Origin of the sequence: Actinoplanes italicus, from assembly GCF_003001815.1 — a bacterium.
Lineage (GTDB): Bacteria > Actinomycetota > Actinomycetes > Mycobacteriales > Micromonosporaceae > Actinoplanes > Actinoplanes italicus.
Genome location: NZ_PVMZ01000012.1, coordinates 230,687 through 286,858, shown reverse-complemented (window position 1 = coordinate 286,858; position 56,172 = coordinate 230,687). Strand labels below are relative to the sequence as shown.

Sequence of the window (56,172 nt, the reverse complement as noted above, 5' to 3'; positions counted from 1 at the left end):
CGACCAGCCCTTCGGTCAGCAACCGGGGCAGGGCGAACGACGACGGCTCGCGGATCAGCTCGGCCACCTCGTGCAGGCCCGCCTCGGCGAGCAGATCCCAGCCCACGTCGTGGTAGGCGGAGTCCTGGAACGGATCGATCACCACGTGCCGCGGACCGCTCCGGTGCAGAACCGCCTCGCCGATCGCCAGCGCCGAACTGCCGTAGGCCAGCCCCACCTCGACGACCGTCCCGGCGCCCTCCGCGATCAGCAGGTCGCGCAGCAGGTCACAGTCGCGTTCCGGCAGGGTGACCGTCTCGAAGTCCAGCTCCGGCCCGCGGGTGCGGGGCGGCCCGTCCTGTGCCAGCCGGCGGCGGACGTCTCGTACCCGGTCAAGCCCTGTCGTCCCCATCCCGCCAGCATGCCGGGTCATTGAGCTCGTTTCGCGTAGGCGACGGTCCGGCGCGCGTCGCGCCAGGCGACCAGGGCCGTCCGGATCCGGGGTGAGACGACGGCCTCTCCCCGGCGCCGGGCGGCGAGCTGGGCGATCAGCCACTCCGGGGCGTGGGCGCGCTCGATGGCCCGCGTCTTGGTGAGCAACTCACCGTGCTCGAGCGCGTGGCGGCCCCTGGCCATCGATGTGAGGCCGAGGTCGGCGATGACCGGGTCCAGCCACAGCCACGGACGCCGCGCGGCCCAGGCCCAGTAGCCGGTCAGCTCGTCGCGGGCCGCAACCCGGACGTCGTCGTCGGAGACCGCGGGGAAGACGTCACCGGGCGCGCGCCCCCGGACCGCGAACCCGTGCCGGGCGAGTTCCGCTCTCGTGACCCCGGACAGGATCCGCTGCACGAGCTGCCCGTGTGTCCAGGTCGGGTGCCGCACCTCGACGTGCGGAACGGTCGCGCCGTCGACGTACACGCATCCGAGTTCGAGGCCCGCACCGGTCCCGCGGTCGAGCCGCCGGTGGATCGCCACGAGCTCGGCCTGCCGGCTCTCACCGACGGGCCCGTCGGTGAGGGCGACGAGGTCGAGGTCACTCACGCCGGGCAGGTAGTCACCGGTGGCCAGCGAGCCGGCGACCAGCAGATCGGTGACCCATCCGAGCCTCTCCAGCTCGTCACCGAGCTCCCGGACCACAGCGGGCGACATCGACATGGTGGCGAGTCTAGGGAGCACACGCACTCACCGGGTTGGATACGGTGGCCGTTCGGGGGAAGGGCGTGGTTGCGCGTGTCGGGTCATGGCTGGGAGCCGGTGGCGGGTACTCCACGCTGGGCGGTGATCGCGGCGTGGGCGACCGTGTGGTGCGTGATCCCCTCGTCGGTGTGGCGGTCGGCGGCCGGTTTCGGCGCCGGGCTCGGCATGTCCGACGAGTGGCGCGAACTGCAGCGGATCCCCGGTACCGGCACCGTCTACGTCCTGACGCTCAGCGTTCTGTCGATCGCGTTCGCGTCGCTGACGCTGGGCCTGGTGTACCCGTGGGGCGAGCGGATCCCGCCCCGGGTGCCCCTGGCCGGCGGCCGTGACCTCCCCACGTGGCTGGTGGCCGGACTCGCCATGGCCGGCGTGGTGCCGCTCGCCGTGATCGTGTGGCTGAGCATCGTGAACTGGGACGTGCTCATCGGGGCGGCGGGCCGGCCCACGACGGGCTGGACGACGCTCGCCACGGCCTGCTACCTGCCCGCCACCCTGTGGCCGATTCTGGTCACGGCAGTGACCTTCGCCTATGTCCGGCGCCGCACCGCCGCCGAGTGACCCGCGTCGCAGCTCGCCTCCACACCCCCTCTTTCCGCGTTGGGAATGTCGTACCCGTCGATTAGAATGTATGTACGAAAGAGGGGACCTGAGCTGCGGATCTTCAGGCTTCTGGAGGCCCTTTGCGGCCTGATTTCCGCAGTGCGAGCGAGGAGACGACGTGACGATCTCGACCACCACCCCCGTGCCCGTGATCCCTCCGTACGCGACGATGCTCGGCTTCACTCGGTACGTTTCCCGAACCGGCCCGGCGAAGGCCACGTTCGTCGGCGGCCTGCGCAAGCAGCGGGAGCGGCGGAGCGGCTTCAACCCGCACGGCCAGCTCGTGAAGGCACTGAAGGCCGACATCGCGTTCCGCACCGGCGGCAGCTACCTCGGCGGCGTGGTCGATGTGGTGAAGGACCGATGGAAGCCACTGTATGAGGCACTGAGCGCCGGTGCCCGCGCCTATCTGACCTCGCTCGGCGACCCGGAGCAGGTCAACCTGGCGCAGACCCGCGACGCGATCGCCACGGTCGGCCCGCTGGCCGTGAAGATCAACCCGCACTTCGGGCTGCGCTACGACAGCGGCCGCCGGGAGGCCGTCCGCATCCACTTCGACGAGGAGCCGCCGAGCCCCGAGGCCGCGATGGCGATGCTCCACCTGATGGCCCGCCACATGGACCAGATCCTGCCCAACGCCGAGCCGGTCCTGGTCGACCTCCGCCGCGGCGTCACCCACCGCATCGACCCGTCCGCCCGCCCGGCCGACGTCGAAAGCTGGCTCGCCGGCGAGGCGGCCGCCTTCACCGCCATGTGGTCCGCCACCGCCGCACCGGCCGCCTGACGAACTCTCACCGCCCGGCCATCCGTTCCGCCGCCTCCTGATTCCGGCCGGGCACGTGCCACCCCACGTGCCCGGCCGGCCCGCCTTCAGCAGCCCGGATGTCCGGCTTTTCGTCCGGCCCCGGGACGGCCTTCTTGTCCAGCCTCCGGACGGCCTTCTTGTCCAGCCTCCGGACGGCCTTCTTGTCCAGCCTCCGGACGGCCTTCTTGTCCAGCCTCCGGACGGCTTTCTTGTCCGGCGGCGCGGGTGCTGTGATCCGGGCCGCCCGGCGGGCTGAAACGACCGGGGAGCGGCTAAGCTGCCCGGCGTGAGTCCCTTTCCCGGCGTTCTGCCGCCGCCGCGCTCCTGAACGGAGCGCCGCCGCGCCGATCCAGCATGAGCTGATCGGCAGTTTCGCCTTGCGCTCCGTCGCCGTTCTCTGACGACTCACTTCCTTTCGGAGCGCACGTGTTCATTTCGTACTTCTCGTCTGCCTTCTCGTCCGCGGCGGCCGGTGCACGACTCAGCCTGCTACAGGTCTCCGCCGCCGGGATCCTCTGGGGCACGGCCGGCGTCGTCGTCCAGGTCGTCGCCGAACAGACCGGGCTCGAAGCCCTGGCCATCGGCTTCTACCGGCTGGCGGCCGCCGCCGTCGTCATGCTGCTTCTCGGGTTCCCGGCCCGCCGCCGGATCTGGGCGGCGTTCCGGGCCGCACCCGTAGCGGTGACCGTCGCGGGCGTCGGTCTCGCCGCCTACCAGGGGCTCTACTTCGTGGCCGTACGGCTGGGTGGCGTCAGCATCGCCACCGTGGTCAGCCTCGGCATCGCGCCCGTGCTGCTGAGCGCCTGGGAGACCCTGCGCACCCGGCAGCGTCCCGGCACCGCCACCCTCGCCGCCTCGGTGGCGGCGATCATCGGCCTGGTCCTGATCGGCGGCGCCACCATGGAGCCCGGCGCCTCCACGGCGGCCGGGCTCGGGCTGCTCGCCGCCATCGGCTCGGGCGTCGTCTACGCGGCGTCCACCGCGATCAGCCGGCACACCATGCAGGGCGTCGAGCCGCTGACCCTGACCACCCTGTCCTGCACGATCGGCGCGATCTCGATCCTGCCGCTAGCCGCGGCCGAGGGACTGGCCTTCACTCCGGAGGCGGGCCCGATCGCCCTGCTCATCTACGCGGGCGCGATCACCACGGCGCTGGCGTACGCGCTGTTCTACACGGGACTGCGCCGGATCTCCGGAAGCGTCGCCGTGGTGGTCACCCTGCTCGAACCGCTCACCGCCGCCCTGCTCGCCGTCCTGCTGATCGACGAGCCGCTCGGCCTGGCCACCATGATCGGCGGGGGCCTGCTGCTGGGTGCGGTGGCCGCCCTCTACCTGGACGCCGGCGACTCCCCCGAGCACTCGGAACCCGGCCCGTTCCCCGCCACCGACACGACCCCGGACGGCCGCGCGGCGACTCACCACTGATCCGCGCCCGGACGCTGCCGCCACCCCGAACGGCGGCGGCAGCGTCCGGGTGCGGCTGCGTCCGGGTGCGGCAGCATCCGTGCGGCAGCGTCCGGGTGCGGCAGCATCCGGGTGCGGCAGCGTGCGGGTGCGGCAGCGTCCGGGTGCGGCAGCGTCCGGGTGCGGCAATGTCCGGACTGGCTGCGGAGGCTCCGAGTAGCGGGAGGGGCCGGGATCGATCGGGTCAGCGGGTGGTGGGCTGGACGCTGGGCTGGGAACCCGCCCGGAGCAGGGTGCGTGTGCCGTTCGTCAGGGCCAGGACGGCGAGCCAGCTGCCACCCCTGTTCCGGCTGGTGATCACGGCCCGGTCAGCGTCGATGTAGGCGAGTTCACGGTCCAGGGCGCTGCCGACGGTTCGTTTCGTACCGGTGGCCACGTCGTATTCGACCAGGTGGACCGGCTTGCTGTCGGCCGGGGTCTCGCCCTCCTGGTAGGCGGTCCAGGACAGTTTCCGCCCGTCGGCACGCCAGCTGGGCACTACCGCGTAGCCCCTGTTCTGGAGACTGCCACCGCCGTACGCCGCCACGGTCTTCTCCGCCCCGTTGTCCACCGTCCCGATGGTGAGGCAGGCGTCATAGGTCGACTCGCAGTCACCGCCGCGGAACGCCAGCCGGGTGCCGTCCGGTGACCAGGCGACCGCGTCGTCGTGGCGGAGCCGGTCGTTCAGCGAGCCCGTAGCCGCGGCGGCCTCGGCCTCCTCGGGCAGTTCCTCGGTGCGGCAGTCCCGGGGAAACAGCACCTCCGGCTTCGCGTTGCCGGTGGATGGGATCCGATAGACACCCGGACCGCCGGTGCAGGACAGCGACGCGAACGCGATCCACCTCCCGTCCGGTGACCACGACGGCCCGGCCGCCGGGCGTGTGCTGAGCCGGGTCTGCGCGCCGCCGTCCGCCGACATCGTCCAGAGCCGGCCCTGGCGCAGAAAGGCGAGCCGCCGTCCATCCGGCGACCAGCGCGGCCGGGAATGTCCGCCACCCGTGGTCAGGCGCTTCTCCGCCGCGCCCGCACCGACGTAGACATCCCCGCCCCGCACGTAGGCCACCGTTCCCGGCAGCCCCGCGGCCTGCCCCGCTGCCGGCTGGATCAGCGCGCCACTCAGGCCCACCGCCAGCACGAACGCCACTCGACCGACCTTTCCCATGGCCGAACCCCCCAAGTCCCGCCTGTCACCTACACCCCTCAGAGTTCGTCGCAACCGTTCCGCACCTGAGCCGTTCCCGGCCGGAAACCCGAAAGGCCCAGCCCGCGCGCCCCTCCCGTGGTGACCTGCGGCTCGCCGGTGGGCGCTAATCACCACACAACAGCGCCGAACGGCGTACGTGGTCACCAGCGGCTCGCCGACGGGCACAGATCACCACACAACAGCGCCGAACGGCGTACGTGGTCACCTACGGCTCGCCGACGGGCACAGATCACCACACAACAGCGCGGAACGACGCGCGTGGCGACCAGCGGCTCGCCGACGGGCACAGATCACCACACAACAGCGCGGAACGGCGCGCGTGGCGACCAGCGGCTCGCCGACGGGCGCGAATCACCACGCAAAGGGGCGGAACGACGTGGGTGGTGACCTGCGGCTCGCCGGTGGGCGCGAATCACCACACAACAGCGCGGAACGACGTGGGTGGTGACCAGCGGCTCGCCGACGGGCACAGATCACCACGCAAAGGGGCGGAACGGCGTGGGTGGTCACCTGGGGCTCGCTGGTGGGTGCGGGTCGCCCCGCAAGCCGGGGTGTCGGGCGCGTTGGGCGTACCGAGGAAGGGGTTGGGATTTCGTTGTGGGTGGTGGCGGGTTCTAAGGTTGGCGCGCCATGAATGAGACCGGAACCTCCGCAGCCAGGCCGATTCGCACCTTCCATCCGCGACGCGGGCGGATGAGCAGCCGCCACGCCGACGCACATGCCGCGCTGTGGCCGCGGTTCGGGCTGATGGTCACCGACGGTGACCGGACGCCGCTGGATCTGGCCGAGTTGTTCGGCGCCGGGGTTCCGGTGGTGCTGGAGATCGGGTTCGGGATGGGGGATGCCACGGCCGCGATGGCGGCGGCGGATCCCGGGCGGGGCTATCTCGGTGTCGAGGTTCACACGCCGGGGATCGGCAACCTGCTGGCGCTCGTCGGGGAGCTGGGACTCGGCAATGTGCGGGTGGCCTGCGGCGATGCCATGCAGCTGGTGCACCGGATCGCGCCGGGGGCGCTGGACGCTGTGCACGTGTTCTTCCCGGATCCGTGGCCGAAGGCCCGGCATCACAAGCGGCGTCTGATCCAGCCGGCCAATGTCGCGCTGCTGCGGGATCGCCTGCGGCCGGGCGGGGTGCTGCACTGCGCGACCGACTGGCCGGAGTACGCGGTGGCGATGGCGGAGACGCTGGACGCGGATCCCCATCTGCGACGCCTGCTGGAGAAACCGCACGGGCGGCCGGAGACGAAATTCGAGCGGCGTGGTGCGGTGGCGGGCCGGCCGATCACCGATCTGCGGTACGAACGGAGCTGAGACCGGGCCAAAGACCTGCGCCCGACCGGCCGACTCTCAGTATGACGGGGCACACCGGGACGCGCGGGCCAGCCGCAACGATTTGCCGGTTTTAGCCCTTTCGCGCATCTAGGCTTGAGGGTGGAGGTCGGCCATGCGGCAGGAAGGCCCCGGTGACGCCGGGCGGTCCGGGAGAGCGCAAGCGGCGGGAGCCGCGGCACCGGCACGCGTGGCCGGACTCCACGGGGGGACGGCCGTCGACGAGCGTCCAGGCTCGCCGACGGCCGCCGCGAACCCGAACAGCACCGCGAACCCGAACAGCACCGCGAACCCGAACAGCACCGCGAACCCGAACAGCACCGCGAACCCGAACAGCACCACGAACCCCAACAGCACCACGAACCCCAACAGCACCACGAACCCCAACAGCACCACGAACCCCAACAGCACCACGAACCCCAACAGCACCACGAACCCCGGAGAAGCCAGGAGCCGGAGAAACACCGGTTTTCTGGGTACGTCGCTGCACCGCGGAATCCTGACCAGCGGATCGGCCGACCAGCTCGCGGCGTTGACGGCCCGCGCCGCCGCCGCTCCGAGTGCCTGTGTGCAGTTCGTCGAGGGGAACCGGCTGCGCCTCTACGGCAGCTGGGGTGTGGCGGCGGACTGGGACGAGGTCAGTCACACCAGCTTGGAGGACTCGCTCGGCGGCATCGTGGTGCGCACCGGGGACACACTCGCGATCCGGGACGCGCTCGCCGACGACCGGGTGCCGGACGGGGTGCTGCGTGAGCACGGCGGCGCCTACCTGGGTTACCCGGTGCACGATCGGATGGGCATGGTGCTCGGGGTGTGCTGCGCCTACGACCACCGGCCGCGGGACTGGACGGCCGAGCAGGTGGCCGCCGTCGCTGAGGCGGCCGAGGTGGCGACCCTGCTGATCGGTGAACAGCTCGCCCGCTACGAGCTGGAGCAGCAGCACCGGTTTCTCGATGCGGTGCTGGACAGCCTGCACGATGGGGTGGCCGCGTGCGACGCCGACGGCGGGGTGGTGTTCGTCAACGAGCGGATGCGCCGGCTGTGGGGCGACTCGCCGGTCGAGGACGTGACCGGGCTGACCGACGGCTCGGGGATGCCGCTGCGGCGTGACGAGCTGGGACTGTTCCGGGCATTGCGCGGCGAGCGGGTACGCGACGAGCCGATCGCGGCGCACGGGCGGGGCACCAGGACCAGGTACTTCCTGATGGACGCGCAGCCGATCCGCGGGGTGGACGGCGGGGTCGCCGGTGCCGTGCAGGCGGTGCAGGACGTGACCCGGCAGCGGCGGGCGGAGCGGTTCCGCAGCTGTGAGCTGGCGGTGACGACGGCGCTGGCCGGAGCGCCCAGCATCGAGGCCGCCGGCCCGCGGGTGCTGGAGGCGGTGGTCGCGACCCTCAACTGGGTGCACGCCGAGCTGTGGACGGTCGACGGCCAGACGATCCGCGCGGCCGCACGGTGGAGCGCGCCGGGCTGGCCGTCGGGGATCCCGGTGCCGGAGCGGCTGGCGTACGGCCAGGGCCTGGCGGGCCGGGCCTGGCAGGTGGACAAGCCGCTGTGGATCCGTGACGTGGGCCGTCCGCAGAGCCTGATCTCCCCGGACACCTCGGCGGACCGTCTGCACACCGCCCTGGCGATCCCGGTGCACGACGGTTCCGGGCCGATCGGGGTGCTGACCGTTTTCGCCGACTCGGTGGAGGATCCGGAGGACGAGCTGGTCGCGCTGATGTCGGGGATCGCCGCGCATCTGGGGCAGTTCGTGGAGCGGCGCCGGGTGGAGGATCTGCAGCGGCAGCTGACCAGGAGCAAGGACGAGTACCTGGCACTGATCGGGCACGAGCTGCGCACCCCGCTCACGTCGATCAGCGCGTACACCGAGCTGCTGCGGGAGGCCGACGAGCCGACGCTCGTCCGGGACGGTCCGCGCCTGATCAAGGTGATCGAGCGCAACACCAACCAGCTCCGCGAGATCATCAACGAGCTGCTGGAGTTGTCGGCGCTCGACGCGGGGCACGCGGACGTTCGGCGTACCCCGATGGATCTCGCCGCCGTGGTCCGTGAGGTGGTGGACCGGGCGCGCGTGGCGATCGACGGGTCGCCCGTGGTCATCGACGCCGACCTGCCGGGCGAGCTGATCATGCCGGGCGACCGGGACCGTCTGCGGCACATCGTGGAGAACCTGCTGGGCAGCGCGGTCCGGTTCAGTCCGGACGGCGGCCACGTGGCGGTGTCGCTGCGCAACACCGGGCGGACCGCCGAACTGGCCGTCTCGGACGCGGCGGCGGACGTGCCCCGCGCGGAGCGGGAGCAGCTGTTCACCGGCCATTTCCGGACGGCACGCGGGCATGATCGGGTGGTGCTGCCGGGCAGCGGCCTGGGTCTGACGCTGAGCCGTGCGGTGGTGGAGAAGCACGAGGGCAGCATCGAGCTGACCGGCGGCGACTCGGGCACGACCGTGCTGGTGCGCCTCCCCCTGGAGATCCGTTAGTCGGTGGGGCGGCCGCGGCGCTCGATGTCGCGGTGCACCTCGGGATCCCACTTGGAGGCGTCCCAGTCGTCGCTCTGCAGGATGGTGCGCGGGCGTCCGCCCAGGTCGGGACGCCCGGTCTCGCGGCGGACCTGTGCCCGGGTCATCAGCACCCCGGCGAGCAGGGCGCCGAATCCGGCGAGGCTCATGGCGGCCTCCGGCAGGGCCGGCAGCACGAGCAGGTTGGGCAGCGCGATCAGCACCACGGCCAGGAACAGTCCGGCGTAACCGGCCGCGCCGGGGCCGGTCGGCCGGACCCGGTGGGCGCTGACGATCCAGACGATCGTGGAGACGACCAGGCCCACGATGCACACGAACAGCACGAGGTTGACGATCAGCAGGCTGAGCGTCAGCCACGCCTCGGTGCCGGACACGGTCGGGTCGACGGCGCCGCTGGCCAGCCGGTCCGCCACCGAGAGCAGCAACGCGGTGACGAGCGCGACGACCACCAGGTAGACCGCACCGAACCGGATGACCCTGCGGGTGGCCAGGGAGAACGTCTCCAGGTTGCCCTCGTCCGGCGCGAGATTCTCGAAACTCATGTCCACTCCCCGATCGATCGGTACATGATCGCCGATCGACCGGGGAGTTCGCAGGTTCTCAGCGGGTGGGGTGCACCACCGCGGCCGCTCCCCCGCCACGGCGTGACGGCTCAGCGGAGGCGATGAAGCCGCCGCCCCGGGTGAACTCGATGGCGGTGGCCGCGCCGAGCTCCGGGGTGTCGGCGCCGAACGTGTGGCCGAGCGGGGTGAGCGAGGGCCCGTAGAGGGTCCGGAACGCCGGTTCGGCCTGGATGCCGGCGCTGTTGCGCTGCGAGGCGCGCGGCGCGGCCATCGCCTCGGGCAGGGTCATCCGCAGGTCGAGCCGGTTGACCAGCAGCTGGGTGACCGTGGTGATGATGGTGGCGCCGCCCGGCGAGCCCAGCGCCAGGAACGGCCTGCCGTCCTTGAGCACGATCGTCGGCGACATCGAGCTGCGCGGGCGCTTGCCGGGGCCGGGCAGGTTCGGGTCGGGAGCGGTGCCCTGCGTCGGCGCGAAGTTGAAGTCGGTCAGTTCGTTGTTGAGGAGGAAACCGCGTCCGGGTACGACCATCGTGTTGCCGCCGGTCGCCTCGATCGTGAAGGTGTACTCGACGACGTTGCCCCACCGGTCGGCGACGGTCAGGTTGGTGGTGCTCTGCCCCTCCTCGACCGGTTTCCCGGCCGCGGTCGTCGCGCATCCGGAGCCGTTCAGGTCGCCCGGCGCCACCGGCTTGACCAGGGCCTTCGTGCGGTCCACCAGGCACGCGCGCTGCTTCGCCCAGCGATCCGAGATCAACTTCTTCAACACCGAGGGATCCGTGTACGCCCCCACGTACCGATTCCGGTCGGCGAACGCGAGCGCCGTCGCCTCGAGGTACTGGTGGAGCTTGCCGGTCGTGGTCGCCGAGCCGGGCAGTCCCGCCTCGATGATGTTGAGCGCCTCGCCGACCGCGGTGCCGCCGCTCGACGGCGCCGACATGCCGTACACGGTGAGCCCGCGGTAGTCCGAGCGGGTCGGCTCCGGGTGCCGCAGACGGTATCCGGCCAGGTCGGCGCGGGTGAGCACACCCGGCCGGATCGGGTACGCCCAGGCGCCCCACGGGTCGGCGGCGACCGGCGGGTGCTGGACGGTCTCGACGATGTCGCCCGCGACGGCCCCGCGGTAGAACACGTCGGTTCCCTTGCGCGCGATCAGCCGGTACGTGTCCGCCAGGTCGGGGTTGCGCTGGATCGAGCCGACCGCGGGCGGCGCCCCGCCCGGCAGGTACAGCTCGCGGCTCGAGGTGAACTGCCCGAACGCGGCGGCGTTGTCGGCGACCTGCTGACGGAACGTGGCGTCGACCTCGAACCCGCGTTCGGCGAGGCGGGCGGCCGGCTGCAGCGAGGCGGACAGCGACCGGGTTCCCCACTTGCGCAGCGCGGACTCCCAGGTGGCCACGGTTCCCGGCGCGCCGGCGGAGAGGCCGCTGACCCGGGCTTCGGCGAAGTCGTACGGCAGCCCGTCCGCCGGGTCGATGAAGTACTTCTCGGTCGCGGCCGCCGGCGCGGTCTCCCGTCCGTCGATCGTGGAGACGCGTCGCGTCCGCGCGTCGTAGTACACGAAGAAGCCACCACCGCCGATGCCGGCCGAGAACGGCTCGGTCACGCCGAGCGCCGCGGCGGCGGCGACCGCGGCGTCCACCGCGTTGCCGCCGCGCCGCAGCACGTCCAGCCCGATCGCGGTGGCGTCGGCGTCGACGGTGGCGACCGCTCCGCCGTACCCGATCGCGGTCGGCTCCTTGATCGCGGCGTGCCCGCCCGCGACCGCCGGCGGTGAGGTGGCCACGAATCCCAGGGTGGTCAGTGACAGCGCTGTCAGCGCGGGCAGGAACCGCATCAGCCCTCCAGATTGGACATTCTCGGTCGTCCATATCTGCCTACCGGGACGGAGGCGGATAAGCAACGCTCAGCCGACCCCGAACGGCTTCGGCTCGACCGCGGGACAGGTCGCCGGCTCGGGCGGCAGGCTCAGGTCGGTGAGGTAGCGGTCGACGGCCGCGCTCACGCACTTGCTGTGGCTGTACGCCACGTGGCCCCAGCCCTGGTAGGTGAGCAGCCGGGCGGACGGCCCCAGCTGGCGGGTCACCTGCTGCGCCCAGGGGTAGGCGGTGGCCGGGTCGTACCGGGCGTTGACCACCAGGACCGGGCTGTCGGCCGGCGGGATCGGGCGCTGCGGGTTGACGGGCGCGGCGGCGCGTCCGAGGCAGCCGGAGACCGCGGTCAGCGCGAGCGGTGAGGCCTGCATCTGCGGCGCCTTTCCGGCCAGCGCGCGCAGGCGGTCGCGGTACCCGGTGAAGCCGTTCATCGGCAGCGCCCAGTCCTGGCAGATGACCGCCGGGAAGCTGTGCGGGGTGATCTCCTCGAGCCGCGGGGCCGCCGACCGGGCCAGCAGGGACGTCGTGGGCGCCGGGTCGTGCGCGTCCTTCAGATAGTGGGCGAACGAGTACCACTGGGGGTCGTAGAAGGCGCTGAACGCGGCGGAGATCAGGTCCCACGGCCGGATCCGGCTCGGCGGGTCGTACGGGTCCACGAGTGTCCCCGCAGTGGCCCGTTTCATCAGATCGGCCCAGATCACGCGGAGGTCCTGTCCGCGCAGGACGCACTTCTCGTCGCGGCCGCACCAGGCCACGAACTGGTCGAACGCCGCCTGAACGGCCTCGGCGGTCTGGTTCAGGAAGGCGTCCACACCGGCGCTGTGGTCCATCACACTGTCCAGGGCGAGGGCCCGTATCCGGTCCGGGTACCGCTCGGCGTAGAGCTGGCCGATCAGGGTGCCGTACGACGCCCCGTAGAAACTGATCTCGTTCACGCCGAGCGCGATCCGGACCGCCTCCATGTCGCGGACCACGCTGATGGTGTCGGCGTGGTCGTAGACCGGGCCGCTGCGGCCGGAGCAGTCCGCGGCCAGCCGCCGGTTGTAGTCCTCGGCCTTCTTGAACTCGTCCTCGCTGGTGAACAGCGGCGGCGGTTTCGCGTCGACCAGATCCTGGTCGCACAGGATCGGCGCGCTGCGGCCGACACCGCGCGGGTCGATGCCGACGATGTCGAACCGGCGGCGCACCTCGGGGTTGAAGAACTCGTGGTCGAGGGCGAGGTTCATGGCGGACACACCGGGTCCGCCGGGGTTGACCATCAGGGTGCCGATCCGGGCGGACGCGTCGCCGGCCGGGCTTCGGGCCAGTTGCAGGTCGATCTGCGGGCCGAGCGGCGCGGACCAGTCCACCGGCACCCGCATCGTGCCGCACTGGACGCGTTCGTCCTCGGGACAGGGCTTCCAGTTGATCGGTCCGGGGACGGGTTCGTGGCGCAGGATCCGGGGCGGCACGCCGACAGCCCGGTCGGCCAGGGCCGGTTGTGGCGCGTACCCGAGAAGGGTGGTGAGGGTGAGGATCGCGGCCGTGACCGGCCGTCCGATGGCTCGCAAAACCCACATCTCCGCCCTGCGCGGCCCGGTACCGCACCGGACCATCTTGGTCCGGATCCTGCCCGACTTCCGGCGAATAGCGCCATTTAGCACGTATTGGGCACAGGGCAACATTCGCGGATCGTGGCAGGGTGGAGTGATGATGTTCCGCCGATCACTCCTCGCCGCCGCCCTTCTCACCGCGGGCTGCTCCACCGGCGGGGAGACGGCACCGCCGACCGTCGCACCGGTCCCCACGGTCTCGGCACCAGCCGCCCCGGCCGCCGCGTCCCCCGCGGCCGAACCCGATCTGGGCGCCCCCGAGACGGTCGCCACCGGCCTCGACGTGCCGTGGGGCCTGGCGTTCCAAAAGGACGGCAGCGCGCTGGTGGCCGAACGCGACACCGGCCGCATCCTGCGGATCACACCGGGCGGACAGCCCGCGGAGGTCTACCGGGTGGCCGGCGTGCGGTCCGGCGGCGAGGGCGGCCTGCTCGGCCTGGCCGTGCGCGACGACTGGGTGTACGCCTACTTCACCGCGGCCCGGGACAACCGGATCATCCGGTTCAAGCTGTCCGGCGGCGCCCCGGAAGTGATCTTCGACGGGATCGTGCGGGGATCGCGGCACAACGGCGGGCGGATCGCGTTCGGTCCGGACGGGATGCTCTATGTGGGCACCGGGGACGCGAGCGAGGAGGAACGGTCACAGAACCGCGAGGACCCGGCCGGCAAGATCCTGCGGCTCACGCCGGAGGGCCGTCCGGCGCCGGGCAACCCGTGGGCGGGCTCGCCGGTCTGGAGTCTGGGCCACCGCAACGTGCAGGGCATCGCCTGGGACGCGCAGGGCCGGATGTACGGCATCGAGTTCGGTCAGGACCGCTGGGACGAGGTCAACGTCATCGAGGCCGGCAAGAACTACGGTTGGCCGGAGGTCGAGGGCCGCAACGACGACGACCGCTACGTGAACCCGATCGTGCAGTGGGGCACCGACGACGCGTCCCCGAGCGGCGCCGCCGTGGCCGGCGGCACCCTCTACGTCGCGGCCCTGAAAGGCGAACGACTCTGGACGGTGCCGCTCGGCGGCGGCTCGACGAAGGCGGAGTTGACCGGGAAGTATGGACGGCTCCGCACGGTCGCCGTGGCGCCGGACGGTTCGTTGTGGCTGACCACCTCGAACACCGACGGCCGCGGCGACACACGCGACGGAGACGACCGGATCCTGCGTTTCCGAGCCGGCTGAGGATCAGCCGCCCGGGGGAATCGGCGGCAGCGACGAGATCGCCGACGCGTACTGCGAGACCTGGCGTTTGTTGGGCACGACCCCATAGATCTTGAGCTGATCCTGGATGGCCTGCTGGACGGTGTCCTCCGACTGACCGCGATGCGTCTGCATCACCTTGTTGACGACGTAGTCGACACGTAGCTGCACCTGCCAGCCGATGGGCCGGCGGGAGGCCTCGGTAGCGAGGCCGCTGATTGAGGCGAGGGGTTCCATGCCCAGGTAATCGGCCGGACCAGGGCCCGGGTTGACGATTCGTGGCCCCCCTGAAACCACTTCACCGCCCGGGCACACCCGACCGGCAATCAATCCTCGCGAACCGGCTGCTCCGCCTCCGGCTCGGGCTTCGGCTCCTTCGGAGGGTTGAGACGCAGCCAGAGCAGCATCAGAAGGCCCACGGCGAGCATGCCCAGACCCATCCAGAGATTGATGCGTACGCCCTGCGCCTTCTCCAGCTCCGACGGGCCGTCGAGGACGCCGATCAACGTGACGATCACGCCGTAGACCACGAACAGGCCGCCGATCACCCGTCGTACGTCGAACAGGCGCGCGAGTTTGCGTTCCGCCATGATTCTCGCCTCCCTTTACCAGACGGGGATGTACAGCGCGATCGCCAGGACCACGGCCACGACACCCAGCAGTACCGGGTTACGCCACCAGACCCGGTCGGCGGCGACCGTGTCGCCGGCGGTCATGCCGCCCATGCCGTACACCAGGCCCTGCAGTTCGTCGTCGCGTTTGCCCGGGGTGAACGGGGTGATCACCAGTGCCACCACGACGGCGGTCACGAAGGCCAGACCGGCACCCCAGAAACTCTGCTCCAGGTCGGAGTTGAACTTGACGACCTCGGTCAGGTGCGCGATGTAGAGGGCGAACGCGGCCAGGAAGCCCAGCAGCAGCGACCAGAACCCGGCCCACGCCGACATCCGCTTCCAGAACATGCCGACGATGAAGGTGGCGAAGAGCGGCGCGTTGAACAGCGAGAACAGCGCCTGGATGTAGTTCATGATGTTGTCGAAACCGGCCGCGATGAACGCCGTGCCGATACCGACCACGATCCCGGCGACCGTCGCGACGCGGCCCACCCGTACGTAGTAGGCGTCGTCCCGGTCCTTGCGGACGTACGTCTGCCAGATGTCATAGGTGAACACCGTGTTGAAGCCGCTCACGTTCGCGGCCATACCGGCCATGAACGACGCCACCAGACCGGTCACCGCGACCCCGAGCACGCCGTTCGGCAGCAGGTCACGCATCAGCAGCGGGATGGCGTTGTTGTAGGTGAGGTCGCCCTCCGGCGCGCCCAGGCCCTGCACGGTGACCAGCGCGATCAGGCCGGGGATCACGGTCACGGCCGGGATCAACAGCTTCGGGAACGCGCCGATGATCGGGGTACGCCGGGCCGCGCTCATGTCCTTGGCGCTGAGTGCCCGCTGAACCTCGGCGAAGTTCGTCGTCCAGTAGCCGAACGACAGCACGAAGCCGAGCCCGAACACGATCCCGATCCAGCTGGCGCCGAGCGGGTTGTCGGTGCCGCCGGTGTTCGACCAGGTGTGCAGGCCGGCCTCGCCGAGCGGGCCCTGGCGTACCTTCTCGAAGAGCCCGTCGATGCCGCCGACCTTGACCAGGCCGATGATCGTGATCGGCAGGAGGCCCGCGATGATCACGAAGAACTGCAGCACCTCGTTGTAGATCGCCGCGGAGAGGCCACCCAGCACGATGTAGGCGAGCACGATCACGGCGCCCACCACGATCGACGTCCAGAGCTGCCAGCCGAGCAGAGCCTGGAGGATCAGCGCCAGGGCGTACAGGTTGACGCCGGCGATCAGCACCTGCGCAACCGCGAAACTCGCCGCGTTGAACAGGTGGGTGGGCCGGTTGAACCGCAGCCGCAGGAACTCGGGGACGCTGCGCACCTTGGAGCCGTAGTAGAACGGCATCATCACGATGCCGAGGAAGACCATGGCCGGCACCGCGCCGATCCAGTAGTAGTGCAGCGTCATCAGGCCGTACTGCGCGCCGTTCGCAGCCATGCCGACGATCTCGAGGGCGCCCAGGTTGGCCGAGATGAAGGCCAGTCCCGTCACCCAGGCCGGCATCGACCGGCCGGAGAGGAAGAAGTCGGCGCTGCTGGTGATCGCGCGGCGGGCGGCGAACCCGACGCCGAGAACGGTGACGAAATAGATCGCCAGAATCAGATAGTCGACGAACCCCACGTCGAGCCGGAGTCCCGTCACGGGTCACCTCCATGAGTGTGACCCGCGACGTACCCCTATCGATGAAGGTTTGAAACCGCCTCAGGGGTCACCTCGGTGATCGCCTTCACCACCAGCGTCGCCCCGGCCAGCGCGTCGTCGGCCGGCGGGTAGACACCGTGCGGCACGGCGATCACGGTGAGACCGGCCGCGGCGGCCGAACGCAGGCCGTTGCTGGAGTCCTCGACAGCGGCGCAGACCTCCGGCGTGAGGCCCAGCTTCGCAACCGCCGTGAGGTAGACGTCGGGGTGCGGCTTGCCACGCGGCACCTCCTCGGTGGAGAGCGTCACCTCGAAGACACCGGTCAGCCCGGCGGTCTCCAGCACCTGGTCGATCAGGATCCGTGCGGACGAACTGGCCAGCGCCAGGCGGTATCGCCCGCTCAGCGCCCGCACGGTCTCCACCGAGCCGGGAATCAACGGGAGGGCTTGGCGATAACGTCCCGCCATGCGGCCCAGGACGTCGGCGGCGACCTCTTCGGCGGTACGGGGAACGCCCACCTCCTCAGCGAGGTGCGCGGACCACTCCCCCGTGCTCATGCCCATCATCCGGTCCTGGCTGTCGGGCAGGAACTCCCGTCCGAACTCGGCGACGTAGCCGCGCCGGACCTCCTCCCAGACCTCCTCGGTGTCGATGATGACGCCGTCCAGGTCGAAGACGACCGCCTCGATGCTCACAGGTCCCTCACCGCCTCCACGTGCAGGGCCAGCTGCCCGGTCTTCTCCCACACGTCACGGACCGAGCCGTGCATGACCGTGATGCCCAGCCCGGCGAACCCGCGGGCCGCCTTCTCCGTGTCTGCCGGGTCGTCGGTGAACCGGTAGAGCACCGTCTTCTCGATCTCGTCGTAGTCGCGGCCGACCGCGTCACAGTGCCGTTTCAGCACGTCCAGCTTGTGCGGCAGCGCGTCGTTCATCAGGTTGCAGGCGTCGGCGTACTTGGCGACCAGCAGCAGCGTCTTCTTCTCCCCACCACCGCCGACCAGGATCGGCGGACGCGGGCGGCTCAGCGGCAGCGGCGAGTTCAGCGGGCGGGTCAGCCGGTAGTGCACGCCCTCGAACGCGGCCTCGCCGCCGTCGAACATCTGCCGGCAGATCCGCAGCGCCTCCTCCAGCCGCTCGAACCGCTCGGCCGTCGGCGGGAACGGCAGGCCCAGCCCACGCGACTCCTCCTCGTTCCACGCGGCGCCGATGCCCAGCATCGCCCGGCCGCCGGAGAGCACGTCGAGCGTCGTCACCGCCTTGGCCAGCAGGCCCGGCTCGCGGTAGACCACCCCGGTCACCAGGGTGAGCAGTTTCGCCCGGTGGGTGTGCGCCGCCAGGAAGCCGAGCGCCGTGTAGGCCTCGAGCATCTCCTGTTCGGGCGGCCCGTTCACGTGGATCTGCCAGACGTGGTCCATCACGCTGATCCGGTCGAAGCCCGCGTCGTCGGCGGCCGACGCGATGCCGGCGAACACCGGCCCGAGCCGCTGTGCACCGTCGGGCCAGGTGAAGGAAGAGATGTGCAGGCCGAGTTTCACATCGATCACCCTATCCAATTTCTGTACGTTGCGTGACGGCCCCGCAACCCACACGGACGGTCACCGGCGCTTCGGTCCGCGCGAATGATCACCATCAGCCGATAGGCCAGGGTGCAGGCCGGTTGCGGACCGGTAGCTTACGGCGCAGCAACGCCGCCGAACCGGGAGCCGTCTCACATGCCTGAACCCCAGTCACTCTCCGTGAGCGTTGTGATTCCGGCCGAATCCACCGGGCACCTGCCGCTGGTCTTCGCCGGTCTGCCCGCCGTGGACGAGGTGATCGTGGTCGTCGGCCCCGACGAGGACACCGTCCTGCCGCTGCCCCGGGCCGCCCGGGTGATCCGGCAGACCCGCTACGGCGCCGGCAACGCCCTCGCGTGCGGGGTGGCCGCCGCCACGAAGGACGTGGTCGTGACCCTGCCCGGCGACGGCTCAGCCGATCCGGCCGCACTGCCCCGGTTCATCGAAGCGCTTCGCGGCGGCGCGGACGTGGCCGAGGGCTGCCGGTCCCCCCGGCGCATCGACCTGGTCCTGCTCTGGTTCATGAGCGTGCTGTTCGGCTGCCGGCCGTCCGGCCCCGGTTCCGGGCTGCGGGCCTTCCATCGCGACCGCGCCGGCCGTCTCGGGCTGCCCCGCGTCGCCGGCACCGACCCGGCCCGCGGCGACGGCCGCGACGGTGAACCGCTGCTGGCCGTACGATCCCGGGCCGCCGGGCTGCGCGTCACCGAGGTGCCGATGGCCGCTCACCCGGGATTCGGCGGCACACCCCTGCACACCGCGTTGTACGCGCTGGCCCGCGAACATCTGGCCCACCGCCGCCGGGAGACCCGCAAACAGCCGGCCGAGAGCATCGTGATCCTGACCGGCGGCGAATCCCGTCCCGTGCCCGCACCGATCTTCGCCGGCCCGGTCAACGCCCCGCGCCGCCCGGCCGGCACGGACCGGCCTGCCGCCACCGCCCCGGGCCGGGCCACCGGAACCGCCCCGGACCGGCCGACCGTCGCACCGGTCAATCTGCCGCGCCAGCCGATCGCCGGCCTGGTGCAGGGCCCGCACCGATGGCCGGCACCGAACCCGGCAGCCACCGGCGGCCCTTTCAACAGCGGCGGCCTCGGTGTCGCCTCCCCGGACCGGCGGCGCTCCGAGCGCCGTAGCCCGGAACGCCGCCGGACCGACATCACCCCGGACCGCCGCTTCGTCTCGGCCCGCCCCGCCGAGGCGCTCACCCGGCGCCGCTGGCGCGACGGCACGGACGTCAACCGCCCCCGCACACAGGGCCGCCCCAACCTCCGGGTGATCAACGGTGAGGGCGGCGGCACCGGCGGCACCCGAGGCCACCTCCGCTCCGTCTGACCCCCGGCTGTGGCTCACCGCTGTCTCAAGCGCGGTGAGACAGCGGTACGGCACAGCCGCGAGGATCTGGATCAGGAGCGGGAGCGCAGCTGCGGCAGGATCTGCTCCGAGTAGAGGCGCAGGAAGCGCTCCTGGTCCGGCCCGGGCGCGTGGAAGACCAGGTGCTTGAAGCCCATGTCGAGGTACTCCGAGACCTTGGCGGCGTGCTCGGCGGGGTCGGACGAGACGATCCACCGGGTCGCGGTCCGCTCGACCGGCAGGGCGTCGGCGAGCCGCTGCATCTCGACCGGGTCCTCGACGCCGGTCTTCTCCTCGGGGGAGAGCGCCAGCGCACCCCAGTAGTGGGTGTCGTTGCGGGCCTTCTCGATGTCGTCGTCGAACGACACCTTCACCTCGATCAGCAGATCCAGGTCGTCGATCTTGCGACCGGCCTTCTCGGCGCCCTCGTTGACCGCCGGCAGCAGCGTGTCGGTGTAGAGCGCGTGCCCCTTGCCGCTGGTCGTGATGAACCCGTCGGCGATCCGCCCGGCCAGCCGGGTGGCGGCCGGCCCGGACGCGCCGATGTAGATCGGCACCGGCACCTCGGGCTTGTCATAGATCGTGGCGTTCTCGGTCTTGTAGAACTGGCCCTCGTACGTGACCCGGTCCTCGGCCCACAGCTTCTGGATCAGCAGCACCGCCTCCTTGAGACGGGCGAACCGCTCCTTGCCGTCCGGCCACTGCGTGCCGAGCAGCACCTCGTTCAGCGACTCGCCGGAGCCGACGCCGAGGACCGCGCGGCCCGGCGCCAGGCAGCCGAGGGTGGCGAAGGCCTGCGCCACCACGGCCGGGTGGTAGCGGAACGTCGGCGTCAGCACGCTCGTCCCGATGAGCACCCGCTCGGTCCGTGCGGCGAGCGCCCCCAGCCAGGGCAGGGCCGCCGGGGCGTGGCCACCGTCGTGCCGCCACGGCTGCAGGTGGTCGCTGACGAAGACCGAGTCGAAGCCCAGCTCCTCCGCGAGAATGCCGTACTTGAGCAGCTCAGCCGGCGCGAACTGCTCGGCCGACGCCTTGTACCCGAACCGAATCATGAACCCGACTCTAGCCCGCGGCGCGGTACGCCTTGCCCGCCTCGGTGGGGCTGTCGCCGTCGCGGTAGAGGCCGAAGTCGACGCTGTCCCCCACGGCCGGCAGCCCGAAGTAGGAGTAGCGCTCGACGTACGACCGTTTCTGCAGGCCCGCGGTGGTGCCCTTGATGAAGGTGACCTTCTGGGCGTCGCTGGCGTACTTCGGTGAGCCGCTGAAGTTGATCAGACCGAACTCGGTGACCCAGATCGGCTTGTCGTAGCGCTTGTGCACGGCGTCGACGTAGCCGAGGAACTGGTTGACCGAGGCGGCGCTGAAGTCGGAGCCGTACCAGTGCAGGGCAATGGCGTCGACCCGCAGGCCCTTGCCGGACGCGCCCTTCATGAAGCGGTCCAGCCAGCCGCCGGGGGTGTCGCCGCCGTACGCCACCGCCGGGCTGACCAGCTTCATCCCGGTGGCCTCGAGCTTCGGCCACGCCGCCAGAGCGGCCTCGACCGTCATGTTCGACTGCTCGGCCAGGTCCGGTTCGTTGAAGCCGAGCAACGTGTCGCCCTCGGCCTTCGCCTGCTTCAGCGTGGCGTCGTTCACGTTGTCGCCGCCCCAGATCATGGGCACGAACTCGACGCCGGCCGGGCCGGGCGCGTCGTTGTTGTGCACCGCCCACGTGTAGTACCAGGAGGCGCCGACGTCCTTGAGGGCCGCCTTGGAGCCGGCGAACTTCCACACGGCGGCGCCCTTCTTCGCCGAGCGGGTCACGGGCGGCGCCACGCTGGTGGCCTTCGCGGACGGTTTCCTCGACGCGGACGGCGAGGTCCGGGACGGCGTGGGTGGCGGGGGCGCGGCCGCCGTCGTGGGCGGGGGCTGCGAGGCGACGGCGGCCGCGGTGGTGATCGGCTCCGCCGGGGTGTTGTACGTGTAGACGACCGCGCCACCACCGGCCACCACTCCCGTGGCCAGCACTCCGGCGAGCGCCTTCTGCAGCAGGGGGACGCCGGCCTTGGCCGCGATGTTCAGCGGAGCCGCCTGGGCTGCGGCTGTGGCCGCCGTGGCCGTACCGGAGAAGAGGCTGCCGTGCCCGATGGCGGAGCCGAGGCCGGCCGGGATCGGGACCAGCGCCATGCCCGCCAGGAGCCGCTCGGCCTCGACCAGTCCCTGCCAGGCCGGAACGCACTGCATGCAGTCGCGGGTGTGCCGCGCGATGCGCTTGCGCCAGAGCGCGCCGGGACGGCCGTCCCACGCCCCGAGAAGGCCGGTGAGTTCCGCGCAGCGCGGCGCCCGCAGCGCCCGGACCACCGCGCGGGCCGTCTCCAGCTGACCCTTCATCCGCTGGATGCGGACCGCCGCGTGCTGGCGGCCGAGCCCGCTCGCCTCGACGATCTCATCGCGGGTGAGTTCGCCGGAGGCCTCCAGCCACCAGAGCGAAAGCAGTTCCTTGTTGTCGTCGTCGAGCCAGCGGGTCGCCTCGGCGGTCTCCCGGCGCTGACCGGAGAGTTCCAGCCGGGTGATGGCCAGATCGGTGAAGTCGGCGCCCGGGTCACGCAGATCCTCGTCGAGCGGGACGGCCGGCGGGCGGCCCCGGAAGCGTTCCCGCACCTGCCGCACGGTGATCGCGACGAGCCAGGAGCGGAACGCGGCCGGGTCGCGCAGCTCGCCGAGGTTGCGCAGCACCCGGAGCATGACCTCCTGGACCACGTCGTCGACGTCGGCGTGGCCCTCCAGGGCCCGGCCCACGATGGTGTAGACCAGCGGCAGATAGCCGGCGACCAGCCGGTCGACCGCGGCCGGGTCTCCGGCGCGGGCGGCTGCCACGGTCGCCGTGTCGGGTTGTCCCACCATGTCTCTCCCACTCCTCCGTGCGCTGTACAGGGAGACGCGCGGGGCCCACATGGATAACACGAATCGGGGACCGGGTCACCGGGGTCACGGTTAATCGGACGGGTGATCGGGCACAGAAAGCGCATGCGCATGTCGGTTCGGCTCAACCTGCCCCGCGAGGTGGACAGTGTCCCCGCCGTGCGAAGGCTGTTGCGGTGCGCCCTGACGATCCTCCGCGTGGATCGCCAGGCCGGCGCCGATCTGGAGATCGCTCTCACCGAGGCGTGTGCCAACGTGGTGGACCACGCCGCCGGCGCCGAGAACTTCGAGGTTCGGCTGGATGTGGGCGAGGACCGGTGTTCCATCGATGTGGTGGATCACGGGTCCGGCTTCGATCCCGCGGTGGCGGCCGCTCCCTCGCCCACCAGCGAGCGCGGCCGGGGTCTTCTCCTGATCAGGGCGCTGGGCGAGAACGTGCGCATGCACTCCAGCCCGCGCAGTGGAAGTCTGATCCACTTCGAGAAGTCGTTCGCCTGAAGGGTTCATCGCGCCGGGCCTCCCTGAGTGGGTGGTACCGGCGCGATTTGCTTGCCGTACATCAAATAATCTGTCGACGACTCGTGAGAGAGGAGTCCCGGAATGTCAGATCAGCCGATGTCCCTCGGCTCACTTTTGCGAGCCGCTCCACCCGACCGCCTGCCGGAGGCGACCGCCGAGCATCTGCGTCGTCACTTCTCCGCCGGTCAGGTGGAGGTTCTCGTGCCCGACCTCACCGGAACCCGGCTGCTCCCCCTGCTCGGCGAGCCGGAGCCCGCCGACGGTGCCGCCGCGCTGCGCTGCTTCGCCAGCCAGCGGGCGAGCACGGACCACGCCCCGGCCGGCCCGGTGCGCCTGCACCTGCCGCTGACCTGCTGGAGCGAGCGGGTGGGAGTCCTGCGTGTGGAACTGCCCACCCCACCCGGCGACGACCTCTCCGAGCGGCTCGCCGCCGACAGCGACGACCTGGCCACGGCGATCCGCGCGGCGGGGGCGGCCACCGACCGCTACCGGCGCGCCCAGCGCCGGGCCCGGCTCACCATGGCCGCCGAACTCCAGTGGGATCTGCTGCCCGGCCGCTCCCTCGGCGACGAGCGCTTCCTGGTGGCCGGGCAGCTCGAACCGGCGTACGCCGTCCGGGGCGACCACTTCGACTGGGCGCTGGACGACGACCGGCTGACCCTCACCGTGCTCAACGGACACGGCGACGGGATGGAGTCGGCTCTGCTCACCTCGCTCGCCGTCAACGCCATGCGCAACGCGCGCCGCTGCGGCGCCGACATCGTCGAGCAGGCCGAGCTCGCCTCCGACGCGATCCACGCCCAGTACGGCGGCGCTGTGCACACCGCCACCCTGCTCCTCGAGATCGACCTGATCGGCGGTGGCGTGGCCGCGGTCGACGCCGGATCGCCGCACTGCCTGATCGCCCGCGGCGGTGGCATCGAGCAGGTGCCGCTCGAGCAGCAGTTGCCGCTCGGCATGTTCGGCGAGGCGCACTACGAGATCCAGCGTTTTCATCTCGAACCGGGCGACCGGATGCTCGTGGTCAGCGACGGCGTTCACGCGGCCACGCCCGGCAACCGGCCCCGATACGGTGAGACCGCCCTGGTCAACGCACTTCGCCGGACACGGTTGCAGCCCGCCACCGAGGCGGTCGGTACGGTGATGCGAGGCTTGCGCGAATACCATGCCGGAGCCGAACCGGATGATGACGCGGTCATGGTCTGCTTGGATTGGCGACGCTGACCATGTGTGCGGCACCGCCCGGCCGGGTATGCATGCGGGTCCACGGCCCCGTAGACCTGCGATGACGGGAAAACACCGATGGAGCGTGTCACCGAAATCGCCGCGGCTGTGGAGTCGTCGGTGGAGGCGCTGGTGGCCGTCCTCGAACGGGCACGTCTGGTGCAGCAGCCCGCGATTCCGCCCGCTCAGTTGCGTGTGCTGACCATCGTCGCCGGCAATCGGCACACCAACATGAGCCGGCTGGCCGAGGCGCTCGACGTGGTGCCGTCGTCGGCCAGCCGCCTCTGCGACCGTCTGGAGGCGACCGGCCTCCTGCGCCGGGTCGCCGATCCACGCGACCGGCGCGAGGTTCGGCTGCTGCTCACCTCGGCCTCCCGGCGGCTCCTGGCCGACCTGCGGGAGAGCCGCCGGGCAGCGCTCGCCGCGGTGCTCGACCGGATGCCGCCGGCCGCTCAGCAGGACCTGCTCAAGGCTCTGCAGGCGTTCGAGTCCGCAGCGGCCCCCGAGGAGCCGGGCGAGCAGGCGCGGCAAACCGCCTGACGTAGGCTTTCGCGGTGCGTATCGGCATCGTGATCCTTCCCGACCAGCGCTGGGCCGTCGCGAGCCGGCGGTGGCGTCTCGCCGAGGAGTACGGCTTCGACCATGCCTGGACCTACGACCATCTGGGCTGGCGTGATCTGATCGCCGGTCCGTGGTTCGACTCGGTGCCGACCCTCACCGCGGCCGCGACCGTCACGTCCCGGATCCGCCTGGGGACGTACGTGGCGACGCCGAACTTCCGGCATCCCGTGCGGTTCGCCCGCGAGACCACAGCGATCGACGACATCTCCGGCGGACGGCTGATCCTCGGCCTCGGCGCCGGCGGCATCGGTTTCGACTCGGCGGTACTCGGCGGGCCGGAGTTGAGCCCGCGCGCCCGGGTGGACCGGTTCGCCGAGTTCCTGGAGCTGTTCGACACCATCCTGCGGCAACCGTCGACCACGTGGTCCGGTGAATGGTTCTCGGCCGTCGACGCGCGCAGCATCCCCGGTCCGGTTCAACAGCCGCGGCCGCCGTTCGTGATCGCCGCCAACGGGCCGCGGGCACTGCGCCTGGCGGCGAGATTCGGCGACGGCTGGGTGACCACCGGCCCGCAGCAGGCCGACGACGCCGACCTCTGGTGGAAAGAGGTGGCCGTGACGCGGGAGAGATTCGACGCGGCGCTCACTGCCGAGGGCCGTCCGCAGGACGCGATGGACCGTTATCTGAACCTGGACTCGTCACCGGTGTTCTCGATGAGCAGCGTCGCGGCATTCACCGATGCGATCGGTCGTGCCCGCGAGCTGGGATTCACCGATGTGATCACGCACTGGCCGCGGGAGTCGAGCTGGTACTCCGGCGACGAGAAGGTGCTGGAGGCGGTGGCCGCCGAACTGCCCCGGCTGCGTCATGGCTGAGTCGCCCGGAATGTAATTCCGCGTCCAATTCGGAGCGAGTGGGATTTCTCACCCAGCGGTCACTCACCGTGCCGGCAGGCACACCGGCACGGTGACAACCGATACGAATCAGCGGCCGTGTGCGGCCCGGTACGCGTTGCTGACCTCCTGCGGAATGCGGCCCCGCTCGGAGATTTTGTGCCCGTTGCGGATCGCCCACTCGCGGACCAGCCGGTTCTCGTCACGAGAACCGGCGGTGCGGACCGGGGCGGCACCACGTGACGGGATGCGTCCCGCCGCCGTGCGGCCCAGACGGGTGCCCGCGCTGATGAACGGGTCCAGAGCCTTACGCAGCTTTCCGGCATTGGACTCGGAAAGGTCGATCGTGTAGCTGACGCCGTCGAGACTGAACTCGACAGTCCGATCCGCCTTGTTGCCGTCCAGATCGTCGATCAGGGTGGTGATTACCTGCCGCGCCATAACGACTCCCGAGAAGAATAATTCAACCGCGCCCAGTCTTGCGCGCGAGACGTCCGCGGCGCAACTCCTGCCCGCGATCCGGCAATTCTTTCCGGTTGGTTTTCGGAATGGGACGCGGAATGGGAGCCGAATCCTTCCAATCCCGGTTGGCCGCCGCCGGGGTCCCACGTTAGGGTCGGCGCCATGCAGGACGAGCAGGCTGTCTGGCGGGAGCAGCAACGGCGGGACGTGGCCGTTCGCGCCGCCGCGCTGGAGGCCGACCGGGCGGCGGAGGCACGCCGCGCCGAGGCCCTGCTCGACGAGTTCGTCCGCCGGGCCGGCGAGGCGGGACTGCGTCCGCACGCGCTCTCCGCACGCAGCCTGGACGGCCGGTCGACGTACCGGACACACGTCCGGGGCTGGTATCTGAAAGCCGACCGCTCGGTGGCCGTCGGCGAGGACGGCGAGTATTACGTGCTCACCGTGGCGCCGTCGCTGCGCGCCCGGTTCGCCGGCGCCGACCTGGCCCCGAGCGTCGCCAGGATGATCGTCGGCGCGGGCGGCGGTGACGGTGACCCGATCCCGCTGCAGACCCTGCTGGACCGCCGTCTGACCGCGGGGGACCGCTGGCCGTGAGAGTCCTCGTGGCGGCCCTGGCCGCCTGCCTGCTGGCCGTCCCGGTGATCGGCGCCCCGGCCACCGCCGCGGCCACCACGGCCGCCGAGATCCCCTGCCCGAAGCCGAGGATCGCCAAGCCGAGCGCCCCGCCGCGGCCCGTCCCGCCGGCCGAGGTCGCCGAGGACATGGCCGTCGGCGGGCAGGCCCTCGCCACGCACGGCCTGGTCGTCCCGCCCGGCAGCCCGGCGCCGCCCGCCCTCACCGCGACCACCTGGCTCGTCGCCGACCTGGACACCGGCGAGGTGCTCGGCGCCTGCGGCCCGCACGTGCACCAGACCCCGGCCAGTGTGCAGAAGATGCTGCTGGCCGCGACCGCGATCGATCAGCTCGACCCGGCACAGAAGATGACCGTCACCCGCGGCGACCTGGACATCGAGCCGGGCAGCTCGGCGGTCGGCATCGTGGAGGGCGGCACCTATTCGATCTCGACGCTCTGGCTGGGCCTGATGCTCAACTCGGGCAACGACGCGGCCAACGCGCTGGCCCGGCTCGCCGGTGGTGGCGGGCCGGACGGGCTGAAGAAGACCGTCGCGGCGATGAACGCCAAGGCGGCCGCGCTCGGCGCACGCCAGACGCATGCGGTGACCCCTTCGGGTCTCGACGGGAAAGGGCAGTTCACCAGCTCGTACGATCTCGCGCTGATCGCCCGGGTGTGTTTCGCCAACGCCGATTTCCGCAAGTACGTGCTCACGCGGATCGCGCGGATGCCGGGACAGACGAAACCGAAGAAGGTCGGCGGTTTCCAGTTCCAGAACGAGAACAAGCTGATCTACAACTACCCGGGCGCGCTCGGTGGAAAGACCGGTTTCACCACGGTGGCCCGGCACAGTTACGTCGGCGCGGCCACCCGCAACGGGCGCACCCTCGTGGCGACCCTGCTCGGGGCCGAGGCCCGCCCGAAGCGCGGCTGGGAGCAGGGCGCCGCCCTGCTCGACTGGGGCTTCTCCCTGCCCGCCGGCAGCTCGGTCGGCAAGCTGGTCACGCCCGAGGAGGTGGCCGCCGCCACGTCGGCAGCGGCCGCGTCACCGATCGCATCCGGAGCCGCCGCGGGTGTCCAGGCCGCGCACCCGTCCGGCCCGACCGGGTTCACCGTGATCGCGGCCGCCTCGGTGGCTGCCACCCTGACCACGATTCCGCTGCTGCTCCTGCTCACCCAGCGTCGTCAGCGCAGGCTGCGTGCCGAAAGTGCCGCGGCCGCGAAGAAGTCCTAGGCGAAGGCCAGGCCGAACAACCAGACCACCGCGATCAGCAGGGCCGCGGCCAGCTCCACCAGCAGGGACAGTCCGACCGCTCCGATCGCTGACCGGGCCGACGGCCAGGCCCGCTCCGAACCGAGCCGGCGCATCTCCATCAGCCACACGCCCAGTACGAAGCCGAGCACCAGACCGACGAACGGCACCACGAAGAAGCCGATCAGGCCCAGCACGCCGCCGACCACCACGGTCGAGTTGGGCACGCCGATGTTCTTCAGCTTCTTGCCCGGCCACAGATACTTGATCACCAGGCCGGCGAACGCGATCAGTGTGGCGATCACCGCGACCAGCAGGCGGGCCGAGCCCGAGCCCTCGCCGAGGATCGCCCAGAGGATCACCCCGCCCCAGGTCAGCAGCAGGCCGGGGAGGACCGGCACGATCACGCCGATCACCCCGGTCAGGATCACCAGGCCGGCGATGAGGTTGACGGCCGCGCCAGTCTCGGTCAGGTCCATGCGGGACACCTTGCCGCACCGCTCCGGGAACTCTCAACCGGGCCCCCCACCCGCCGATGGAAGGCCATCGCGGAACACGCCGGTCCAGCGCAACCCGAGCGCAACTGTCCGTGACCAGAGCACGCACCCTCCGCGCTTGAAAGTTTCTCCTGTCAGCCGGTGCCCATCCAGCCAGGGGCGCCGACGAGCAACCGGGGGAAACAAACATGACCAGCACCGTGACGACCGCTGCCGACCTCGCCGCCGACACCGCCTCGCCCGTGCTCACCGTGCGCGAGCAGGAAGACCTGATCCGCACGCACATGCCGCTGGTCGGCCACCTCGTGCGGGACATGCTCAGCCGGATCCCGAACCACATCCACCGCGACGACCTGACCAGCGCCGGCCTGCACGCCCTGGTCACCGCGGCGCGCGGCTGGGACCCGCAGCGCGGCGTCCCGTTCCACCGCTTCGCCGGCACCCGCATCCGCGGCGCTCTCCTCGACGAGCTGCGCGCCCTGGACTGGGCGACCCGCTCGGTGCGGTCCAAGGCCCGCAACACCGACGTCACGCGTCAGCAGCTGACCACCACCCTCGGCCGTACGCCGTCGCCGGAGGAGCTGGCGCAGGCCCTCGGCACCACCACGACGGACCTGCACCAGACCGACACCGACGTGCAGCGCGCCACCGTCCTGTCGCTGCAGGGCTTCACCACCAGCAGCGCCGACGACCTGGTCACCGAGCGCGAGCCCGGCCCGGAGGAGATGCTGCTGCGCCGCGAGCAGATCGGCTACCTGCACCACGCCATCGACTCGCTGCCGGAGCGCCTGCAGACCGTCGTCACCGAGTACTTCCTGCAGGAGCGCCCGATGGCCGAGATCGCCACCGACCTCGGCGTCACCGAGTCACGCGTCTCCCAGCTGCGTGCCGAGGCGCTGTCGCTGCTGCGCGACGGCCTCAACACCCACCTGAACCCGGAGATGGCCCCGGTCCCGGACAACCCGGAGAGCATCACGGCCCGTCGCCGCGCCACCTACTACGCCAACATCGCCAACAACACCACCATGCGCAGCCGCCTGGCGATGACCAACGCGCACGGCCACACCGCCATCGGCCGCGGCGCCAACTCCACCGCCGCCTGACCTCGGGTTTCTCGTCGGCCCGGCGTCCTTCGGGACGCCGGGCCGTCAGGCCGTCAGGCCAGGGAGGACAGGACCTTCGGGAGGTCTGTGGTGTGCAGTACGCCCAGGCGGCGGGTGGCTCGGGTCACCGCTACGTACAGGTCGGAGAGACCCCGTGGCGACTCGGCGATGATCTCGTCGGGGGCGATCACCAGGACCGAGTCGAACTCCAGGCCCTTGGCCTGGCGAACGGTCATCAGGACCATGTGGTTGAGCAGGTCGGGCTGCTCCCCCACGGCCGCGCCGGGGACGGCGGCCACCAGGTCGGCACCGAGTGACTCCTCCAGACGCTCGGGCACCAGGATGCCGAGACGGCCCTCCTCGATGAGGGCGGCCTCCTTGCGTACCTCGGAGATCAGCTCATCGGAAAGCGCCCCCGGCTCCACCCGCCGCGCCCATGGCGTGACGCCGGCCGATCGGACCGATCGCGGTGGGCGCAGCGCCGGGTCGACGGCGGCCAGAACGTCGGCCGCCACCGCCATCACCTCGGCCGGCGTGCGGTAGTTGACGCTCAGCTCGACCAGGCGCCAGCGCTGCGCCACGTACGGCTCGAAGACCTGCTCCCACGTGGTGGTGCCGGCCAGCTCCGAAGTCTGGGCGACGTCGCCGACCACGGTCATCGACCGGCTCGGGCAGCGGCGCATCAGCAGCCGCCAGGCCATCGGGGACAGCTCCTGCGCCTCGTCGACGATGATGTGACCGAACACCCAGGTACGGTCGGCGGCGGCACGCTCGGCCGCGGTGCGGGTGTCGATCACCTCGTGCCGCTCGACGAACGCGCCCGCGTCGACGACGTCCAGCGCGGACAGGATCTCGTCCTTCTCGGCGCCCTCGTCCTCGAAGTCGAGCGACCGGGAGCCCTCGACGATCTCCAGCACGCCCTCGGCGTACTCGATGGCGGCTTTTCTCTGCCTCTGCTGCTCCCGGACCTTGAGCGTGTCGTCGACGCCGAGCAGCTCGGCCAGCTCGTCGAGAAGCGGCACGTCAGCCGGGGTCCAGCCGGCCGACCGGTCACGCAGCAGTGCGGGTGGCAACCCGGCCGACTCGAGACGATCGGCGTCGCTGAGCAGGTCGCGCAGCACCTGGCGTGGGGTCAGCACGGGCCAGAAATCAAAGAGAGCCCGCTGTACGTCCACGTCCTCACGCAGCTCACGACGAGTCTCGGCGAGGTCGGCCTCGGAGAGCAGGTTGTCGCCGCCGAGCGGGTCGGCGCCGATGCGCTCGGCGATCTGCAGGGACAGCTGGTGGATGGCCTCGGTCACGAAGACCTGCCGGGCCACGTTGTGCGGGCGTTCCGAGCGGCGGGCCGCGGTCCGGGCCGCGAGGAGCACCTCGCGTTCGATGCGCAGCGGGTAACCGTCGTGGTCGACCTCGACGAAGTCGTCGGGCAGGGTCTGCCGGTCGGCGACCGCGTTCTCCAGCGCGTCGAGCATGCCGAGGCCACCCTTGAACGCGGCGACCTCGGACGATTCGGCGGCGTGGCCCCGGGCCCCGGGGAACATGTCGCCGAGGGTGGCCAGCAGCACACCGGTCTCGGCGAGGCCCGGCAGCACCTGGGAGATGTAGCGCAGGAAGGTGGTGTTCGGCCCGAGGATCAGCACACCGGTCCGGGTGAGCTGCTCACGGTAGGTGTAGAGCAGGTACGCCGCCCGGTGCAGGGCGACCGCGGTCTTGCCGGTCCCCGGACCGCCCTGGACGACGAGCACGCCGGGCAGCCCGGAGCGGATCACGTCGTCCTGCTCGGTCTGGATGGTCTCGACGATGTCGCGCATCCGGCCGGTCCGGTTCGCGGTGAGCGCCGACAGCAGCGCCGCCTCACCGGTCACGTCCTCCCGGCCGGTGCCGTCACCGGCCTCGATGTCGAGCACCTCGTCGTCGATGGCGGTGAGGATCCGGCCACGGGTCCGCAGATGCCGGCGCCGGGTGACGCCCTCGGGGCTGACGGCGGTGGCCAGGTAGAAGGGCCGGGCGGCCGGGGCACGCCAGTCCACCAGAAGGGGACCGGCACCACGGTCCTCGGCGAAGAGGCCGAGCCGCCCGATGTAACGCGGACTGTCCGCGGAGAAGTCAAGACGTCCGAAACACAGGCCGTTCTCGACGGAATTGAACTGTGCCAACTGTTCGGCATAGTGACTGCGGGTGGCCTCCCGCTGGGCACGGCCCTGCGGGGTTCCGCCGCCCTCGAGCAGGATCGCCCGCAACCTGTTGTCGGCCTGCTCACGCAATTGATCCAGGCGCTGGTAGAGCGTGGTCAAGTACGCCTGCTCGGAATCGAGGTCCGCGCTAGAGCTTGACAAAGTCGCCCCTTTTCGTGCTATCATTCCGGCGTTCGGCAGCCATTTCTATGGTTGCCATTTTTGTTTGCCCGTAGAGCTTTCGGCAAACGACCAGAATAGCTCAGACGCCTCGGGTTACGGCCGGGGGCGCAAGTGTCCGGAACCCGTCATCGACACGCCGGGGCCGTTACGCACGACGGCTGCCCGGCATTAATCGGGACATGGACAACAACACCCCGAAGCACCTGCGTCTCGGCGCCGTGGCCCTCGCCGCGGTCGCCACCCTGTCCTTCGCCGCCGGCTGTTCCGAGGAGAGCCCGGACCCGGCCGGCAACGCCGCGGCCGCCGCAGCCGCCGGGGGTCCCGAGCCGAAGACCCTGGAAGGGGCCAAGGTCGCCGCGCAGACGGTGTTCGACCGTTTCAGCGGCGGTGACTTCGCCGGGGCCTGGGAGATGTACACCTCGGCCGGCAAGCAGGCGATCAGCAAGGACGACTACGTGAAGCTGAACACCGCCTGCTCCCGCAAGGGCCTCGCGATCCAGCTCACCAGCGCCCGCCTGGAGGGTACCGACAAGGCCGTCATCATCGCGAAGCAACTGGTAGCGGCCCAGTCGTACACGATGGTCTACGAGCAGGACGCCTGGAAGCTCGAGCCGGCCAAGGAGGGCATGAGCCTCTACAAGCTGGGCGCCGAGAAGGCGATCGCCGCCCAGAAGAAGGCCGGCACCTGCGCCAACGCGTGAGGTTTTCGGGGCCCGCCGCGAACCGCGGCGGGCCCCGCACCCCGGGAGCAGTCTCAGGCGGCGGCCAGCGGCAGGCCGTCGGTGCTGGTCAGCGCGAGCCGGGTACGCAGCGTGCCCCGGCTGGCGATCTTGTCGTAGTAGGCGGCCCGGCGGCGGGCCACACAGCCCTCCTTCGGCGAGTTCTCCGCCGCGAGCGCCGGGTCCAGGTGGGTGTTCATCCCGTCCCGGAGCAGGACCAGCGCCTCGGCCCGCAACTGCGACACCCGGGACTCGCTGACCCCGAGCTCGGCGGCGATCTGGGCCATCGGGCGCTCGTCGTAGAAGTAGCCGCGCACCACCGAGCGGAGCCGCTCCGGCAGGGCGTCGACGGCGTGCTGCAGGTAGCCGAACCGTTCCCGGCGCAGCAGCATCTCCTCCGGACCGGCGCCCGGCTCGGTGACGATGTCGTCGGCGGTCGCGGTCGCGAAGCCCTGGAGGCTGAAGACCGTGGCGCGGTGCACGTCGCCCTCGCCGTGCTCGATGTCCTCCACGGTGCAGCCGAGCCTCTCGGCCACCTCCTGGACCGTCGGGGTGCGGCCCAGCTCCTTCGTCAATTCCTCCCGGGCCGCGTCGGTACGCCGCGCGCGCTGCCGTACCGACCGGCTGGCCCAGTCCAGGCCGCGCAGCTCGTCGAGCAGCGCGCCGCGTACACGCGCGGCGGCGAACCGCGGGAACGGCACGCCACGCTCGGGGTCGAACCCGCGGGCGGCCGCCACCAAGGCGGCGTAGCCTGCGGAGAGCAGGTCATCACGATTGACGTGTGAGGGCACGCGGGCCAGCATCTCGCGGACCAGATGCCCGACGAGCGGCATGTTCGCCCGGACGATGTCCTCGCCACGCCGCTCGATCGCAGGTGTCTCAGCGCTCATCGGGGGTCTCCTCGCAGAACCGGCCGGGTCGGGGGGTCTTCCGGCGCTGAGGAGAAAGATCGGGTGCGTTGAGTGCTATTCGGGTCGCCTTCGGGTGCGAACCGGTTGCGGACGGTGCCGAGCTAAAATGATCAGATCAGCCGCTGTGCGCGACCGCCGGCCGGCTGGCCTAGACCATCGGGAGTTCCCAGCTTCATGACCACCTTCACCGAGCTCGGCGTGCCCGCCGTCCTCACCACGGCACTGGACCGGCTCGGGATCAGCACCCCGTTCCCCATTCAGTCGGCCACCCTGCCCGACTCGCTGGCCGGGCGCGACGTCCTGGGCCGTGGGCGGACGGGCTCCGGCAAGACGTACGCCTTCGTGATCCCCGTCGTGGCCCGCCTCGCCGCCGCGGCCCGCAAGCCTCAGCCCGGCCGTCCGCGCGCGCTGATCCTGGCGCCCACCCGCGAGCTGGCCACCCAGATCGAGGCGACCCTGCGTCCACTGGCCGACGCGGCCGGGCTGCGCACCCTCGTGGTGTTCGGCGGCGTCGGCGCGAACCCGCAGATCAAGGCACTGAAGGCCGGCGTCGACGTGCTGGTGGCCTGTCCGGGCCGGCTCGACGACCACATCCGCGGCGGTCACGCCTCGCTGGAGTCTGTCGAGGTGACCGTCCTCGACGAGGCCGACCACATGGCCGACCTCGGCTTCCTGCCGGTCGTGCGGCGGCTGCTGTCGCAGACCCCGGCCGGCGGGCAGCGGCTGCTCTTCTCGGCCACCCTGGACAACGGGGTGGACATCCTGGTGCAGAGATTCATGCGCCGCCCGGTGACGCACCATGTGGACTCCGCGGCGCAGGCTCCGATCGAGATGGACCACCACGTGCTGCACGTCCGCGAGGACGACCGGTTCGGCATCCTGGTCGATCTGCTGGCAGCGCCCGGCCGGTCGGTCGTCTTCACCCGCACCAAGCGGCGTGCCAAGGTGCTGACCCGGCAGCTCAACGCGGCCGGGGTGCCGGCCGTCGAACTGCACGGCAATCTGGCGCAGAACGCCCGCAACCGAAACCTGTCGGCGTTCTCCGAGGGCACCTCGGGAACACTCGTCGCCACCGACATCGCGGCCCGTGGCATCCACGTCGACGATGTCGCCCTGGTCATCCACGCCGACCCGCCGGTCGAGCACAAGGCCTACCTGCACCGGTCCGGCCGGACCGCGCGGGCCGGCGCCCGGGGCACGGTGATCACACTGATGACCGACGAGCAGCAGTCCGACGTACGCGACCTCACGCGCAAGGCCGGCATCCGCCCGGTCACCACCCGGACCCGTCCGGGCGACGCGCTGCTGGCCCGGCTGGCTCCCGGCGAGCGGACCTTCGTGGCGCCCGCTCCGCCGGCTCCGCCCTCCCGTCCGGCTCCGGCGTCCCGTGCCGGGGCGTCGCGTCCGGCTGCCTCCTCCCCGTCCGCTGCGTCCTTCTCCTCGTCCTCCGCGGACGTGGAGGCCGATGGTTCGGCAGGCCGGTCCCGGTCGCGGCGGCCCCGGCGTGGGCGCGGACGGTCCGGTGCCTCGGGCGCTCCCGCGGCCACCGAGACGCCGGCCGTTCCCCGGTCCAACGGCGACGGCGGGCGCGGGCGGCGGGCGGCCTCTCCGGAACGCACCGCCGGCCATGGCGCCAACGCGGGCCAGGCGCGGACTTCCGGTCAGCAGCGCGGGTCCGGGCAGGCCCGTGGTTCAGCTTCCGCACCCCGATCCGGTACGCCCCAGCAGCGCCCCACCTCCACCGGCACCACGGGCGGCGGCGGAGCAGCGGCGTTCTCGGCCCGCGCCGGAGGCCGCCGCTCCCGCTGACCTCTCGCCGGCTGTGTCACACCGCTGTCTCAGCGCACCTGAGACAGCGGTGTGACACAGCCCGGTGTTCACGGGGCGGTGCGGCGGTGAGCGGCCAGCTGGGTCCGGTTCGTGACGCCCAGCTTGGCCAGCGCGTTGCGGACGTGGGACTCGACGGTTCGCTCGGAGATGTGCAGACGGGCGGCGATCGACCGGTTCGGCAGGCCCTCGGCGGCCAGTACGGCGATCTCCCGTTCCCGGGCGGTCAGCTCGTCCCGGGTCAGGGCGGCCGCCTCGGCGGCGATCGCGGTCAGGCCCAGTCTCCGGGCGATGGCGAGCGCCTCCCCTGCCAGGCGCCGGGTGCGGCGGGCGTCGCGGTCGTGGAGGCTCCTGGCGTACGCGAGGAACGCCATCGCCACGAACGGCGCCGCACCGGACTTCTCCTCCATCGCGACAGCGTCGGTGAAGTGTTGCTCCGCCGCCTCGTGGTCGCCGAGGGCCGCGGCGATCGTGCCGAGCGGCCGGGCCACCGAGCCGTGGCAGGCGGTCGTCGTGTTCAGAAAGCGGCCCGCCCGCGGCAGGACCGTCGTGTAGGCGGCGGCTGCCAGGTCCCGATCCCCCAGCCAGGCCGCGATCTCCCCGGTGTTGACGACCAGGAAGGTGTGCTTGCCGTCCGGCGGCAGGTCGGGCAGCACGGCACCTAGGTGGCGCAGGCATTCGGCCCCGGCGGGCCGATCGTCGCTGAGCATCGCGAGCCGGCCGATGTTGGCCGCGGCGATGGGTTCGGCCCCGAACCGGCCGGCCGCGTCGCTCAGGTCGGCGGGCCAGGGCGGCAGCTCCCCGGTGAACGGGGTCAGCGAGGCGAGGAAGGCCGAGTGCAACTCTCGTCCCGGCTGTTCCTCGAACGTGCCGGCCAGCGCGAACGCCTCCTCCGCGACCTCCCGGCAGGCCGCCGGCCGCCCGGCCAGCAGCAGCCGGGCCGCGCGGGCGCGCAGCACATGCCAGCGGGCCACCGGCCAGCCGATCCGCTCGGCGAGCGCGGCCAGGACCGACAGTTCGGCGTCGTAGCCCGGCAGGTCGCCGGTGGTGAGCAGCCCGTCGAGGCGCCAGAGCCGGCCCCAGAGTTCGGCGTCGGCCCGGCCCGAGACCGCCGCCAGGTCGCAGCTGCGCCGCCCCAGCTCGAGAACCTCCTCCGCTTCCGCGATCGGGTCGAGGGCTTCGTGGCGGGCGTGCACGGCGGCGGCGAGCGCCCGGGGGTCGCCGGTGCGTTCGGCCAGCGCCATGGCCTCGCGGCTGAGCGGCTCGGCCCGGGCATAACTCCCGACCTCCACCAGCAGGTACGCGTGATGCGCCACCAGTTCGGCCCGCGCCACCGGTTCGGCTCCCACCGTCGCCACGCCCTCACCCGCCGTCGCGGGGACGGTGGGTGAGGGGTCGAGCATGGCTTGGGCTCGTTCGCAGAGCCGGAGAGCGGCGGGGGCGATCTGGCCGCCGTAGCCACGAACCACCAGGGCAGACGCGACGGCCAGATCCGGGAGGCCGCCCGCCTCGGCGACGTCGAGGACAGTGGAGCAGTCGGCGACCGCGAGGGCCAGACGACCGTCGCGGCAGGCGGCTTCGGCGCGGGTCAGCCGTAGCCAAGGGTCGTCCGGGAAGAGGGCGACGGCTTCGCCGAGCCAGGTCGCCGCGGCGTGGTGATCGAGTCGCCGGGCCGCTTCCCGGGCGGCGGTCTCGCAGGCGGCACGCGCGTCGGCCCGCGACTCCTCGTCCACCGCGGCTCGCACCCGGTGCCGGGCGATTTCGGCGGCACGGGTGCCGGAGGCCACCGAGGAGCCGCGCTCCACGGGAAGGCCCGGCAGAGATCCCGGGCCGGCGGACGAGCCGGAGAGGGCCGGTGGGGACGGGACCGGGTCGAGGGCTTCGGCGATGCGACGGTGGGCCTCGATGCGCTCGGTGCGGGTCAGCTGGGCGTAGCGGGCCTCACGCAGCAGTTCGTGGGCGAACCGCAACCGCGACGGCGCCCACGGGTCCTCGGCCAGCACTCCGGCCTCGATCGCCTCGGTCAGGATCGGCTCGACGTCGGGGCCGCCGGGTGTCACCCGGGCGAGCAGGGTCACGTCGATGTCGGTGCCGAGGGCGGCGGCCGATCCAAGCAGGTCACGGCAGGTCGGGCTGAGGGCCGAGATGCGGCGGCCGGCCAGTCGCAACAGACTGCCGGGCAGGTTCAGGTCAGAGGCGGGCAGGCGAAACTTTTCGGGTACGGCCACCGCGCGCACCAGCTCCCGGGTGTAGAGCGGGTTGCCCCCGCCGAGCCGATGTACCAGCGGCGGCCAGGACGGATGCACCGGGCCGTCGGCGTGCCGGGCCAGATAGGCGGCGACCGCGGCCACGTCCCACCGCGCCAGCGGCAGGACCACCGCACCCAGCGATTCAGGGCACAGCGATTCGGGACGCGGTGATCCAGCGGCCGCTGGTTCGGGACGCGGTGGTTCCGGGCGTGGAGGCCGGGTGGTCGCGACGACGAGCAGCGGGACCGAGGACACCTCGCGGCCGAGCATCGCGAGCAGGCTCAGCGAAGCCGGGTCGGCCCAGTGCAGGTCCTCGAGGACGAGGATCAGTCCGGGATGCCGCTCCGCAGCGGCTCGCAGCGCGAGGACGGCCGCGTGCATGACCCGGAAGCGGGCGGCCGCCGACCCGTCGCCGGTCCCGGCATCGAGCAGCGCCGGCGTGAGACCGGGTAGCGTGCCGGGCGCCCCGTCGAGCAGGCGCAGCCAGGGCCAGAAGGCGGGGGCGTCCTCCTCCGGGCCGGCGCGGCCGGTCAGCACCGTGGCGCCCTGCGCCGACGAGCGCGCCACGAACTCCTCGACGACGGCGGTCTTACCGATCCCGGCCTCGCCGGTGATCACCACGACCGCTCCCGAACCGGACGCCGCCTCGGCGCGCAGCCGGTCCAGGGCGTCGGTTTCGGCCACCCTGGCGACCAGGCGGGAACCCATGGGTTCATCCTGCCGCCGACGGGCGCGCTCAGGACGTACCCGAGCGGGTCTTTCTGCCGCCGCAAGAAGACACCCGCCCCGCACCGGACCGCCCACCCGAAGCCGCCACGAGGAGACGCCCCGCACCGGACCGACGGCCGGCAGGCACGCCGGACCGGCGCCGGAACGGGGAAGGTCAGGCCTCGGGAACCCGGACCGCGATCTCCTCGCCGAGGGAGTAACCCGGGCAGAGCTCCAGCTCGTCGCCGCTCCAGAAGCGGCCCGGGTCGTACCAGTTGGCCTTGCGCCCGCGTGGCAGCAGGCCCATGTCCTCGTAGGTGACCGCGACCACCTCGGCGCAGTACGCCTTCTCCAGGGTGGCCTCGCTGACCTGCTTGTCCTGCCACGGCAGCCGGATCTGCGGCACCCGGCCGCGTACCCACCGGCCGGCGAGCTGGGACGTCGACGGGAACGGGGTGCCGTCGAGACGGGCGACGGTCTTGAGTGCCTTGTCCTCCATGGCCCGGGTCACGCCGGGGTCGAGTTGCCGCAGCCAGCCGCGCTGGCCGTAGCGGCGGGCCCAGACGGTGACGGCGTCGCGCAGGTCGTGCAGCTGGACGCCGCGCTGGAACTTGCCGGACCACATGTCCGGGAGCGATTTGCCGAGCTCGGCGTGCCACATCAGCGGTGGCATGTCCTCGATCACCAGGGACATGCCGACGTGGTTCACCGGGCTGTTGGTGAGGGTCTGGATGGCCCGGTCCGGCCCGGATCGTCCTCGGAAGATCCAGATGTCGCCCGTACGGGTCAGGTCGATGGCCTCATCGAGGCTGAGTTCTGCTCCCACGTGTCTATTCTCGGCTGATGCGTTGGTGGAAGATAGCGGGACTGGCGGGGCTGGCGGGAGTCGCGGCGACGGGCGCGGTGCTCGCGCGGGCGGAGCGCAAGCGGAGGGCATACACGCCGGACGAGATCCGGAGCCGGTTGCACGCCCGGGTGTCCGAGTCTGGCACCAAGCCTGAGCTGGACAAACCCTAACCGTTCGCCTTTTTCGGAATCAGGTCGGTGTCGCGTAGCAGCGACCAGAGACCGGCGCCGTCGGGGGCCGCGAACCAGTTCTTGCCGCCGGAGGGCACGACCTCGGCGGTCTCCGACGGGCCGGGGATGGCGCCGGCCAGCACGGCCTGCGTCGGTGACAGGCGGCGGATCGCGACGGCCGCGACGTTCTCCGGGTGCTCGCGGGCGAACTCGGAGTAGATCTCCTGGTCGTGCTGCCCGTCGTCGCCGATCAGCAGCCAGCGCACGTCCGGGAACTCCTGGGCGAGCTGGTGCAGCGACTTGCGCTTGTGCTCGCGGCCGCTGCGGAACCAGCGGTCCGGGGTGGGGCCCCAGTCGGTGAGCAGGATCGGCCCGGCCGGGTACAGGTGCCTGCTCAGGAACCGGGTGAGGGTGGGCGCGACGTTCCACGCGCCGGTGGAGAGGTAGATCACCGGCGTGCCGGGGTTGGCGTGCACGAGCCGCTCGTAGAGGACCGCCATGCCGGGGACGGCCGCGCGGGCGTGCTCGTCGAGGACGAACGTGTTCCACGCGGCGAGCAGCGGGCGGGGCAGTGTGGTCACCATCACGGTGTCGTCGATGTCGGAGATGACGCCGAACTTGACCGACGGATCGATCACCCGGATCGGGGCGTCGACCGGGACGGTGCCCTCGGTGGACAGTTTCGCGCTGCCCCAGCCGGGTTCGAGGTCGCCCTTGACCCGGACGTCGAGATAGCCGCTGCGGTCGGTGCGGGCCTCGGTGACGATGCCGCCGAGCTCGATGCGGACCAGGGCGCTGCTCACCGGGGTGGTGGTGAAGCTGCGCCAGCCGCGGACCTTCTCCCGGCGCCTGCGGACCATACCGGGCCGCGCCAGCAGCACCCGGGCCATCACGCGGGCCCAGCCGGGAGCGCCGTACCCGGTGTAGGCCGTGATGTAGGGCTTCCAGCCACGGGCGCGCAGACGCCGCTCGACGATCTCGTGGACGGCGTCCTCGATCAGGGCGGCCCGGTGTACCCGGACCACGGGCGAGGACCCGCCCGCGGGAGTAATCGTCACCTTCGCCTCCTTGCCGATTCCGTGCCACCCGCCCGGCCACGATAACCGGCGGTTGTCACGGTCCGCTGGGAACGGTCGGCGGATCCAGGGTGGACATCAGGCTGCGGCGGGGAGTTCCGCCGGTGTCCAGTGCTCGGCGAAGACCTGCTGCTCGGTGCTCTCCTCGGCCGGGCCGTGCAGCCGGGCGGCGGCCGCCTCGGCGCGCAGGCCGCGCAGGGCCTCGGCCGCGGCCTCGGCACCGCGCCAGGCGGCCCGCTCGATCTCGACCGCTCGCTGGTACGCCTCGAAGCGGTGCGCCCGGACGGCGTTGTGCAGTTCCGCCTCCTGCTGGACCGGGTGCAGCCGGGGGTTCCAGCCGCGGTGCGCGAAGACGTCGTTGAGCTGGGCGATCGACAGGTCCTGGGTGCGGCACAGCTCGGTGGCGGCCCGGTGCAGATAGCGCTGCCGGTCGACGTTCTCGCCGGGCTTGCGACGGCGGCTCATCAGGGGAAACGCGGTGGCGGCGGCGATCCGGCGGGCGTCGTCGGAGGCCTGTTCGTACGCCGTCCAGGCCTCGTCGACGGCCTGCTGGGCGGCCAGCCACTCGGCTCGGCGGCGACCGGCGGCCTCGGCGGCGTCGGTCGCGGCGGCCTCCAGGCGGTCGGCGAACCGGTTCGCCTCGGCGACCGGTTCGGGCAGTGTGACGCCCCGGGGCAGCGACGCGGCGGCGACCGCGACGGCCAGGGCGAGCAGGATGGCGAGCCAGACGGCGGTCGCCTGCGGCACCGCGCTGATGAAGGTCTGCAGGACGGATTCCATGGAGCACCCCAAGGTAGGTGGAACTACGGCCGGCGGGACGGGGTCAACCGTCAGGCAGCCGGGGGTGCGCGGGAACCGGTCGTTCCGAGGGTTCCGCCGTCCGGGATACGCGTGGTGAACCTCACGGTGGCGGGCGCCACTACCGGCTCGGCGACCGGCGCCGCATCGATCCGCTCGGTCTCGTAGACCTCCGGATCGGGCGCCGAGACCACGGCGGCCGCGGCGGCGGAGACGGGTGCCACGGGAGCCGGCGCGGCGGCCGGAACCGCAGGTGCGGGTAGCCGGAGGGTGACCGCCAGGGCCAGCATCGCCAGCCCGGTCAGGAAACGCAGAATCCGCTGACCGTCCCAGGGACGGGCTGCCGGCTGCGCGACCGTGATCACGAATGTCAACCTACTCGTACGGCCTGCAACCCGCACCGGGCGAATCGTCCGCCGCCACCCGTTCGGGGTTGCCGCACGGTCACCCGGCAGAGGGACGATGGACGGCATGGACCTTGAGTTGGTGGAACAGGTGGCCCGGCTGGACGCGTGGATCGCCGAGGGTGACGTGGTGGTTCTCAGCGGCGCGGGCCTGTCCACCGACTCGGGCATCCCGGACTACCGCGGCCCGTCGGGTTCGGCCCGCCGCGGCTCGCCGATGACGTACCAGACCTTCACCGGCGACCCGCTGGCCCGGCGGCGGTACTGGGCGCGCAGCCACCTCGGGTGGCGGACCATCGGCGACGCCCGGCCCAACGACGGGCACCGGGCGGTGGCCCGGCTCCAGGACGAGGGCCGGCTGGCCGGGGTGATCACGCAGAACGTGGACGGGCTGCATCAGGCGGCCGGCGCCCGGGACGTGATCGAGCTGCACGGCAACCTCGCCCGAGTGGTCTGCCTGGGCTGTGGCGAACTCTCGGGGCGCGACGAGCTGGAGGAGCGGCTGACCGCGGCCAACCCGGGGTTCGGCGCGGTGGCCGCCTCGATCAACCCGGACGGCGACGTGGAACTGGACGACGCCGAAGTGGACGGGTTCACCGTGGTGGACTGTCTGCCGTGCGGCGGACTGCTGAAGCCGGACGTGGTGTATTTCGGCGAGACCGTGCCGGCCGACCGGGTGTCGCGGGCGTTCTCGCTGGTCGCGGGCGCGCGCACGCTGCTGGTCCTGGGTTCCTCGCTGACCGTCATGTCGGGTCGCCGGTTCGTGCTGCGGGCGGTCCGGGACGGGATCAGGGTCGCGATCGTCAACCGCGGGGTCACGCGCGGAGAACCTTATGCCGATCTGTTGATCGACGCCCCGCTGAGCGTGGTTCTTCCTAATCTGGGCGTGTTCCGAAGCTCGGTTACCGTCTTGAAATCGAAATAGGTCGCTCGGCACGTTGACGTGACAGCCCTCACTGTTGTTGACTGCCGAAACCGGTACCGAAACCGGTTCCGAAACGCCGGGGCAACCCCGGAGCAACAACGGAGGAGCGAGCGTGCCGATCACCATCGCCGATGTCGCGGCCCGGGCCAAGGTCAGCAAGACCACGGTGTCCCGGGTTCTCAACGGCAAGGGTGAGCTGGACGAGTCGACCGCCGCGCGGGTCCGTGCGGTGATCGACGAGCTCGGCTACGTCCCCAGCGCCCGGGCGGTCAACCTCGCCCGCGGGCGCACCCGGGTGGTGGCCATGCTCGTTCCGTCGCTGACCTGGCCCTGGATGGGCGAGGTCGTGCAGGGCGCGGTCGACGTCCTGGAGGCCGAGGAGTACGGCCTGCTGCTCTTCACCTGCAACCGCGGTGAGGACTCGATGCGCCAGTTCGCCGCGCAGGTGGCGGCCAAGTCCTTCGACGGGCTGCTGGTCATCGAGCCGGAGGGCACCCTCGACTACATCGCCACCCTGCACTCCCGTGGCCTGCCGATGGTGCTCATCGACGACCGCGACCAGATGTCGGGGCAGATCCCCAGTGTCGGCACGACCAACCACACGGGCGCCGGCGTCGCGGCCCGGCACCTGCTGGAGATCGGACGGCACCGTCCGCTCATGATCACCGGGCCCTCGCGGTTCGGCTGCACCCAGCAGCGCCGGGACGGGTTCGCCGCGGCCTACGCCGAGGCGGGCCACGCCATCGACGAGGACCGGATCCTGCTCGGCGACTTCACCTTCGAGCGCGGCGCCGAGGCGATCCAGCGCGCGATCGAGGACGGTGTCGAGTTCGACGCCGTCTTCTGCCACAACGACGTCTCCGCCGCCGGGGCCATGCAGGCGCTCCTGGAGGCAGGCCGGCGGATCCCGGAGGACGTCTCGGTCGTCGGCTTCGACGACATCCCGATGGCGGCGCACACCCAGCCGCCGCTGTCCACGGTCCATCAGCCCATGCGCGAGATGGGTGAGGCGGCGGCACGCACGCTGCTCGCCCATTTCGAGGGCACACCGCTGCCGAACCGCCCGACGATCATCCCGGCGACCTTCACGGTCCGCGAGTCCACAAGCTTCTGATCCCGTAACCCCATAACCATCGACCGGCCGCGCCGACGGCTGGTGATCGGTGGCACCCGGGGCCGGCCCATGGCCGGTCACGCGATGCCGCACGTCCTCTGATTCACCCCTCTCACCCGGCGATTGAAATCCGCATGAAAATCCGAGGAGAAATCTCGATGCAACGTAGAAAAGTTTTCGCGGTTGCTCTGGCGGGCGTGCTCGCCACCGGCGGTCTGGCCGCTTGCAGCGAGTCGCCCAACGCCGCCAACAAGAACAACGCGGCGAACGGCAAGGCTGCCGGCTTCCTGTCGATCGGTATGCCGAACAGCACCCAGACCGAGAACAACAACCCGTTCATCGGGTCGTCGTCGTCGTCGAACCTCGGCTACAAGTGGATGATCTACGAGACCCTCGGTCAGTGGAACAACACCAAGCCCGACCAGCCGCTCAAGCCGTGGCTGGCCAGCGAGATCAAGTGGTCGGCCGACTGGAAGACCGTCGACCTGGTCATCCGTGAGGGCGCCACCTGGTCCGACGGCAAGCCGCTGACCGCCGAGGACGTCGTCTTCACGCACACGATGATCCGGGACAGCAAGGACGGCGCGCTCAACAGCTTCGCCATCCCGTACGACCAGATCACCGCGGACGGCAACAAGGTCAAGATGACCTTCAAGTCCTCGCAGTTCACCACGCACCACAAGGTCATCGGCCAGATCCCGATCGTGCCGAAGCACATCTGGTCGGCGATCGCCGACCCGGCCACCGACACGGTGAAGAACCCGATCGGCAGTGGCCCGTACGTGCTCAAGACGTGGGCCCAGACCGGCATCATCCTTGAGGCCCGTGAGAGCGGTTACTGGCAGGAGCTGCCGAAGGTCAAGGAGCTGCGGTACACCTCGTACTCCGGCAACGACACCCAGCTCACGGCCCTCGCGACCGGCCAGTCGGACTGGAGCTTCGTCTTCATCCCGGACTACGAGCAGACCTTCGTCGCCAAGGACCCGCAGAACCACAAGATCTGGGCTCCGGGCGTGCTCGGCATCCACGGCCTCTACATCAACACCACCAAGAAGCCGTTCGACGACCCGAAGCTGCGCCAGGCCATGAACATGGTCATCAACCGCACGGACATCTTCAAGCAGGCCGAGGCCGGCTACTTCCACCCGGAGATCAAGAGCGTCACCGGTCTGCCGGAGGGCGCCGGTGACGCCTACATCGCCGATGAGTACAAGGGCAAGACCTTCTCGGTCGACGTCGAGGGCGCCAAGGCTCTGCTGGCCAGCTCCGGCTACAAGCTGGAGGGCGACGTCCTCAAGGACAAGACCGGCAAGCCGGTCACCATCAGCCTGACCGACCCGGCGCCGTGGTCGGACTACCAGACCACCCTTGAGATCATCAAGGACAACCTGAGCAAGATCGGCATCGCCGCGACGGTCGAGAAGCCGAACCAGAACGTGTGGGACACCAACGTGCAGAAGGGCGACTTCGGCGCCACCATGCGGTGGACCAACGGTGGCTCGACGCCGTTCGACATCTACCAGACCGTCATGGACGGCGACCTGATGAAGCCGATCGGCACCCCGGCCCAGCAGGGCAACTTCGGCCGCTTCAACAGCCCGGAGGCGACCGCCGCGCTGAAGTCCTACTCGAACGCGACCGACGAGGCGACCCGCAAGACCGCGCTCGCCACCCTGCAGAAGATCTTCGTGGAGCAGGCCCCGATGCTGCCGATCGGTTCCGACAACGTCGGTGCCGCGTACAGCACCAAGAAGTGGGTCGGCTGGCCGTCCGACGCGGACTCGTACGCGCCCGGACAGCCCACCCAGACCGGCGCCCTGATGGTGGTCCTGAACCTCAAGCCCGCCGCCTGACCGTTCTGACAGGGGGCTCCCCTCCCGGTTCGCGCCGGGAGGGGAGCCCGCTCCAGTGCCCACTCCTGCGCGAAGGAACCCCGGCATGACGTCGATACCCGACGCTGAAACGCCGGCCGGTGAGGTGGTGCTTGAGGCCATCGGCCTGACCAAGCACTTCCCCGTCCGCCGGAAATTGCGTGACCTGTTCAGTAGGAAGCACGACGCCGTGCATGCCGTCGACGACGTGAACCTCACGTTGCGCCGCGGTCAGGTGACCGCCCTGGTGGGTGAGTCCGGCTCCGGCAAGTCCACGGTTGCCCGCCTGCTCTCCCAGCTCTACCCCCGCACCGCCGGGGACATCCGCCTGCACGGCGAGTCCACCCGGGTCAAGTCGGGATCGGCGTTCCGCCGGTACTGCTCCACGGTGCAGATGATCTTCCAGGACCCGTTCGCGTCGCTGAACCCGGTCCACACCGTCCGGTACCACCTGACCCGGTCGCTGAAGATCCACGGTCACGCCGGCAAGACCGCCGAGGACCTGGAGAACGCGCTGCACGCGCTGCTGAACCGGGTGCACCTGACGCCGCCTGAGCGGTACCTCGACAAGTTCCCGCACGAGCTCTCCGGCGGCCAGCGCCAGCGCGTGGCGATCGCCCGTGCCCTGGGCGCCGAGCCGGAGGCCCTGCTCGCCGACGAGCCGGTCTCGATGCTGGACGTCTCGATCCGGCTCGGCATCCTGAACCTGCTGCGTGACCTGAAGGAACGCCTCGACCTGGCGATCCTCTACATCACGCACGACATCGCCTCGGCCCGTTACTTCGCCGATCAGACCCTGGTGATGTACGCCGGACGCATGGTCGAGGGCGGCGACAGCGAGACCGTCACGCAGTCGCCCGCGCACCCGTACACCCGGCTCCTGATCGATTCCGCCCCGGATCCGGACCGGCTGACCGTCGACGCCGAGCAGCTGACGACGGACCGCGGAAACGGCGAGCCGCCCAGCCTGATCCACCCGCCGTCCGGCTGCCGGTTCCACCCGCGCTGCCCGATGGCGATGCCGCGCTGCACCACCGATCTGCCGGTACGTCTGGAGATCGGCGACAGGCCGGGGCACTGGGCCGCGTGCTGGCTGTACGACGAGGCGACGGTGGCCGCCCAGCAGCCCGGCTCGGCCGCGCAGCCCGCCACGGCCGCGGAGGTGTCCAAGTGAGATTCTTCCTGCAGCGTGTCGCGTTCTACCTGTTCACGGCGTGGGCCGCGATCACACTCAACTTCTTCATCCCCCGGCTCATCCCGGGCGACCCGGTGCAGGCCCTGATCACCAAATACCAGGGCCAGCTCAGCACCAAGGCCATCGAGTCGCTGTACGTGCTGTTCGGCATCGACAAGAACGGCAACGTCTGGTCGGAGTACGTCGAGTACTGGAAGCAGCTGTTCGCCGGTGACCTCGGCCTGTCGTTCGCGTTCTTCCCGACCCCGGTGTCCGAGGTGCTGTCCGACAGCATCCTGTGGACACTGATGCTGGTCGGCGTCACCACGATCCTGAGCTTCGTGATCGGCACCGGGCTCGGCGTGCTGGCCGGCTGGCGGCGCGGCTCGTGGACCGACGGCCTGCTGCCGGTCACCACGTTCTTCTCGTCGGTGCCGTACTTCTGGCTCGGCATCATCGCGATCTACCTGCTCACCGGCCCGGACAGCTTCTTCCCGTCGGGTGGCGGCGCCGAGGTCGGCCTGGTCCCGGCCTTCGACATGTACTTCATCCCGAGCGCCATCCAGCACAGCCTGCTGCCCGCGCTGACCATCCTGATCTCCTCGGTCAGCGGCTGGATCCTGAGCATGCGCAACATGATGGTGACCGTCTCCAGCGAGGACTACATCACCGTGGCGCACGCCAAGGGCCTGCCGGAGCGCCGGGTGGCCCTCGGCTACGCGGCCCGCAACGCGCTGCTGCCGAACGTGTCCGGGTTCGCCCTGTCGCTCGGATTCATCGTCGGCGGCACGTTCCTCGTGGAGATCGTCTTCTCGTACCCGGGCATCGGTTTCCAGCTCTTCCAGGCGCTGGGCGCCAACGACTACCCGCTCATGCAGGGCATCTTCCTGATCATCACGATCTCGGTGCTGGTGGCGAACCTTCTCGCGGACGTCGTGTACCTGTTCCTCGACCCGCGTACCCGCAAGGAGGGCTGAGAGCGATGACGATTCCTACTTCGAGCATCGAGCAGGTCATTCCCGGTCAGGGGTCGATGGCCCAGCCGGAGGCCGGGAAGCCGGCCAAGGCGAAGCGGCAGCGGTTCCTGTTCCTGAGCAACCGCAAGGCCGCGGCCGGCCTGATCATTCTCGGCATCTACATCGTGCTGGCGATCATCGGCCCGTGGATCGCGCCGTTCGACCCGGGCGCCCGTGGCGAGGACCTGATGCAGGGCCCGTCGAGCGAGCACTGGATGGGCACCACCCACCTGGGCCAGGACGTCTACAGCCAGCTGCTGGTCGGCACCCGCAGCGTCATCTTCGTCGGCTTCCTGGCCGGCATCGTGGCGACCCTCCTGTCGGTGATCATCGGGGTCACCGCCGGATACGTCGGCGGCAAGACCGACGAGGTGCTGTCCGCGCTCTCCAACGTGTTCCTGGTGATCCCGGCGCTGCCGCTGATCATCATCGTCACCTCGATCATGGAGAACGCCGGCGAGTGGGTGGTCGCCCTGGTCATCGGATTCACGTCGTGGTCCTGGAACGCCCGGGTGCTGCGCGCGCAGACCCTGTCGCTGCGCCGGCGCGACTACGTCGAGGCGGCACGCGCCACCGGTGAGCGCAGTGGCAGGATCATCACGTTCGAGCTGCTGCCGAACCTGACCGCGGTGATCGCCTCCGGCTTCGTCGGCACGGTCATCTTCGCGGTGCTCTCCGAGATCACCCTGGCCTTCATCGGCATCACCTCCAGCAACACCTGGAACTGGGGCACCATCCTGTTCTGGGCGCAGGGTCAGCAGGCGCTCGCCCGCTCGGCGTGGTGGTGGTTCGTCCCGGCCGGCCTGGCCATCGCGATCCTGGGGACCGCGCTCTCGCTGATCAACTTCGCGATCGACGAGTTCGTCAGCCCCCGTCTCCGCAGCGCGGGCAAAACCAAGATCAAGACCAATTCCGGGCGTACGGTCCGCATGCGCATCGGTTTCACGCCGGTGCTGAGCAACTCGCCCGAGCCGATCACCCACGCCAGCCCGATCCCGGTCGTCGACCACAACGGCGCCACCCCGGTCGTACGGAAGGAACACGCGTCATGAGCGCGCCGGTTCTCGAGATCAAGAACCTGAACGTCGGGTACGGCCTCGGCGACCAGGGTGTCCGCGCGGTCCGCGACGTGAACCTGACCCTGCACCGCGGCGAGGTGCTGGGCCTGGCCGGTGAGAGCGGCTCCGGCAAATCGACCCTCGCCTACGGGCTGACCCGGCTGCTCGCCCCGCCGGGCGTGGTCACCGGCGGCCAGGTCATCTACCACCCCGCCGAGGGCGAGCCGTACGACGTGCTCGGCCTCTCCGACGAGCGGCTGCGCAAGTTCCGGTGGGCCGAGACCGCGATCGTGTTCCAGGGCGCGATGAACTCGCTCAACCCGGTGCACAAGATCTCCGTCCAGCTCACCGACGTGCTCCGGGCGCACGAGCCCAAGATGAGCGAGACCAGCCGGCTGGCCCGCGCGCGGGAGATGCTCAAGCTGGTCGGCATCGCGGCGGACCGGATGGACGCCTACCCGCACCAGCTCTCCGGCGGCATGCGCCAGCGCGTCATGATCGGCATGGCGCTGATCCTGCAGCCACAGGTCGTGATCATGGACGAGCCGACCACGGCACTCGACGTGGTCATGCAGCGGCAGATCCTCGGTCAGCTCATCGAACTGCGCGAACGGCTCGGCTTCTCGGTCATCTTCATCACGCACGACCTGTCGCTGCTGGTGGAGTTCTCCGACCGGATCGCCATCATGTACGGCGGCCGCATCGTGGAGGAGGCGCCGGCCGCCGCGATCTACCGGGACGCGCTTCACCCGTACAGCAAAGGTCTGTTGGGCTCCTTCCCCGCCCTGCGCGGACCGCGCCGTGAGCTGACCGGCATCCCGGGCTCGCCGCCCGACCTGAAGGGGATGCCGAGCGGATGCTCGTTCCACCCGCGCTGCCCGAAGGCGTTCGACCCGTGCGCCGGGAACATCCCGGTGCTCGGCCGGCCCGGCACCGGCGACGGCAGGACCCGTTCGGTGGCGTGCTGGCTGCACCCGACCGAGGAACCGGTGGGCTAGATGGATTTCACCTGGGGGGTCGCCACCTCGGCCTACCAGATCGAGGGCGCGGCCGCCGAGGACGGGCGGACCGCGTCGATCTGGGACACCTTCGCCCGTGACGTGGTCGGCGAGACCGGGGACGTGGCCTGCGACCACTACCACCGGATGCCGTCCGACGTGCAGCTGATCAAGAGCCTGGGGGTGAACGCCTACCGGTTCTCGGTGTCCTGGACCCGGGTCCAGCCGAACGGCCGCGGCCCGGCCAACGTCAAGGGTCTGGACTTCTACGACCGGCTCGTGGACGAACTGCTGGCCAACGGCATCGACCCGTGGCTGACGCTGTACCACTGGGACATGCCGCAGGAGCTCGAGGACGCCGGCGGCTGGGCGAACCGGGACACCGCGTACCGGCTCGCCGAGTACTCCGAGATGGTCTTTTCTTTATTGGGGGATCGTGTCCGGAACTGGGGAACGGTCAACGAGCCCTGGTGCGTGGCCTATCTCGGTTATGAGCACGGGGTGTTCGCGCCGGGCAAGCGGGATGTGGCCGCGGCGACCGCGGCCGCGCACCATCTGCTGCTCGGGCACGGGCTGATTGCTAATTCGATCAAGCGTCCGGACAACAACATCTGCATCCCGCTGAACATCGGCACGGCCACGCCCGCCTCGGACGACCCGCTGGACGTCGCGGCGGCGTGGCGGGCCGACGGGAACGTGGCGCGGATCTTCCTCGATCCGTTGAAGTACGGCCGGTACCCGGCTGACGTGGTCGAGGACCTGGCAGCCCGAGGGCTCGAGCTGCCGGTCCGCGACGGCGACCTGGAGATCATCTCGCGTACACAGATCGACACGCTCGGCGTGAACTTCTACTTCGGGCAGGACTTCGCCGGGCGCGACCTCGACGGCAACACCGTCGACGCGGCCGGCCGGCCCGTGGTCCGGGAGATCAAACCGGACGTGCCGCAGACCGACCTGGGCTGGCCGATCACGCCCGACCGGTTCACCACGCTGCTGCTGCGGCTGCACCGCGACTACGGGTATCCGCTCGTGGTCACCGAGAACGGGGCGGTCTACCCGGACCACCCGGACGCGGACGGTTTCGTGGAGGACACCGAGCGGACCGCGTACCTCGCGGCCCACGTCGACGCGGTCGCGGCGGCCCGTGCCCAGGGCGCCGACGTGCGCGGTTACTTCGCCTGGTCGCTGATGGACAACTTCGAGTGGGCCGAGGGCTACGAGAAGCGGTTCGGCCTGGTGCACGTCGATTACGAGACCCAGCGGCGTACGCCTAAACGCAGTGCGCTGTGGTTCTCGGATCGCATAACCTCCGCTCCATGACCGACTATCTCGAGATCAACCGGGCCAACTGGGACGAGCGGGCGGCGCCTCACGCGGCGTCGCCCGGCTACCGGGTGGAGAAGTTCGCCGAGGATCCGGCGTACATCAGTGACGTGGTCCGGTTCGACCTACCCCGGCTCGGTGACGTGTCCGGGCTGCGAGGCGTGCATCTGCAGTGCCACATCGGTACCGACACGATCTCGCTGGCCCGGCTCGGCGCCCGGATGACCGGTCTCGACTTCTCCGGCGAGTCCCTGGCGCAGGCCCGGGCCATCGCGGCCGCCGCTTCTCCTCCCGCTGAGATCGACTTCGTGCAGAGTGACGTCTACTCGGCCCGGGACGTTCTGGAGGGCGAGTTCGACCTGGTCTTCACCGGCATCGGGGCGATCGGCTGGCTGCCCGACATCAGGCGCTGGGCGCAGACCGTGGCATCGCTGCTCGCGCCGGGTGGCCGGCTGTTCATCCGTGAGGGACACCCGATCCTGTGGTCGCTCGACTACGACCGCACCGACGGGCAGCTGTCGATCACCGAGCCGTACTTCGAGCAGAAGGAACCGCAGATCTGGGACGAGCCGGGCACCTATGTGGAGTCCGACCACGAGTTCACGAACACGGTGACGCACGAGTGGAATCACGGGCTCGGCGAGATCGTCACCGCGGTCCTCGACGCGGGGCTCGTCCTGACCGGGCTCGAGGAGCATCAGAGCGTTCCGTGGGAAGCCCTGCCCGGACGGATGCGCAAGCTCGACAGCAAGGAGTGGCAGCTCGCCGAGAAGCCGGAGCGGCTGCCGCACACGTACACGCTGCAGGCCCGCAAGCCCTCATAGCAGTTTAGTGATCGCCTCCACCGGGGTATGAGCCGCTCATCCCCGGTTTGGAGGCTCTCGAATGCGTATCGGTGCGGTTCTCATCGCCATCTGGCTCGTGCTCGGCGTCATCGCCGCCTACGAGCGCGGTTACTTCTCCGACAGCGAGGACGCCAGCTGTGCGGAAGCCGGCACGGTCATCGTCACGACCGTGGCCGGTCCGCTGAACTGGATGGGCGTCAATCCCAAGGTCACCTGCGACGTGCCGGAGCCCAGCAAGTAGGGCTCCCGGCCCTCAACGCAGGAAACCCCGTTCGTCGATGTGTCGGGTGGGCTCGCCGAAGAACAGTTCCGGATCGGCCGGGCCCACCGCGATGTTCAGGGTGTCCTGCCGGTAGTCCCAGCGACCGTTGTCGATCCGCGGCCCGGACATCCGGTAGTTCACCTGCCAGCGCAGCCACTCGCCCGGCGCCAGCCAGACACCCTGCGGGCGGCGGTCCTTCTTCTCACCGAGCCGTGCCAGGAGCAGTTCCACGCGTACGCCCTTGTCGGCCCGGACCAGACGCAGACCGGAGCGGGCCATACCCGGCTCACGCTCCGGAGGCTCGGCGCCGATCGACTCGATCGGCTTGAAATCGTTACGTTCGGTGATCATCACCTCGTGCACCACACCGCGCCGCTGTTTCGGCAGGCGGAAGCCCTGCGGCACCGCGATGCGGCGCGCTGCTCCCGCACCGCCGCGGGAGCGTTTAGTCCACTCGGTAGTCACCCACTGCGCCACGACGTCCACCGCTCCCCCTTTCCCGCAGGCGCCATCTTCCCTGTTGAAGCGCACGGAAGCACGGATTATTCACGTGCTGGACACCTGCCGTCCCACGACGCGCCGAAGGCTTGATCTGGAGCGCGCTCCAGGTTCTACGGTCGATAACGCCAATGACCGGTTCGACGCGGAGGACATCATGGAATCACGGGCTTTCGGCCGCCTGGGAAGCATCAGCTCGCTGACTCTCGGTGGTGGAGGAATCGGCGGCGTGTGGGGTACCACCGACCGCGCGGAGGCGGTCGCCACCGTTCACGCCGCACTCGACGCGGGCATCACGATGCTCGACCTGGCACCCAGTTACGGCACGGGTTTCGAATCCGAGGTGGCCGTCGCCGACGCACTGCGCGGCAGCCCCTCCGACGTCATGATCACCAGCAAGGTGCAGCTGCCCGACGACGACGGCCGTGACTTCGCCGCCCGCATCCGCGGCAGCCTGCACGCCAGCCTCACCCGTCTGGAGCGCGACCATCTGGACGTGCTGGTCCTGCACACCCAGTTCCGGGGCGCCACTCCCCTCGCGGGAACCATCGACGCGGCCGGGTACCGCGACGAGATCGTGCCCACCTTCGAACACCTCCGCGACGAGGGCCTGATCCGGGCCTGGGGCATCACCGCCGTCGGCGACCCGGCGCCCCTGCTGGACGCCTTCGCCGAAGCGCCCCGGCCAGACACCGCCCAGATCGTCGTCAACGCCCTCGACCAGAACGGTGACCTCTGGATCCACGGAGACAGCGTCCGTCCCGACAATCCCGCTCTGGTCCGGGCCGCCGCCGGCGCGGGTGTCGCGGTCACCGCCATCCGAGTCGTCGCGGCGGGTTCCCTCACCGACGGTTTGGACCGCTCGGTGCCGGCCGACCACCCGGCCGCCGTCGACTTCGCCCGTGCCGCGCCGTTCCGCGCCCTGGCCGCCTCGTTCGGCGAGTCGCCGGCCTCGCTGGCGCATCGCTATGCGCTGAGCGTCCCGGGCGTCGCCACGGTGATCCTCGGCGTCAAGAATCGGGCCGAACTCGCGGAATGCCTTGCGGCCGAGGCTCGCGGGCCGCTCGGCGACGACGAGTTCAAGGCCGTAGCCGCCCTCACGGACCTCGCCGACTGATCCTTCAGCCGCCGACTGATCCTTCAGCCGCCGACTGATCCTTCAGCCGCCGACTGATTCTTCAGCCGCCGGCGCCACGGGGGCGCCGGCGGCTTCCTCCTGCCGGGAGCTCAGCTCACCCAGGGTGGGGTGATGGTGGTGCCGTCCGGCAGCGTCGCCTGGAAACCCGCGCTGGTGGTCACCCAGGCCGCAGCGGTCTCGGTACCCTCGTTGTCCACGCGGAACTCCGTCCCCGCGGGCACGACCAGCACATCCCCGGCACCGACCCGGCCGGCGACGCCGTCCAGGCTGACCGACAACTCCCCGGCCGCCACCATCAGCACCTCCTCGCGCCCCACCCGATGCGGCACACCCGTGACCCCACCGGCGATCTCGACCCGCCAGGCGCACAGCTCCCGGCTGCCGGTGGACGGCGACGCGAACGCGTGGAACACACTCCCGTGCAGCCGGTGCACAACCGCGTCGGCACCCCGATGGATCGGCATGTCTCCTCCAATTTAGTCAAGCAGGTTGACCATATAGTCAAGCTACTTGACCGACATGTCAAACTCAATCCGTGCGAGACGATCTCCAGGACCTGCCGGTGCTCCTGCTCAGCGCGGCCCGAGCGCTGGTGGACGACATCGATTCCGGCGTACGGGCAAGCGGCTTCACCGATCTACGCCCCGCACACGGTTTCGCGTTCGTGCGACTCTCCGGCACCGGCGCCACCACCACCGAACTGGCCGAGCACCTGGAGATCACCAAGCAGGCCGCCAGCCAGATGGCCGACGAGCTGATCCGCAAGGGTTACGTGGAGCGCCGCCCCCACCCCACCGACGCCAGAGCGCGCCTCCTGGTACTGACCGAAAAGGGCCAGGCCTGCACCCGCGCCGCCGACGCCGCCGCAGCCCGCACCCTCGAACCCTTGGCGGCCTCCCTGACCCCGGACCAGAAGGCCACCCTACGAACCGCGCTGACCCGCCTCGCCACCCCGGGCCGAATCCGCCCCATCTGGTGACCCTCACGCCAACGTGGCTGTGCCTCACCGTTGTCTCAGAGTGCCTGAGACAACGGCAGGAGCCGGCTGGGGGATGCGAACGGCTCATCTGGTGGGTGAGTGAGCGCCATCGGGGGCGCCGCCGTGGGAGTGTTCTCGGCATGGGTGAGACGCATGCTGAAACCGTGGTCCATGAGCTGTACCGGGATCTGCTGACCGCCTGGAACGACCGGGACGCCGAACGTTTCGCGGGTCTGTTCGCGGACGACGGAACCCTTGTCGGTTTCGACGGCAGCCAGGTCGCCGGTCCGGAGATAGCGAAACATCTGGCGCCGATCTTCCGGGACCATCCGACGGCCGCCTACGTGGCCAAGGTACGCGAGACCCGCCTGCTCGGCCCGGGAGCCGTCCTGATCCGGTCGATCGCCGGCATGGCCCCTCCGGGCGGCACCGCCCTGAACCCGGCGGCCAACGCGGTCCAGTCCCTGGTCGCCGAGCGGCGGTTACCCGGATGGCGGGTCGTCCTGTTCCAGAACACCCCGGCCCAGTACCACGGCCGCCCCGAAGCCGTCGCCGCCCACACCGCCGAGTTGGAGGGCCAGGCGGCCGACGGCCCGATCGTGACCTGACACCCATCGCCGGGCGGTGACGCACCCGCCCGGCGATGAGCAGACGTCAGTCCCGTTCGATCAGGTGGCCGATGAGCTGCGGGCCCATGAGGACCGCGTTGCCGGACCCGTCACGACGCGCGTCGGGTTCGGGGAGTTCGACGGGCTCGCCGGTGTTGGAGGCACCGACCGGGCGCGGGCCGACCCAGGCGACGGTGAGCCGCGACTCGCCCTTGAGGAAGCGCTGGACCCGGACACCACCGGTGGCCCGGCCCTTCGCGGGATAGGACGCGAACGGCGACATCTTCACCTGGGTGCCGGTGGAGGTGACGACCATCGGCTCCCCGTGCGCGGTGTCCGAGGTGACGACCGCGTTGAAGGAGATCACCTCGGAATCGGGCGCGAGATTGACGCCGGCCATACCCCCGCCCTTGAGGCCCTGTGGTCGCACGAGCCGGGCCGGGAAGCGGAGCAGACTGGCGTCGGACGTGATGAACACGAGCGATTCGGCGCCGTCGGTGAGCCACGTGGCCTGCAGAACCTCGTCGCCCTCCTTGAGGGTGATCACCTCGAACTCGTCGGAGCGGACCGGCCACTCCGGCGCGCAGACCTTGACGATGCCGAACTTGGTGCCCATCGCGATGCCCGGCGACTCGCCGGGGGTGAGTGGCGCCATGCCGATGACCTTCTCGCCCTTGTGCAGCGGCACCAGCTCGGACGCGGACATACCGCCGCGCAGCGAGACGGTGCCGGACTGCTCGGGCAGGACAGGCAGGGTGAGCACATCGGTCTTGAACGCCCGGCCGCGGCTGGTGACGAGCAGGATGC

Annotated in this window: 54 protein-coding genes and 1 pseudogene (2 of these 55 only partly in view); 30 read left to right on the top strand and 25 right to left on the bottom strand. The window is 70.9% G+C overall.

Annotated features, from left to right (window positions below; translation table 11 throughout):
- Positions 1–391, bottom strand: partial view of a class I SAM-dependent methyltransferase gene (locus CLV67_RS28275; protein WP_203737404.1) — the 5' portion only. It extends 362 nt beyond the left edge of the window; 391 of the gene's 753 nt are visible here — the first part of the coding sequence; it begins with the start codon at positions 389–391; its stop codon lies off the left edge, out of view.
- Positions 392–408: 17 nt separating this feature from the next.
- Positions 409–1,134 (bottom strand): nucleotidyltransferase domain-containing protein, encoded by a 726-nt coding sequence (locus CLV67_RS28270; RefSeq protein ID WP_106323652.1) that lies wholly within the window; start codon positions 1,132–1,134, stop codon positions 409–411.
- Between the two features lie 99 nt (positions 1,135–1,233).
- Between CLV67_RS28270 and CLV67_RS28265 the strand changes: the two genes are divergently transcribed.
- The 3 genes from CLV67_RS28265 (at position 1,234) to CLV67_RS28250 (ending at position 4,006) form a co-directional block, all read left to right on the top strand.
- Entirely contained in the window at positions 1,234–1,734 is a 501-nt protein-coding gene (locus CLV67_RS28265) for a hypothetical protein (protein ID WP_146169315.1), read from the top strand.
- A 211-nt stretch (positions 1,735–1,945) separates the two neighbouring features.
- Entirely contained in the window at positions 1,946–2,560 is a 615-nt protein-coding gene (locus CLV67_RS28260) for a hypothetical protein (protein WP_106323726.1), read from the top strand.
- 447 nt (positions 2,561–3,007) lie between these two features.
- Positions 3,008–4,006 carry a DMT family transporter gene (locus CLV67_RS28250; RefSeq protein WP_106323646.1) on the top strand — a complete coding sequence of 333 codons (999 nt, stop codon included), beginning with the start codon at positions 3,008–3,010 and terminating at the stop codon, positions 4,004–4,006.
- Positions 4,007–4,229: 223 nt separating this feature from the next.
- Here CLV67_RS28250 and CLV67_RS28245 read toward each other — a convergent pair whose 3' ends face one another.
- The gene (locus CLV67_RS28245; RefSeq protein WP_106323644.1) at positions 4,230–5,186 is read right to left on the bottom strand and encodes a TolB family protein; all 957 of its coding nucleotides are present in this window, start codon (positions 5,184–5,186) and stop codon (positions 4,230–4,232) included.
- Between the two features lie 672 nt (positions 5,187–5,858).
- On the opposite strand from CLV67_RS28245, the gene trmB reads away from it, so the two are divergent.
- Positions 5,859–6,539, top strand: a complete 681-nt coding sequence (gene trmB / locus CLV67_RS28240; protein ID WP_106323642.1) for a tRNA (guanosine(46)-N7)-methyltransferase TrmB — start codon at positions 5,859–5,861, stop codon at positions 6,537–6,539.
- Between the two features lie 133 nt (positions 6,540–6,672).
- A complete protein-coding gene (locus CLV67_RS28235; protein WP_249037971.1) occupies positions 6,673–9,042 on the top strand; it encodes an ATP-binding protein in 2,370 nt (789 codons plus the stop codon).
- Here the strand turns inward: CLV67_RS28235 and CLV67_RS28230 are convergent.
- The 3 genes from CLV67_RS28230 to CLV67_RS28220 all read right to left on the bottom strand — a co-directional run bounded on the left by CLV67_RS28230 (position 9,039) and on the right by CLV67_RS28220 (position 13,074).
- Positions 9,039–9,623 carry a hypothetical protein gene (locus CLV67_RS28230; protein ID WP_146169314.1) on the bottom strand — a complete coding sequence of 195 codons (585 nt, stop codon included), beginning with the start codon at positions 9,621–9,623 and terminating at the stop codon, positions 9,039–9,041. The two genes, CLV67_RS28235 and CLV67_RS28230, sit on opposite strands and share 4 nt — an antisense overlap.
- A gap of 58 nt (positions 9,624–9,681) precedes the next feature.
- Positions 9,682–11,478 carry a gamma-glutamyltransferase gene (gene ggt / locus CLV67_RS28225; protein WP_106323638.1) on the bottom strand — a complete coding sequence of 599 codons (1,797 nt, stop codon included), beginning with the start codon at positions 11,476–11,478 and terminating at the stop codon, positions 9,682–9,684.
- 69 nt (positions 11,479–11,547) lie between these two features.
- Complete coding sequence (locus CLV67_RS28220) at positions 11,548–13,074, bottom strand: alpha/beta hydrolase (protein ID WP_170154029.1); 1,527 nt, start codon at positions 13,072–13,074, stop codon at positions 11,548–11,550.
- A 133-nt stretch (positions 13,075–13,207) separates the two neighbouring features.
- Here CLV67_RS28220 and CLV67_RS28215 point away from each other — a divergent pair, with 133 nt between their 5' ends.
- Positions 13,208–14,284, top strand: coding sequence for a PQQ-dependent sugar dehydrogenase (locus CLV67_RS28215; RefSeq protein ID WP_170154030.1), 1,077 nt, complete (start codon positions 13,208–13,210; stop codon positions 14,282–14,284).
- A gap of 3 nt (positions 14,285–14,287) precedes the next feature.
- Here the strand turns inward: CLV67_RS28215 and CLV67_RS28210 are convergent, their stop codons facing one another.
- From CLV67_RS28210 to CLV67_RS28190, 5 genes are all read right to left on the bottom strand, one after another.
- Complete coding sequence (locus CLV67_RS28210) at positions 14,288–14,539, bottom strand: hypothetical protein (RefSeq protein ID WP_170154028.1); 252 nt, start codon at positions 14,537–14,539, stop codon at positions 14,288–14,290.
- Between the two features lie 89 nt (positions 14,540–14,628).
- Positions 14,629–14,892, bottom strand: a complete 264-nt coding sequence (locus CLV67_RS28205; RefSeq protein ID WP_106323632.1) for a hypothetical protein — start codon at positions 14,890–14,892, stop codon at positions 14,629–14,631.
- Positions 14,893–14,907: 15 nt separating this feature from the next.
- Complete coding sequence (locus tag CLV67_RS28200) at positions 14,908–16,557, bottom strand: sodium:solute symporter family protein (RefSeq protein WP_106323630.1); 1,650 nt, start codon at positions 16,555–16,557, stop codon at positions 14,908–14,910.
- Positions 16,558–16,592: 35 nt separating this feature from the next.
- Positions 16,593–17,252, bottom strand: a complete 660-nt coding sequence (locus tag CLV67_RS28195; RefSeq protein WP_106323628.1) for an HAD family hydrolase — start codon at positions 17,250–17,252, stop codon at positions 16,593–16,595.
- The gene (locus CLV67_RS28190; RefSeq protein ID WP_239166595.1) at positions 17,249–18,103 is read right to left on the bottom strand and encodes an LLM class F420-dependent oxidoreductase; all 855 of its coding nucleotides are present in this window, start codon (positions 18,101–18,103) and stop codon (positions 17,249–17,251) included. The genes CLV67_RS28195 and CLV67_RS28190 overlap by 4 nt, the downstream gene beginning before the upstream one ends.
- Before the next feature lie 192 nt (positions 18,104–18,295).
- Here CLV67_RS28190 and CLV67_RS28185 point away from each other — a divergent pair, with 192 nt between their 5' ends.
- Positions 18,296–19,447, top strand: a complete 1,152-nt coding sequence (locus CLV67_RS28185) for a glycosyltransferase (RefSeq protein ID WP_170154027.1) — start codon at positions 18,296–18,298, stop codon at positions 19,445–19,447.
- A gap of 71 nt (positions 19,448–19,518) precedes the next feature.
- On the opposite strand, the gene fgd is transcribed toward CLV67_RS28185, so the two are convergent.
- Positions 19,519–20,517, bottom strand: a complete 999-nt coding sequence (fgd, locus tag CLV67_RS28180) for a glucose-6-phosphate dehydrogenase (coenzyme-F420) (RefSeq protein WP_106323622.1) — start codon at positions 20,515–20,517, stop codon at positions 19,519–19,521.
- A 10-nt stretch (positions 20,518–20,527) separates the two neighbouring features.
- Positions 20,528–22,348 carry a sigma-70 family RNA polymerase sigma factor gene (locus CLV67_RS28175; RefSeq protein WP_106323620.1) on the bottom strand — a complete coding sequence of 607 codons (1,821 nt, stop codon included), beginning with the start codon at positions 22,346–22,348 and terminating at the stop codon, positions 20,528–20,530.
- Positions 22,349–22,471: 123 nt separating this feature from the next.
- Between CLV67_RS28175 and CLV67_RS28170 the strand changes: the two genes are divergently transcribed.
- The 4 genes from CLV67_RS28170 to CLV67_RS28155 all read left to right on the top strand — a co-directional run bounded on the left by CLV67_RS28170 (position 22,472) and on the right by CLV67_RS28155 (position 25,545).
- On the top strand, positions 22,472–22,864 hold the full coding sequence (locus tag CLV67_RS28170; RefSeq protein ID WP_106323618.1) for an ATP-binding protein: 393 nt from the start codon (positions 22,472–22,474) through the stop codon (positions 22,862–22,864).
- 102 nt (positions 22,865–22,966) lie between these two features.
- Positions 22,967–24,109 (top strand): PP2C family protein-serine/threonine phosphatase, encoded by a 1,143-nt coding sequence (locus CLV67_RS28165; protein WP_106323616.1) that lies wholly within the window; start codon positions 22,967–22,969, stop codon positions 24,107–24,109.
- 78 nt (positions 24,110–24,187) lie between these two features.
- A complete protein-coding gene (locus CLV67_RS28160) occupies positions 24,188–24,649 on the top strand; it encodes a MarR family winged helix-turn-helix transcriptional regulator (RefSeq protein WP_106323614.1) in 462 nt (153 codons plus the stop codon).
- A 14-nt stretch (positions 24,650–24,663) separates the two neighbouring features.
- Positions 24,664–25,545: an LLM class flavin-dependent oxidoreductase gene (locus tag CLV67_RS28155; protein WP_106323612.1), complete on the top strand. Its 882-nt coding sequence runs from the start codon at positions 24,664–24,666 to the stop codon at positions 25,543–25,545.
- A gap of 108 nt (positions 25,546–25,653) precedes the next feature.
- Here the strand turns inward: CLV67_RS28155 and CLV67_RS28150 are convergent, their stop codons facing one another.
- On the bottom strand, positions 25,654–26,004 hold the full coding sequence (locus CLV67_RS28150; protein ID WP_106323610.1) for a histone-like nucleoid-structuring protein Lsr2: 351 nt from the start codon (positions 26,002–26,004) through the stop codon (positions 25,654–25,656).
- Between the two features lie 183 nt (positions 26,005–26,187).
- Between CLV67_RS28150 and CLV67_RS28145 the strand changes: the two genes are divergently transcribed.
- Positions 26,188–26,619 carry a hypothetical protein gene (locus CLV67_RS28145; protein WP_106323608.1) on the top strand — a complete coding sequence of 144 codons (432 nt, stop codon included), beginning with the start codon at positions 26,188–26,190 and terminating at the stop codon, positions 26,617–26,619.
- The gene (locus CLV67_RS28140; protein ID WP_106323606.1) at positions 26,610–27,872 is read left to right on the top strand and encodes a D-alanyl-D-alanine carboxypeptidase family protein; all 1,263 of its coding nucleotides are present in this window, start codon (positions 26,610–26,612) and stop codon (positions 27,870–27,872) included. Before CLV67_RS28145 ends, CLV67_RS28140 begins: the two co-directional genes overlap by 10 nt.
- On the opposite strand, the gene CLV67_RS28135 is transcribed toward CLV67_RS28140, so the two are convergent.
- Positions 27,869–28,369, bottom strand: a complete 501-nt coding sequence (locus CLV67_RS28135; protein WP_106323604.1) for a DUF456 domain-containing protein — start codon at positions 28,367–28,369, stop codon at positions 27,869–27,871. The two genes, CLV67_RS28140 and CLV67_RS28135, sit on opposite strands and share 4 nt — an antisense overlap.
- Before the next feature lie 206 nt (positions 28,370–28,575).
- On the opposite strand from CLV67_RS28135, the gene CLV67_RS28130 reads away from it, so the two are divergent.
- On the top strand, positions 28,576–29,490 hold the full coding sequence (locus CLV67_RS28130; protein WP_106323602.1) for a sigma-70 family RNA polymerase sigma factor: 915 nt from the start codon (positions 28,576–28,578) through the stop codon (positions 29,488–29,490).
- A 53-nt stretch (positions 29,491–29,543) separates the two neighbouring features.
- Here the strand turns inward: CLV67_RS28130 and CLV67_RS28125 are convergent, their stop codons facing one another.
- On the bottom strand, positions 29,544–31,850 hold the full coding sequence (locus tag CLV67_RS28125) for a HelD family protein (RefSeq protein WP_106323600.1): 2,307 nt from the start codon (positions 31,848–31,850) through the stop codon (positions 29,544–29,546).
- Between the two features lie 176 nt (positions 31,851–32,026).
- Here CLV67_RS28125 and CLV67_RS28120 point away from each other — a divergent pair, with 176 nt between their 5' ends.
- Positions 32,027–32,548 (top strand): hypothetical protein, encoded by a 522-nt coding sequence (locus CLV67_RS28120; RefSeq protein WP_106323598.1) that lies wholly within the window; start codon positions 32,027–32,029, stop codon positions 32,546–32,548.
- A 53-nt stretch (positions 32,549–32,601) separates the two neighbouring features.
- Here CLV67_RS28120 and CLV67_RS28115 read toward each other — a convergent pair whose 3' ends face one another.
- Positions 32,602–33,456 carry a sigma-70 family RNA polymerase sigma factor gene (locus CLV67_RS28115; RefSeq protein WP_106323596.1) on the bottom strand — a complete coding sequence of 285 codons (855 nt, stop codon included), beginning with the start codon at positions 33,454–33,456 and terminating at the stop codon, positions 32,602–32,604.
- 195 nt (positions 33,457–33,651) lie between these two features.
- Between CLV67_RS28115 and CLV67_RS28110 the strand changes: the two genes are divergently transcribed.
- The gene (locus CLV67_RS28110; protein ID WP_106323594.1) at positions 33,652–35,286 is read left to right on the top strand and encodes a DEAD/DEAH box helicase; all 1,635 of its coding nucleotides are present in this window, start codon (positions 33,652–33,654) and stop codon (positions 35,284–35,286) included.
- Positions 35,287–35,354: 68 nt separating this feature from the next.
- On the opposite strand, the gene CLV67_RS28105 is transcribed toward CLV67_RS28110, so the two are convergent.
- Both CLV67_RS28105 and CLV67_RS28100 read right to left on the bottom strand, forming a co-directional pair.
- A complete protein-coding gene (locus CLV67_RS28105) occupies positions 35,355–38,261 on the bottom strand; it encodes an ATP-binding protein (protein WP_106323592.1) in 2,907 nt (968 codons plus the stop codon).
- 175 nt (positions 38,262–38,436) lie between these two features.
- On the bottom strand, positions 38,437–39,087 hold the full coding sequence (locus CLV67_RS28100) for a hypothetical protein (RefSeq protein ID WP_106323590.1): 651 nt from the start codon (positions 39,085–39,087) through the stop codon (positions 38,437–38,439).
- Positions 39,088–39,104: 17 nt separating this feature from the next.
- Between CLV67_RS28100 and CLV67_RS52070 the strand changes: the two genes are divergently transcribed.
- Positions 39,105–39,278 carry a hypothetical protein gene (locus CLV67_RS52070; RefSeq protein WP_170154026.1) on the top strand — a complete coding sequence of 58 codons (174 nt, stop codon included), beginning with the start codon at positions 39,105–39,107 and terminating at the stop codon, positions 39,276–39,278.
- Here the strand turns inward: CLV67_RS52070 and CLV67_RS28095 are convergent.
- The 3 genes from CLV67_RS28095 to CLV67_RS28085 form a co-directional block, all read right to left on the bottom strand.
- The gene (locus tag CLV67_RS28095; RefSeq protein ID WP_373873175.1) at positions 39,275–40,354 is read right to left on the bottom strand and encodes an App1 family protein phosphatidate phosphatase; all 1,080 of its coding nucleotides are present in this window, start codon (positions 40,352–40,354) and stop codon (positions 39,275–39,277) included. The genes CLV67_RS52070 and CLV67_RS28095 overlap by 4 nt on opposite strands.
- 78 nt (positions 40,355–40,432) lie before the next feature.
- Positions 40,433–41,134: a hypothetical protein gene (locus tag CLV67_RS28090; RefSeq protein WP_106323588.1), complete on the bottom strand. Its 702-nt coding sequence runs from the start codon at positions 41,132–41,134 to the stop codon at positions 40,433–40,435.
- A gap of 50 nt (positions 41,135–41,184) precedes the next feature.
- Positions 41,185–41,517 (bottom strand): hypothetical protein, encoded by a 333-nt coding sequence (locus tag CLV67_RS28085; RefSeq protein ID WP_106323587.1) that lies wholly within the window; start codon positions 41,515–41,517, stop codon positions 41,185–41,187.
- Between the two features lie 106 nt (positions 41,518–41,623).
- On the opposite strand from CLV67_RS28085, the gene CLV67_RS28080 reads away from it, so the two are divergent.
- The 10 genes from CLV67_RS28080 (at position 41,624) to CLV67_RS28035 (ending at position 52,121) form a co-directional block, all read left to right on the top strand.
- The gene (locus CLV67_RS28080; RefSeq protein ID WP_373873174.1) at positions 41,624–42,481 is read left to right on the top strand and encodes an NAD-dependent protein deacetylase; all 858 of its coding nucleotides are present in this window, start codon (positions 41,624–41,626) and stop codon (positions 42,479–42,481) included.
- Between the two features lie 112 nt (positions 42,482–42,593).
- A complete protein-coding gene (locus tag CLV67_RS28075) occupies positions 42,594–43,595 on the top strand; it encodes a LacI family DNA-binding transcriptional regulator (RefSeq protein ID WP_106323583.1) in 1,002 nt (333 codons plus the stop codon).
- Between the two features lie 158 nt (positions 43,596–43,753).
- Positions 43,754–45,448, top strand: a complete 1,695-nt coding sequence (locus tag CLV67_RS28070) for an ABC transporter substrate-binding protein (protein ID WP_106323581.1) — start codon at positions 43,754–43,756, stop codon at positions 45,446–45,448.
- A gap of 85 nt (positions 45,449–45,533) precedes the next feature.
- Entirely contained in the window at positions 45,534–46,640 is a 1,107-nt protein-coding gene (locus CLV67_RS28065; RefSeq protein ID WP_106323579.1) for an ABC transporter ATP-binding protein, read from the top strand.
- A complete protein-coding gene (locus tag CLV67_RS28060) occupies positions 46,637–47,617 on the top strand; it encodes an ABC transporter permease (RefSeq protein WP_106323577.1) in 981 nt (326 codons plus the stop codon). Before CLV67_RS28065 ends, CLV67_RS28060 begins: the two co-directional genes overlap by 4 nt.
- Positions 47,618–47,622: 5 nt before the next feature.
- Positions 47,623–48,708, top strand: coding sequence for an ABC transporter permease (locus tag CLV67_RS28055; protein WP_106323575.1), 1,086 nt, complete (start codon positions 47,623–47,625; stop codon positions 48,706–48,708).
- Positions 48,705–49,712: an ABC transporter ATP-binding protein gene (locus tag CLV67_RS28050; protein WP_106323573.1), complete on the top strand. Its 1,008-nt coding sequence runs from the start codon at positions 48,705–48,707 to the stop codon at positions 49,710–49,712. The genes CLV67_RS28055 and CLV67_RS28050 overlap by 4 nt, the downstream gene beginning before the upstream one ends.
- Entirely contained in the window at positions 49,713–51,032 is a 1,320-nt protein-coding gene (locus CLV67_RS28045) for a GH1 family beta-glucosidase (RefSeq protein ID WP_106323571.1), read from the top strand.
- Positions 51,029–51,859 (top strand): class I SAM-dependent methyltransferase, encoded by an 831-nt coding sequence (locus CLV67_RS28040; protein ID WP_106323569.1) that lies wholly within the window; start codon positions 51,029–51,031, stop codon positions 51,857–51,859. Before CLV67_RS28045 ends, CLV67_RS28040 begins: the two co-directional genes overlap by 4 nt.
- 61 nt (positions 51,860–51,920) lie before the next feature.
- Positions 51,921–52,121 (top strand): hypothetical protein, encoded by a 201-nt coding sequence (locus CLV67_RS28035; RefSeq protein ID WP_106323567.1) that lies wholly within the window; start codon positions 51,921–51,923, stop codon positions 52,119–52,121.
- A 12-nt stretch (positions 52,122–52,133) separates the two neighbouring features.
- On the opposite strand, the gene CLV67_RS28030 is transcribed toward CLV67_RS28035, so the two are convergent.
- On the bottom strand, positions 52,134–52,628 hold the full coding sequence (locus CLV67_RS28030; RefSeq protein WP_106323565.1) for a hypothetical protein: 495 nt from the start codon (positions 52,626–52,628) through the stop codon (positions 52,134–52,136).
- 169 nt (positions 52,629–52,797) lie between these two features.
- Here CLV67_RS28030 and CLV67_RS28025 point away from each other — a divergent pair, with 169 nt between their 5' ends.
- Positions 52,798–53,757, top strand: a complete 960-nt coding sequence (locus CLV67_RS28025) for an aldo/keto reductase (RefSeq protein ID WP_106323563.1) — start codon at positions 52,798–52,800, stop codon at positions 53,755–53,757.
- Between the two features lie 110 nt (positions 53,758–53,867).
- Here CLV67_RS28025 and CLV67_RS28020 read toward each other — a convergent pair whose 3' ends face one another.
- Complete coding sequence (locus CLV67_RS28020; protein ID WP_106323561.1) at positions 53,868–54,242, bottom strand: cupin domain-containing protein; 375 nt, start codon at positions 54,240–54,242, stop codon at positions 53,868–53,870.
- Positions 54,243–54,313: 71 nt separating this feature from the next.
- Between CLV67_RS28020 and CLV67_RS28015 the strand changes: the two genes are divergently transcribed.
- Together CLV67_RS28015 and CLV67_RS28010 are read left to right on the top strand one after the other, a co-directional pair.
- Positions 54,314–54,757 carry a MarR family winged helix-turn-helix transcriptional regulator gene (locus CLV67_RS28015; RefSeq protein WP_239166594.1) on the top strand — a complete coding sequence of 148 codons (444 nt, stop codon included), beginning with the start codon at positions 54,314–54,316 and terminating at the stop codon, positions 54,755–54,757.
- 140 nt (positions 54,758–54,897) lie between these two features.
- The gene (locus CLV67_RS28010) at positions 54,898–55,365 is read left to right on the top strand and encodes an SgcJ/EcaC family oxidoreductase (protein WP_106323559.1); all 468 of its coding nucleotides are present in this window, start codon (positions 54,898–54,900) and stop codon (positions 55,363–55,365) included.
- A gap of 46 nt (positions 55,366–55,411) precedes the next feature.
- Here the strand turns inward: CLV67_RS28010 and CLV67_RS28005 are convergent.
- Positions 55,412–56,172, bottom strand: a pseudogene (locus tag CLV67_RS28005) (DNA gyrase subunit A); its annotated part runs 2,968 nt beyond the window's last position; the annotation flags it as partial.

Coding starts and splice junctions, on each gene's coding strand:
- CLV67_RS28040 (WP_106323569.1), top strand. CDS start 51,029: ATGACCGACTATCTCGAGATCAACCGGGCCAACTGGGACGAGCGGGCG.
- CLV67_RS28230 (WP_146169314.1), bottom strand. CDS start 9,623: ATGAGTTTCGAGAATCTCGCGCCGGACGAGGGCAACCTGGAGACGTTC.
- CLV67_RS28055 (WP_106323575.1), top strand. CDS start 47,623: ATGACGATTCCTACTTCGAGCATCGAGCAGGTCATTCCCGGTCAGGGG.
- CLV67_RS28175 (WP_106323620.1), bottom strand. CDS start 22,348: ATGGTGGGACAACCCGACACGGCGACCGTGGCAGCCGCCCGCGCCGGA.
- CLV67_RS28145 (WP_106323608.1), top strand. CDS start 26,188: ATGCAGGACGAGCAGGCTGTCTGGCGGGAGCAGCAACGGCGGGACGTG.
- CLV67_RS28270 (WP_106323652.1), bottom strand. CDS start 1,134: ATGTCGATGTCGCCCGCTGTGGTCCGGGAGCTCGGTGACGAGCTGGAG.
- CLV67_RS28150 (WP_106323610.1), bottom strand. CDS start 26,004: ATGGCGCGGCAGGTAATCACCACCCTGATCGACGATCTGGACGGCAAC.
- CLV67_RS28210 (WP_170154028.1), bottom strand. CDS start 14,539: ATGGAACCCCTCGCCTCAATCAGCGGCCTCGCTACCGAGGCCTCCCGC.
- fgd (WP_106323622.1), bottom strand. CDS start 20,517: ATGATTCGGTTCGGGTACAAGGCGTCGGCCGAGCAGTTCGCGCCGGCT.
- CLV67_RS28110 (WP_106323594.1), top strand. CDS start 33,652: ATGACCACCTTCACCGAGCTCGGCGTGCCCGCCGTCCTCACCACGGCA.
- CLV67_RS28130 (WP_106323602.1), top strand. CDS start 28,576: ATGACCAGCACCGTGACGACCGCTGCCGACCTCGCCGCCGACACCGCC.
- CLV67_RS28070 (WP_106323581.1), top strand. CDS start 43,754: ATGCAACGTAGAAAAGTTTTCGCGGTTGCTCTGGCGGGCGTGCTCGCC.
- CLV67_RS28245 (WP_106323644.1), bottom strand. CDS start 5,186: ATGGGAAAGGTCGGTCGAGTGGCGTTCGTGCTGGCGGTGGGCCTGAGT.
- CLV67_RS28080 (WP_373873174.1), top strand. CDS start 41,624: ATGGACCTTGAGTTGGTGGAACAGGTGGCCCGGCTGGACGCGTGGATC.
- CLV67_RS28115 (WP_106323596.1), bottom strand. CDS start 33,456: ATGAGCGCTGAGACACCTGCGATCGAGCGGCGTGGCGAGGACATCGTC.
- CLV67_RS28025 (WP_106323563.1), top strand. CDS start 52,798: ATGGAATCACGGGCTTTCGGCCGCCTGGGAAGCATCAGCTCGCTGACT.
- CLV67_RS28050 (WP_106323573.1), top strand. CDS start 48,705: ATGAGCGCGCCGGTTCTCGAGATCAAGAACCTGAACGTCGGGTACGGC.
- CLV67_RS28125 (WP_106323600.1), bottom strand. CDS start 31,850: ATGATAGCACGAAAAGGGGCGACTTTGTCAAGCTCTAGCGCGGACCTC.
- CLV67_RS28010 (WP_106323559.1), top strand. CDS start 54,898: ATGGGTGAGACGCATGCTGAAACCGTGGTCCATGAGCTGTACCGGGAT.
- CLV67_RS28160 (WP_106323614.1), top strand. CDS start 24,188: ATGGAGCGTGTCACCGAAATCGCCGCGGCTGTGGAGTCGTCGGTGGAG.
- CLV67_RS28020 (WP_106323561.1), bottom strand. CDS start 54,242: ATGCCGATCCATCGGGGTGCCGACGCGGTTGTGCACCGGCTGCACGGG.
- CLV67_RS28105 (WP_106323592.1), bottom strand. CDS start 38,261: ATGGGTTCCCGCCTGGTCGCCAGGGTGGCCGAAACCGACGCCCTGGAC.
- CLV67_RS28135 (WP_106323604.1), bottom strand. CDS start 28,369: ATGGACCTGACCGAGACTGGCGCGGCCGTCAACCTCATCGCCGGCCTG.
- CLV67_RS28205 (WP_106323632.1), bottom strand. CDS start 14,892: ATGGCGGAACGCAAACTCGCGCGCCTGTTCGACGTACGACGGGTGATC.
- ggt (WP_106323638.1), bottom strand. CDS start 11,478: ATGCGGTTCCTGCCCGCGCTGACAGCGCTGTCACTGACCACCCTGGGA.
- trmB (WP_106323642.1), top strand. CDS start 5,859: ATGAATGAGACCGGAACCTCCGCAGCCAGGCCGATTCGCACCTTCCAT.
- CLV67_RS28235 (WP_249037971.1), top strand. CDS start 6,673: ATGCGGCAGGAAGGCCCCGGTGACGCCGGGCGGTCCGGGAGAGCGCAA.
- CLV67_RS52070 (WP_170154026.1), top strand. CDS start 39,105: ATGCGTTGGTGGAAGATAGCGGGACTGGCGGGGCTGGCGGGAGTCGCG.
- CLV67_RS28220 (WP_170154029.1), bottom strand. CDS start 13,074: ATGTGGGTTTTGCGAGCCATCGGACGGCCGGTCACGGCCGCGATCCTC.
- CLV67_RS28165 (WP_106323616.1), top strand. CDS start 22,967: ATGTCAGATCAGCCGATGTCCCTCGGCTCACTTTTGCGAGCCGCTCCA.
- CLV67_RS28035 (WP_106323567.1), top strand. CDS start 51,921: ATGCGTATCGGTGCGGTTCTCATCGCCATCTGGCTCGTGCTCGGCGTC.
- CLV67_RS28170 (WP_106323618.1), top strand. CDS start 22,472: ATGCGCATGTCGGTTCGGCTCAACCTGCCCCGCGAGGTGGACAGTGTC.
- CLV67_RS28215 (WP_170154030.1), top strand. CDS start 13,208: ATGTTCCGCCGATCACTCCTCGCCGCCGCCCTTCTCACCGCGGGCTGC.
- CLV67_RS28120 (WP_106323598.1), top strand. CDS start 32,027: ATGGACAACAACACCCCGAAGCACCTGCGTCTCGGCGCCGTGGCCCTC.
- CLV67_RS28090 (WP_106323588.1), bottom strand. CDS start 41,134: ATGGAATCCGTCCTGCAGACCTTCATCAGCGCGGTGCCGCAGGCGACC.
- CLV67_RS28260 (WP_106323726.1), top strand. CDS start 1,946: ATGCTCGGCTTCACTCGGTACGTTTCCCGAACCGGCCCGGCGAAGGCC.
- CLV67_RS28065 (WP_106323579.1), top strand. CDS start 45,534: ATGACGTCGATACCCGACGCTGAAACGCCGGCCGGTGAGGTGGTGCTT.
- CLV67_RS28045 (WP_106323571.1), top strand. CDS start 49,713: ATGGATTTCACCTGGGGGGTCGCCACCTCGGCCTACCAGATCGAGGGC.